This is a genomic window from Streptomyces virginiae (assembly GCF_000720455.1).
Lineage (GTDB): Bacteria > Actinomycetota > Actinomycetes > Streptomycetales > Streptomycetaceae > Streptomyces > Streptomyces virginiae.
The window spans coordinates 57672-115342 of the sequence record NZ_JOAK01000005.1 but is presented as its reverse complement, the minus strand read 5'-3'; the positions used below and the strand labels follow the sequence as shown (position 1 = coordinate 115342).

General features: G+C 71.1%; 46 protein-coding genes and 1 riboswitch (2 of these 47 cut by a window edge). Of the genes, 32 read left to right on the top strand and 14 right to left on the bottom strand.

Annotated elements, in window-relative coordinates; genetic code table 11:
- Together IG86_RS0110235 and IG86_RS0110230 are read right to left on the bottom strand one after the other, a co-directional pair.
- A protein-coding gene (locus IG86_RS0110235; protein ID WP_030826672.1) for an LPS biosynthesis protein crosses the window boundary here: on the bottom strand, nt 1-1510 show its 5' portion. It extends 245 nt beyond the left edge of the window; the window shows 1510 of its 1755 coding nt (coding positions 1-1510); it begins with the start codon at nt 1508-1510; its stop codon lies off the left edge, out of view.
- On the bottom strand, nt 1507-2718 hold the full coding sequence (locus tag IG86_RS0110230; protein ID WP_045936614.1) for a glycosyltransferase family 4 protein: 1212 nt from the start codon (nt 2716-2718) through the stop codon (nt 1507-1509). Before IG86_RS0110230 ends, IG86_RS0110235 begins: the two co-directional genes overlap by 4 nt.
- A 166-nt stretch (nt 2719-2884) precedes the next feature.
- On the opposite strand from IG86_RS0110230, the gene IG86_RS0110225 reads away from it, so the two are divergent.
- Nucleotides 2885-3373 (top strand): FAD synthase family protein, encoded by a 489-nt coding sequence (locus tag IG86_RS0110225; RefSeq protein WP_030826665.1) that lies wholly within the window; start codon nt 2885-2887, stop codon nt 3371-3373.
- On the opposite strand, the gene IG86_RS0110220 is transcribed toward IG86_RS0110225, so the two are convergent.
- Complete coding sequence (locus IG86_RS0110220; protein ID WP_030826662.1) at nt 3354-4076, bottom strand: CDP-alcohol phosphatidyltransferase family protein; 723 nt, start codon at nt 4074-4076, stop codon at nt 3354-3356. The genes IG86_RS0110225 and IG86_RS0110220 overlap by 20 nt on opposite strands.
- Before the next feature lie 34 nt (nt 4077-4110).
- Nucleotides 4111-5313: an MFS transporter gene (locus tag IG86_RS0110215; RefSeq protein ID WP_045936615.1), complete on the bottom strand. Its 1203-nt coding sequence runs from the start codon at nt 5311-5313 to the stop codon at nt 4111-4113.
- Nucleotides 5314-5396: 83 nt separating this feature from the next.
- Here IG86_RS0110215 and IG86_RS0110210 point away from each other — a divergent pair, with 83 nt between their 5' ends.
- A complete protein-coding gene (locus IG86_RS0110210) occupies nt 5397-6059 on the top strand; it encodes a MarR family winged helix-turn-helix transcriptional regulator (RefSeq protein ID WP_078905865.1) in 663 nt (220 codons plus the stop codon).
- On the opposite strand, the gene glgX is transcribed toward IG86_RS0110210, so the two are convergent.
- Nucleotides 6025-8394 (bottom strand): glycogen debranching protein GlgX, encoded by a 2370-nt coding sequence (glgX, locus tag IG86_RS0110205; protein ID WP_107056222.1) that lies wholly within the window; start codon nt 8392-8394, stop codon nt 6025-6027. The two genes, IG86_RS0110210 and glgX, sit on opposite strands and share 35 nt — an antisense overlap.
- Nucleotides 8395-8577: 183 nt before the next feature.
- Between glgX and IG86_RS0110200 the strand changes: the two genes are divergently transcribed.
- The 10 genes from IG86_RS0110200 (at nt 8578) to IG86_RS0110155 (ending at nt 19375) form a co-directional block, all read left to right on the top strand.
- Entirely contained in the window at nt 8578-9798 is a 1221-nt protein-coding gene (locus tag IG86_RS0110200; protein WP_030826651.1) for a L,D-transpeptidase, read from the top strand.
- 137 nt (nt 9799-9935) lie between these two features.
- On the top strand, nt 9936-12191 hold the full coding sequence (locus tag IG86_RS42180; protein ID WP_051785079.1) for a choice-of-anchor A family protein: 2256 nt from the start codon (nt 9936-9938) through the stop codon (nt 12189-12191).
- Between the two features lie 43 nt (nt 12192-12234).
- A complete protein-coding gene (locus IG86_RS0110190) occupies nt 12235-13104 on the top strand; it encodes an MSCRAMM family protein (RefSeq protein WP_030826641.1) in 870 nt (289 codons plus the stop codon).
- Nucleotides 13105-13201: 97 nt separating this feature from the next.
- Nucleotides 13202-13909: a L,D-transpeptidase family protein gene (locus tag IG86_RS0110185; protein WP_045936616.1), complete on the top strand. Its 708-nt coding sequence runs from the start codon at nt 13202-13204 to the stop codon at nt 13907-13909.
- A 138-nt stretch (nt 13910-14047) separates the two neighbouring features.
- Nucleotides 14048-15274 (top strand): L,D-transpeptidase, encoded by a 1227-nt coding sequence (locus IG86_RS0110180; protein WP_385871805.1) that lies wholly within the window; start codon nt 14048-14050, stop codon nt 15272-15274.
- Nucleotides 15275-15361: 87 nt separating this feature from the next.
- Nucleotides 15362-16129, top strand: coding sequence for an enoyl-CoA hydratase/isomerase family protein (locus IG86_RS0110175; RefSeq protein ID WP_030826632.1), 768 nt, complete (start codon nt 15362-15364; stop codon nt 16127-16129).
- Nucleotides 16130-16374: 245 nt separating this feature from the next.
- Nucleotides 16375-16887 (top strand): ATP-binding protein, encoded by a 513-nt coding sequence (locus tag IG86_RS0110170; RefSeq protein ID WP_030655726.1) that lies wholly within the window; start codon nt 16375-16377, stop codon nt 16885-16887.
- 317 nt (nt 16888-17204) lie between these two features.
- Nucleotides 17205-17903: a polysaccharide deacetylase family protein gene (locus tag IG86_RS0110165; protein ID WP_051785078.1), complete on the top strand. Its 699-nt coding sequence runs from the start codon at nt 17205-17207 to the stop codon at nt 17901-17903.
- The gene (locus IG86_RS0110160; RefSeq protein ID WP_030826626.1) at nt 17900-19087 is read left to right on the top strand and encodes a YncE family protein; all 1188 of its coding nucleotides are present in this window, start codon (nt 17900-17902) and stop codon (nt 19085-19087) included. Before IG86_RS0110165 ends, IG86_RS0110160 begins: the two co-directional genes overlap by 4 nt.
- A 75-nt stretch (nt 19088-19162) precedes the next feature.
- Complete coding sequence (locus IG86_RS0110155; RefSeq protein ID WP_030826624.1) at nt 19163-19375, top strand: EF-hand domain-containing protein; 213 nt, start codon at nt 19163-19165, stop codon at nt 19373-19375.
- 82 nt (nt 19376-19457) lie between these two features.
- Here the strand turns inward: IG86_RS0110155 and IG86_RS0110150 are convergent, their stop codons facing one another.
- The gene (locus IG86_RS0110150; RefSeq protein WP_030826622.1) at nt 19458-20006 is read right to left on the bottom strand and encodes a PadR family transcriptional regulator; all 549 of its coding nucleotides are present in this window, start codon (nt 20004-20006) and stop codon (nt 19458-19460) included.
- 112 nt (nt 20007-20118) lie between these two features.
- Here IG86_RS0110150 and IG86_RS0110145 point away from each other — a divergent pair, with 112 nt between their 5' ends.
- Together IG86_RS0110145 and IG86_RS0110140 are read left to right on the top strand one after the other, a co-directional pair.
- A complete protein-coding gene (locus tag IG86_RS0110145; protein WP_030826618.1) occupies nt 20119-20850 on the top strand; it encodes a flavodoxin family protein in 732 nt (243 codons plus the stop codon).
- A 52-nt stretch (nt 20851-20902) separates the two neighbouring features.
- Nucleotides 20903-21547 (top strand): dihydrofolate reductase family protein, encoded by a 645-nt coding sequence (locus IG86_RS0110140; RefSeq protein WP_030896388.1) that lies wholly within the window; start codon nt 20903-20905, stop codon nt 21545-21547.
- A 63-nt stretch (nt 21548-21610) separates the two neighbouring features.
- On the opposite strand, the gene IG86_RS0110135 is transcribed toward IG86_RS0110140, so the two are convergent.
- Both IG86_RS0110135 and IG86_RS0110130 read right to left on the bottom strand, forming a co-directional pair.
- A complete protein-coding gene (locus tag IG86_RS0110135; RefSeq protein ID WP_030896383.1) occupies nt 21611-22123 on the bottom strand; it encodes an AMIN-like domain-containing (lipo)protein in 513 nt (170 codons plus the stop codon).
- A 165-nt stretch (nt 22124-22288) separates the two neighbouring features.
- A complete protein-coding gene (locus tag IG86_RS0110130; protein WP_078905863.1) occupies nt 22289-27241 on the bottom strand; it encodes an FG-GAP-like repeat-containing protein in 4953 nt (1650 codons plus the stop codon).
- A gap of 391 nt (nt 27242-27632) precedes the next feature.
- Between IG86_RS0110130 and IG86_RS38560 the strand changes: the two genes are divergently transcribed.
- A complete protein-coding gene (locus IG86_RS38560; protein WP_157854803.1) occupies nt 27633-34214 on the top strand; it encodes an RHS repeat-associated core domain-containing protein in 6582 nt (2193 codons plus the stop codon).
- Between the two features lie 21 nt (nt 34215-34235).
- A complete protein-coding gene (locus IG86_RS0110120; RefSeq protein ID WP_051785076.1) occupies nt 34236-34493 on the top strand; it encodes a hypothetical protein in 258 nt (85 codons plus the stop codon).
- A gap of 149 nt (nt 34494-34642) precedes the next feature.
- Here the strand turns inward: IG86_RS0110120 and IG86_RS0110115 are convergent, their stop codons facing one another.
- From IG86_RS0110115 to gcvT, 4 genes are all read right to left on the bottom strand, one after another.
- Entirely contained in the window at nt 34643-36025 is a 1383-nt protein-coding gene (locus tag IG86_RS0110115; protein ID WP_030826603.1) for an L-serine ammonia-lyase, read from the bottom strand.
- A gap of 244 nt (nt 36026-36269) precedes the next feature.
- Nucleotides 36270-37526, bottom strand: a complete 1257-nt coding sequence (gene glyA, locus IG86_RS0110110; protein WP_030826602.1) for a serine hydroxymethyltransferase — start codon at nt 37524-37526, stop codon at nt 36270-36272.
- A 15-nt stretch (nt 37527-37541) separates the two neighbouring features.
- The gene (gene gcvH / locus IG86_RS0110105; RefSeq protein ID WP_030655701.1) at nt 37542-37922 is read right to left on the bottom strand and encodes a glycine cleavage system protein GcvH; all 381 of its coding nucleotides are present in this window, start codon (nt 37920-37922) and stop codon (nt 37542-37544) included.
- A gap of 110 nt (nt 37923-38032) precedes the next feature.
- The gene (gene gcvT / locus IG86_RS0110100) at nt 38033-39148 is read right to left on the bottom strand and encodes a glycine cleavage system aminomethyltransferase GcvT (RefSeq protein WP_030655699.1); all 1116 of its coding nucleotides are present in this window, start codon (nt 39146-39148) and stop codon (nt 38033-38035) included.
- 171 nt (nt 39149-39319) lie between these two features.
- Nucleotides 39320-39423, bottom strand: a riboswitch (glycine riboswitch).
- Between the two features lie 205 nt (nt 39424-39628).
- Here gcvT and IG86_RS0110095 point away from each other — a divergent pair.
- The 11 genes from IG86_RS0110095 to IG86_RS0110045 all read left to right on the top strand — a co-directional run bounded on the left by IG86_RS0110095 (nt 39629) and on the right by IG86_RS0110045 (nt 51689).
- Complete coding sequence (locus tag IG86_RS0110095; RefSeq protein ID WP_208864254.1) at nt 39629-40288, top strand: AAA family ATPase; 660 nt, start codon at nt 39629-39631, stop codon at nt 40286-40288.
- Nucleotides 40289-40391: 103 nt separating this feature from the next.
- A complete protein-coding gene (locus IG86_RS0110090; protein ID WP_030896369.1) occupies nt 40392-41126 on the top strand; it encodes an enhanced serine sensitivity protein SseB in 735 nt (244 codons plus the stop codon).
- Between the two features lie 96 nt (nt 41127-41222).
- Nucleotides 41223-41963: an enhanced serine sensitivity protein SseB C-terminal domain-containing protein gene (locus IG86_RS0110085; protein WP_030826595.1), complete on the top strand. Its 741-nt coding sequence runs from the start codon at nt 41223-41225 to the stop codon at nt 41961-41963.
- A gap of 462 nt (nt 41964-42425) precedes the next feature.
- Nucleotides 42426-43421: an ABC transporter permease gene (locus IG86_RS0110080; protein ID WP_030826593.1), complete on the top strand. Its 996-nt coding sequence runs from the start codon at nt 42426-42428 to the stop codon at nt 43419-43421.
- 74 nt (nt 43422-43495) lie between these two features.
- On the top strand, nt 43496-45274 hold the full coding sequence (locus tag IG86_RS0110075; RefSeq protein ID WP_030826590.1) for an ABC transporter substrate-binding protein: 1779 nt from the start codon (nt 43496-43498) through the stop codon (nt 45272-45274).
- A 132-nt stretch (nt 45275-45406) separates the two neighbouring features.
- Entirely contained in the window at nt 45407-46405 is a 999-nt protein-coding gene (locus IG86_RS0110070) for an ABC transporter permease (RefSeq protein ID WP_030655682.1), read from the top strand.
- Nucleotides 46402-47508, top strand: coding sequence for an ABC transporter ATP-binding protein (locus IG86_RS0110065; protein WP_030826587.1), 1107 nt, complete (start codon nt 46402-46404; stop codon nt 47506-47508). Before IG86_RS0110070 ends, IG86_RS0110065 begins: the two co-directional genes overlap by 4 nt.
- Nucleotides 47505-48611, top strand: a complete 1107-nt coding sequence (locus IG86_RS0110060; RefSeq protein WP_030896367.1) for an ABC transporter ATP-binding protein — start codon at nt 47505-47507, stop codon at nt 48609-48611. The genes IG86_RS0110065 and IG86_RS0110060 overlap by 4 nt, the downstream gene beginning before the upstream one ends.
- 247 nt (nt 48612-48858) lie before the next feature.
- Entirely contained in the window at nt 48859-49515 is a 657-nt protein-coding gene (locus IG86_RS0110055; RefSeq protein ID WP_030896365.1) for a trimeric intracellular cation channel family protein, read from the top strand.
- A 46-nt stretch (nt 49516-49561) separates the two neighbouring features.
- Nucleotides 49562-50416: a thioesterase family protein gene (locus IG86_RS0110050; RefSeq protein WP_030896358.1), complete on the top strand. Its 855-nt coding sequence runs from the start codon at nt 49562-49564 to the stop codon at nt 50414-50416.
- A gap of 109 nt (nt 50417-50525) precedes the next feature.
- Complete coding sequence (locus tag IG86_RS0110045) at nt 50526-51689, top strand: cysteine desulfurase family protein (protein WP_030826575.1); 1164 nt, start codon at nt 50526-50528, stop codon at nt 51687-51689.
- Between the two features lie 32 nt (nt 51690-51721).
- Here IG86_RS0110045 and IG86_RS0110040 read toward each other — a convergent pair whose 3' ends face one another.
- Complete coding sequence (locus IG86_RS0110040) at nt 51722-52387, bottom strand: N-acetylmuramoyl-L-alanine amidase (RefSeq protein WP_030826573.1); 666 nt, start codon at nt 52385-52387, stop codon at nt 51722-51724.
- Nucleotides 52388-52456: 69 nt separating this feature from the next.
- On the opposite strand from IG86_RS0110040, the gene mnmA reads away from it, so the two are divergent.
- Complete coding sequence (gene mnmA, locus IG86_RS0110035) at nt 52457-53593, top strand: tRNA 2-thiouridine(34) synthase MnmA (RefSeq protein ID WP_030826565.1); 1137 nt, start codon at nt 52457-52459, stop codon at nt 53591-53593.
- A 21-nt stretch (nt 53594-53614) separates the two neighbouring features.
- On the opposite strand, the gene IG86_RS0110030 is transcribed toward mnmA, so the two are convergent.
- Entirely contained in the window at nt 53615-54538 is a 924-nt protein-coding gene (locus IG86_RS0110030) for an NADP-dependent oxidoreductase (protein ID WP_037848790.1), read from the bottom strand.
- Between the two features lie 127 nt (nt 54539-54665).
- Here IG86_RS0110030 and IG86_RS0110025 point away from each other — a divergent pair, with 127 nt between their 5' ends.
- The 4 genes from IG86_RS0110025 to IG86_RS0110010 form a co-directional block, all read left to right on the top strand.
- On the top strand, nt 54666-55694 hold the full coding sequence (locus IG86_RS0110025; protein ID WP_051785075.1) for a GlxA family transcriptional regulator: 1029 nt from the start codon (nt 54666-54668) through the stop codon (nt 55692-55694).
- A 94-nt stretch (nt 55695-55788) separates the two neighbouring features.
- Nucleotides 55789-56133: a DUF1330 domain-containing protein gene (locus IG86_RS0110020; protein ID WP_030826552.1), complete on the top strand. Its 345-nt coding sequence runs from the start codon at nt 55789-55791 to the stop codon at nt 56131-56133.
- 166 nt (nt 56134-56299) lie between these two features.
- The gene (locus IG86_RS0110015) at nt 56300-57085 is read left to right on the top strand and encodes a hypothetical protein (RefSeq protein ID WP_030896349.1); all 786 of its coding nucleotides are present in this window, start codon (nt 56300-56302) and stop codon (nt 57083-57085) included.
- A gap of 142 nt (nt 57086-57227) precedes the next feature.
- Nucleotides 57228-57671: the 5' portion of an SDR family oxidoreductase gene (locus IG86_RS0110010; protein WP_030826548.1), read on the top strand. The gene runs 246 nt beyond the window's last position; the window shows 444 of its 690 coding nt (coding positions 1-444); the start codon lies at nt 57228-57230; the stop codon falls past the right edge of the window.

Below are 57671 nucleotides of genomic sequence, written 5' to 3'. Positions count from 1 at the left end.
TGAGTTCGCGGATCCGGATGAGGTCGGTGCGGTGGATGGCGCGCGGGTCGCAGACGACCAGGACGCCGTCGACACGGTCGACGAGGGCGAGGGCGTCGGCGTAGGAGAGCACGGGCGGTGCGAGTACGACGACGGTGGAGTTGGGGGCGTCGGCCTCGGAGATCAGCCGGGTGGCTCGGGCGGAGGTCAGCGCGCGCGGGACGTTGCGCGCCCGGTCGCCCGGGATGAGGTCGAAGGAGCCCGACTCCCCGGCGTCCACGACGAGCTGGCGCCCGTCGGGCCACTCGGAGTCGGCGTGCCGGCCGGGCGCGGGCGCGCCGCCCTGGCCCTGGCTCCAGCGGGGACGGCCGCCGGCGTCGGTGGGCAGCTGGCTGGCCAGCACGGGGGTACGCAGGTCGGCCTCGATGAGCAGCACGTCCTTGCCGGTCTCCGCGAAGGAGGCGGCCATGTTCACGGCCACCGCGGCCGCGGTCTCGCTGCTGCCGCGCGGAGCGACGACGAGGAGCCGGCGCCGGTCGGCGAAGCGGGAGTCGTAGGCGAGGCGGAACGCCACCGAGCGGTACTCCTCGGCGAGCCGGGGGTCGGCCTCGCCGGCGGCGAGCAGCGGCCCGCCGCCCGTCCGGTCCCGCGGCAGGTAGCCCAGGACGGGAGCGCGCAGGGCCCGGGCCACGTCGCCCTCGGAGCGCGGCGCCGGGTCGAAGACCAGCCGGACCCAGGCGGCCAGCAGGCCGAGCGCGAGGCCCACGGCCGCGCCGAGCGCGAGGGACATGAGGATGCCGGGTCCGTCGGTCGCGGTGGGCGCCGTCGCGGCACTGGTGACGCGGCCCGGGGTCATGTCCAGGGCCTCAAGCTTGGTGATCTTGGTGTTGTAGCCGCCGACCTCGCTCTGCAGGTCGGTCTTGGCGGAGCTGGCGGCGTCGCGTCCGGCGCCGGCGGGCATCCGGGCGATCTCCTTGGACGTCTCGTCGAGCTGCTTGGCGATCGGGTCGCGCTGCTCCTTGTAGCCCTTGACCATCTTGTCGCGGGTGGCGTCGAGGGACTCCTGCCGCTTGAGCAGGTACGCCTCGGTCATCGCGTTGGCGCGCTTGGCGGCCTCCTTGGGGGAGTCCGCGGTGTAGGTGAAGCGCAGCACCATGGTCTGCGGCGGGTTGGTCACCTGCAGGCCGGAGCGCAGGGCGGCGAAGTCCTTGGCGGACACCCCGAGCTTCTTCGCCGCCTCGTTGGCGATGGAGGAGCTGAGCGCGACCTGGCGCTCGGAGCCGATGTTGATCGCCTTGTCCGGGGCGAGGCTCGGGTTGAACGGGTCGTCGGTGGGCGCGCGCAGCACCACGTCGGCGGTGGCGACGTAGGTGTCGGCGGTGGATATGCCGAGGTAGACGCCGCCCAGCAGGCCGACTCCGATGCCCGCGCCGATCAGCCTGCGGTAGCGCAGGAGCTGGCGGAACTGGTCCCTGAGGAGGTCGGGTTCGTCGTCGGCCGGTGCCGCTGCCGGGCGGTTCGTCTCGATCACGGCCGGGTTCCCCCAAGTGCTTCGTCCATCAGTGCGTCGATGCGGGCCAGGCCCGCTTCACGGCTCAGGTGCGCCGCCACGTGGCGGGGCCCCGCCGCTCCCAGTGCGTCCGCGCCCTCGGGGTCTTCCGCCAGGGCCCGTACGGCCTTCAGCAGGGCCTCGGGGTCCTCCGGCGGTACGAGCACCCCTGCGCCCGAGCGTTCCACCTCCTGGGCGGTCCCGCCTTCCGCCGCCACTGAGGCGACGACGGGCCGGCCGGTCTGGAAGTAGGAGGTGAGCTTCGACGGGACGCTCATGTCCAGCACGGCGGCGTGCTGTGTGACCGCGAGAACGTCCGCCGCCGCGAGGATATCCGGGAACTCGCCGTCAGCGGCAGGGGGGATGATGTCCAGATTCGGCACGTCCGCGGACAGATCGGCGAGCGCGGAGCGCTGACTGCCGTCGCCCATCAGGACGAAACGGACCTTCGGGTCCAGCCGTGCGGCGCCCACGAGGACTTCGAGTCCCTGCTTGAGGCCCATGTTCCCGGAGTGCAGCACGACGGTCTCGCCGGGGCCCCAGCCCAGGTGGCGGCGGGTCTCGCCGCGCGGCTTGGTGGGCTTGGGCACGTGCGACCAGTTGGGGACGAGACGGATCCGGCCGGGGTCCACGCCCATGCCGACGACCCGCTCCACGAAGGTCTCGTGGATGACGCCGACGAGGGTGGCCCGCTTGAGGGCGTACGCCTCGGCGCGGCCGGCGATCGCGGCCGCCTTGTCGCCGCCGCTGATCCCGCTCTGCGCGGCGGCGGCGCCCATGAGGTCCTGGACGACCGGGACGTAGGGGACCTTCCAGCGCGCCGCGAGCCGGGCGGCGAGCACTCCGCCGGCCAGGCTGGGCATCTGGGCGAGCACCGCGTCCGGCCTGGGCATCCGCGGCGGGGCCACGGAGCCGTGCAGCAGAATCGATCCTTCGAACAGGGCCCGCTTGACGGCGGTCTGGCGCGGCGGCACGGTGTGCGCGCGCCGGTGCACGGTGACGCCCGCGCGCTGTTCCGTGCGCTGGAGCGCCCCCTTGTATTCCGGTTCGAGCGACCACGCGGGGTAGTGCGGCATGCCGGCGAGGACGTGCGTCTCGTGGCCGAGATCCGCCCAGTGCTCCGCGATCTGCGTCGCATACGGGCCGATACCCGCGTGCTCCGGAGCGTAATTGGTGGAAACCAGCAGCATGCGCCGCTGACCGGATCTGGACACCGAGCGTCCCCTCTTCCCCTGGATGATGCGCACGTCACCCTATTCGTTCACCCGCGTGCTGCGGAACGTGCACGCTATTGTCTGCTAATCCGCTACACCGGGGGGTGTGGCCGCTGGGGACAAAGAGATGACGGAGCGGTACATGTCGGACATTGGTGCGCCTTCGCGTCGACCGTATCGAGTCGGTTACGCGCCGGGCGCCTACGATCTGTTCCACATCGGGCATCTCAACATCCTTCGGCACGCCCGGAGTCGGTGCGACTACCTCGTCGCCGGAGTGGTCTCCGACGAGATGGCCGAACTCGCCAAGGGCCGACGCCCGATGATCCCGCTCGTCGAGCGGCTGGAGATCGTGCGCAGCGTGAAGTACGTGGACGCCGCCTTCGTCGAGACGGTGCCCGACAAGGTGGAGACCTGGAAGCAGGTCCGCTTCGACGTCATCTTCAAGGGCGACGACTGGCGGGGCACCCCCAAGGGCGACAAGCTGGAGAAGGACTTCGCCGCCCACGGCGTCGACGTCGTCTACTTCCCCTACACCGTCCACACCTCCAGCACCCAGCTGCGCCGGGCGCTGGACGCGCTCGCCGAACCGGCCGCGGGACCGGGGCAGGTCACCGGCGAACGGCGCTGAGCTCCCGGAACCACTTGGCGAGGAACGCCAGCAGGAACAGCGCGGCGACCGCGCCCAGTCCGGCGTAGGCCCAGGCGAACAGCTTCCCGCCGCCGAGGAGCAGGAACACCAGGCAGAACACCCCGTAGTCCACGGGCAGCAGCGCCACCGCGCGCGCGGTCGACGGCGCGGCGGCGGGGCTTCCCGGGGCCGGCCTGGGCTTGAGCTTCTCGGTCAGCAGTCCGCCGAAGAAGGTGACGACCGCGGCGAACTGGAAGCCGAGCGGTACCAGGAGCCAGCCGTCGGCCGTCGTCCCGTACTCCTCGGGGAACCGGTAGAACGCGATCAGCACGCACGAGTGCAGGGCCGTGAGCTTGGCGGCGTCCACGACGTGGTCCAGCCACTCGCCGGCCGCACTGCCGCCGCCGCGCAGCCGGGCCAGCTGGCCGTCGGCGGAGTCGAAGGCGAACCCGACGGCGAGCGCTGCCCACACGGCGATCCCCAGCGTCCAGGAGGGCCCGGTCAGCGCGACCGCGGCCACCGCCGCGAAGCTGAAGGCGGCGCTGATCAGCGTCACCTGGTTCGGGGTGAGCCCGAGCGCGTACGAACCGGCCGCCAGGTAGCGCCCGGTGGGCCGGTTCACGAACCGGGAGTAGAGCGACACCCCCTTCGCCGACTTCTGCGCCCCGCGCAGTTCCCGCAGCGCGGTCCCGACTCTGCCCATGCAGGGGCTCCCCTCAGCGACGATGTCGAACACATCATCGCAGTACGGATGAGCGAGTCGGTTCCGGATGTCTGCGGACGTCCGGAAGCAGCAGTACGGACAGGTTCGCGGTGGCGCTGAGGACGGCCGCGACCAGCAGCGGGACCGTGGCTCCGACCGCGGCGGCCAGCGGGGCGGCCACCGCCAGCCCCAAGGGGCGCGCGGCGAACGAGATGAGGGTGTCGAAGGATCCGACCCGACCCAGGGTCTCCAGCGGGATGCGGCGCTGCATCTCCGTCTCCCACAGCGGGCTCAGCACCCCCAGGCCGAACATGGCGCAGCAGAACGCGGCCGCGGTCGCCGGCAGCGGCAGCCGCAGCGCGAAGGCGGTGAGCGGCAGTGCCTGGGCGGCTGCCCCGACGGCCACCCCGTACAGCGGCCGGCGCAGCGGCAGTCGCCCGGCCGTCCAGACGCCGGCGAGCATGCCGACCGTGCCGACCTGGGCGATCACCACCCAGGAGCCCTCGCCGCCCAGGTCCTCCATGGCGATGACCGGACCCAGCGTCAGGAGCAGCCCGGCCGCCAGGTGCCACACCCCGTGGGCCAGCACGTTGGCGAGGAACCACGGGTGGCGCCTGGTCTCGGCCCAGCCGGCGCGCAGTTCGGTGCCGAAGGCGGCGCGCGGGGCGGTACGCGGGACCGTTGTGGTGCGCAGGCCGCCGAGGGTGAGCGCGGAGAGGACGAAGAGCGCCCCGGTGAGCAGCGAGGCCCAGCCGCCGCCCACGGTCAGCGACAACGTGCCGGCGGCCGCCGGAGCCGCGACGTTCGCGAGTCCGGTGGCCACCCCGAGCCGGGTGTTGACGCGCAGCCGCCCCTCCTGCGGAACCGCGGCCGCCACGAGCGTGCGTACCGCGGGCGTGCCGAAGGCCACCGCGGCGCCGGTCACGGCGGCGAGCGCGGCCAGCTCGGGGACGCGGCCGTCGAGTCCGGTCATGAGCAGGACGCCGGTCGCCAGTTGGGCGGCCGCCCGCACGAGGTCGGCGACGAGGACCACCCGCCGGGCGGGGAACCGGTCGGCGGCCACCCCGGCGACGGGCAGCAGGAGCAGCATGGGCAGCAGCTCGCAGGCCAGCACGAGACCCAGATCGCCGGAGGAGCCGGCCCGCAGGAGGGCCAGGGTGAGGGTGGTGGGCACGAGTGCGGAGGCGAAGGCGGCGAAGGTGCGGCCGGCGACCAGCCGCGGTATCGGCGAGATCATGCCCGGAGGTTATTTCGCCAGCGAATCATTCGTCAACGAAATACCGGCGCAGGCCCGGGCGGAGGACGGGACATAATGCGGGCATGGGCAGAGAGGCGGCCGAAGGCCGGGCGCGGAGCGCGGGCGGACGGGCCACCGGGGCGGAGGCGGCAACGGAGCGCGCCGAGGACGCCGCCGAGAGCACCGGCGGGAACAGCGCCGAGAGCACCGGCGGGAACAGCGGCGAGAACTCCGCCGCGGAGTCCGCCGAGGAGTCCGCCGAGGACTCCGTCGACCGCCACATCGCCCGCTGGACCGGCAAAGTGCCCTTCGACGTCCCCACCGAGGCCGTCATCACCCGCATCCAGCTCCTCGCCAAGCACGTGTCGCACGGCAAGGAGCGGGCGCTCGCCGAGACCGGGCTCCAGGCCTTCGAGTTCGAGACGATGCACCGGCTCGCCTCCCGCGGCGCACCCTGGCGGGCCCCCTCCGCCGAGCTCGCCGCCGAACTGCTCCTCTCCCCGGCCGGGATGACCGGCCGCCTCGACACCCTGGAGAAGTCCGGCCTGGTCCGCAGGCTGCGAGCCGCCGCCGACCGCCGCCGGGTCGACGTGGAGCTCACCGAGGAGGGCCACCGGCGGTGGCTGGACGCCATGCGCTGGCGCGGCGTCGCCGAGCACGAGATGATCGAGCCCCTCGACGACGGCGAACGCGCCGCGCTGGCCGCCCTCCTCAAGCGGATGCTGCTGGCGGTCGAGACCCGCTGACCCGCAGCAGGAGCACCGAGCGGGCCGGCACGGTCACGGTCTCCCCGGCGCGGTGCACGGTACCGGGGACGACGGCCTGCTCCTCCAGGGAGGTGTCCAGGACCAGCTCGTACTCCTCGGCCCACGGCGCCCCCGGCAGCACCCACGCCGCCGGCCGGTCACCGGTGTGCAGCAGGACCAGGAAGCTGTCGTCCGTCACCTGCCGGCCCCGCTCGTCACGGCCCGGGATGTCCCGCCCCGACAGGTACATTCCCAGCGCCGCCGCCGGGGCGTACCAGTCCCGCTCCGTCATCTCCACGCCGGCCGGCGTGAACCAGGCCAGGTCCCGCAGCCCGTCCGCCCCCTGCGGCCGCCCCGAGAAGAACGCCCGCCGCCGCAGCACCGGATGGGCGTGGCGCAGCGAGATCAGCCGGGCCGTCAGGGCGAACAGCGAGCGCCACGCCGGATCCTCCAGCAGCGACCAGTCCACCCACCCCGTCTCGTTGTCCTGGCAGTAGGCGTTGTTGTTGCCGCCCTGGGTGCGCCCGAACTCGTCGCCCGCCACGAGCATCGGCACCCCGGTCGACAGCAGCAGGGTCGTCAGCAGGTTGCGGAGCTGGCGCCGGCGCAGCACCCCGACGCGCACGTCGTCCGTCTCGCCCTCCGCCCCGCAGTTCCACGAACGGTTGTCGTTGGTCCCGTCCCGGCCCGCCTCGCCGTTCGCGTCGTTGTGCTTGCGCTCGTAGGACACCAGGTCCCGCAGGGTGAAACCGTCGTGCGCGGTCACGAAGTTCACCGAGGCGTACGGCCGCCGCCCACCCCACGCGTACAGGTCGCTCGACCCCGACAGCCGGTACCCGAGGTCGCGTACGTCGGGCAGCGCACCCCGCCAGAAGTCCCGCACGGCATCCCGGTAGCGGTCGTTCCACTCCGTCCACAGCGGCGGGAACGCCCCCACCTGGTAGCCGCCCGAACCCACGTCCCACGGCTCGGCGATCAGCTTCACCCGCCGCAGCACCGGGTCCTGGGCGATCACCGCCAGGAACGGCGACAACATGTCCACGTCGTGCATCGAGCGGGCCAGCGCCGCCGCCAGGTCGAAGCGGAAGCCGTCCACCCCCATCTCCGTGACCCAGTAGCGCAGCGAGTCCGTGATGAGCCGCAGCACGTGCGGACGCCCGGCGTGCAGGGTGTTCCCGCAGCCCGTGTAATCGGCGTACCGCCGCTGGTCGGACTGGAGCCGGTAGTAGCCCCGGTTGTCGAAGCCGCGCAGCGACAGCGTGGGCCCCAACTCGCCCGCCTCCGCCGTGTGGTTGTAGACCACGTCGAGGATGACCTCGATCCCCGCCGCGTGCAGCGCCCGGACCATCCGCTTGAACTCGCCGACCTGCTGCCCGGTTGTACCGCTCGACGAATACCCGGCGTGCGGGGCGAAGTAGCCGACCGAGTTGTACCCCCAGTAGTTGCGCAGCCCCCTGCGCAGCAGGTGGTCCTCGTGCGCGAACTGGTGCACCGGCAGCAGCTCGACCGCCGTCACGCCCAGCTTCACCAGGTGCTCGACCGCCGCCGGATGGGCCAGGCCCGCGTAGGTGCCGCGCAGCTCCTCGGGAACACCCGGATGGCGCATCGTGAAGCCGCGCACGTGCAGCTCGTAGATCACCGAATCGGCCCAGGGAGTCTTCGGCCGGACGTCGTCCGCCCAGTCGTCGTCATCGTGGACGACCACGCCCTTGGGTACGAACGGCGCGGAGTCCCGGTCGTCGCGCACGGTGTCCGCGATGTACTGCTGCGGCCAGTCCCGGACGTGCCCGTACACCTCCGGCGGCAGAGTGAAGTCCCCGTCGACGGCACGCGCGTACGGGTCCAGGAGCAGCTTCGCCGGATTGTGCCGGACGCCCGTCCAGGGATCCCAGCGACCGTGCACCCGGAAGCCGTACCGCTGCCCCGGGTGCACGCCCGGCACGAAACCGTGCCAGATCTCGTGCGTGAGCTCCGTCAGGACGCAGGCCGTCTCGGCCCCGGCCTCGTCGAACAGGCACACCTCCACCGACTCCGCGCCCTGCGCCCACACGGCGAAGTTGGTGCCCGCGGTCCCGTCCGGACCGTGGTGGAAGCGGGCCCCCAGGGGATGCGAGGACCCCGGCCACACCGCCGGGGCCGGGCGCACGGGTGCCCGTAACACCTGCCCCTTGACCTGGCCGTTCGTCCGACCGTCCGACCGTCCGTTCGACTGATGGCCCAGTGGGCCGCCCGGTTGGCCGTCGACGTGCGGTACGGGCGCGGCCTGTCCGCTCCGTACCGCTCCGACGGCGTTGCTGACGGCTTCCACCGCCTCCTGCTCGGCTGCGCTCGACACTGCCCGCCTCCACGGCTCCTCGGTACCGGCGGGGGGAGGGGAGTGTGTGGCCCCGGCGTCCCGGCCCGGGCCCGCCCCCGTCTGGTCCTTCCCACTGTTCTGCCCGGACTGTTCTGCCCGGAACGTCGCCCGCCCTCACGTTTCCCCCGGAGGGCTCCGGTCGTTGGAGGGATCGTGACACTTCTGACGAGGCGGGCAGGGGCGGGCTTGGCCGCCGTGGCGGCATGGGCGGGCCTGCTGGGCGGGCTGGCCGGCTGCACCCAGGACGGCAAATCGCCCGTCGAGATCCAGCTCCCCGGCAGAGTCCGCTCGCCGGACGAAGCCATCCGCATCACCCCCGACGACAACGCCAAGGGCGTCCCGGCCGACGGGCGGCTGACGGTCACCGTGCCCGAAGGGCGGCTGGAGCGGGTCGTGGTGACCAAGGTGGAGGACGCGCAGGCGGAGGAGGTCCCCGGCGCCATCGCCGCCGACGGGCTCAGCTGGAGCCCCACCCCGCAGGCCGGCCGGCTCGCCCTCGCGGCCAAGTACACCGTGGACGCGGTCGCCCTCGACGGGCACAACCGCCGCCAGGCCCGGCACACCACCTTCACCACCTACGTTCCCGAGGAGCGGTTCATCGGCTACTTCAAGCCAGAGAACCGCTCGACCGTCGGCACCGGCATGATCGTCTCCTTCAAGTTCAGCCGTGAGATCGAACGGCGCGCCGACGTGGAGCGCGCCATCCGGGTCACCTCCGAGCCGGCCGTGGAGGTGGCCGGCCACTGGTTCGGCAAGGAACGCCTCGACTTCCGGCCCAAGCAGTACTGGAAGCCGGGGACCAAGGTCACCGTGCGGATGGACCTGCGCGACGTCGAGGGCGCTCCCGGCTCGTACGGGATCCAGTCCAAGACCGTCACCTTCACCGTCGGGCGCTCCCAGATCTCCACCGTGGACGCGGCCGCCCACACCATGGAGGTGCGCCGGGACGGCGAGCTGCTGTCGACCGTGCCGATCAGCGCCGGGGCGCCCAAGACCACCACCTACAACGGGAAGATGGTGGTGATGGAGCTCTTCGACGTCACCCGGATGAACGGCCAGACGGTGGGGTTCGGCGGCGAGTACGACATCCCCGACGTCCCGCACGCCATGCGGCTCACCAACTCCGGGACCTTCCTGCACGGGAACTACTGGTCCAGCCCCGACACCTTCGGCACCACCAACGTCAGCCACGGCTGCGTGGGCCTGCGCGACGACAAGGGCGGCGGCTCCGACACCCCGGCGGGCTGGTTCTTCGACCGGACCCTGATCGGGGACGTGGTGGAGGTCGTGAACTCGCAGGACAAGACGGTCGCCGCCGACAACGGGCTGGGCGGCTGGAACATGTCCTGGGCGGACTGGGTGGCCGGATCCGCGATCGCCTGAACGGCGCCCCGCCCCCCGCAAGAGTGACTTGTGTGATCGGAATGCCGTAGCGGCGAGTGTCCACGACCCGTACCGCCGACCCCTGCCCCCAGCCTGTCAGGGCACGTGAGGGCAGCAGGGGAAACGGACGGAGCGTCATGTCAGCAAGGAACTGGACCCTCGGGCTCGCGATCGGCGCCGTGCTGGCCGCCGCCGCCCCCGTGGCCGCCGCCCCCGCGGCCGTCGCCGCCGGACCCGGCGCCGACCGGCCGGTGGCGGCCGCCCGGGCGCCGCTGCCCGACGGACTGGGTCCCTGCGTCCCGGGCCGCTGCCCGGACCCGTACCCGCCGATCAACAGCGACGGCGTCCTGCGCGGCCGGGACAACGGCATCAACATCTTCGCCGGCGGCGACTTCCGGGTTCGCGGACGGGCCTCCGAGGCCGAGGGCCGCCTCGTCGTCCTCGGTGGCTTCGACCAGGACAAGGTGGCCGGCGGCGACAGCCGGTACAACGTCGGCATCGTCGGCGCCGGATCGCTCGTACCGCCCCCCGAAGGCGCCGACTTCCTCACCACCGGCGGAGGCGTCACCGTCGCCGCGGGCGAACGCCTCCTCGCCGACGGCGGTGTGGTCCGCCACGCGGGCACCGTCACGGGGGTCGTCTCCGGCCGCCTGGTCCCGGACCCCGCCGCCGTCACCCCGTACGCCGGACTGCGCGAACGGCTCAGCGCCGCCAGCCAGTGCTACGCCCGGGTCGACGGGCAGCCCCGCCCGGCCACCGGCACCGTCGTGAACAGCGGCTTCGAGACCGTCTTCACAGGCGACGGCACCTCCGCGCTCCAGGTCTTCAACGTCGACGCGAACCTCGTCGGCAACGGGGGCGGCCAGCAGGGCATCCGGTTCGCCCGCATCCCGGCCACGGCCACCGTCCTGGTGAACGTGCTGGGTGCCACCCGCACGATCAACACGTACAGCGGCGGCATCGCGGACACCGACCCCCTGAACGCCTACCGCGAGCGGCTGCTGTGGAACTTCCCCGACGCCACCACCGTGCGGCTGACCGGCGGCGGCCAGTTCCAGGGCAGCTTCCTGATGGGGCAGCAGACCTCCGAGACCACCGTCACCCTGCCCGGCATCAACGGCCGCTTCTTCACCACCGGCTCCGTCACCCACGGCAGCGAGACCGTCGGGGGCGGCGGCCAGGAGTTCCACGCCTACCCCTTCAACGGCGACCTGCCCGACTGCGCCGGCCCGGTCCCGGTGACCGGCTCGGTCTCCGTCCTCAAGCGGGACGCGGCGACGGGCGCGGCACTGGCGGGCGCGCGGTTCGAGCTGTGGCGGGAGACCAACGGCACGGCCGGCCTCCAGCCCACCGGTCCGGGCGCCGACACCCGCGTCACCGAGTGCACCACCCCGGCGAGCGGCCTGTGCGAGACGACCACCGAACTCGGCACCTACTACTGGCGCGAGACCCAGGCGCCCCCCGGGTACGTGCTCCCGCCCCAGCCGGTGAACGCGCTGACGCTGACCGCCGAGAACGCGCAGGCCGGCGTCCGGTACGAGGCGGACAACCAGCGGAGCCCCGAGCCGCCGGACGGCGCCCGGGTGGTGCTGCGCAAGACGGACGGGGCGACGGGCGCGGCACTGGCGGGCGCGGAGTTCGAGCTGTGGCGGGAGAGCAACGGCACCCCCGGGCTGCAGACCGCCGGCCCGGGCGGTGACACCCGGCTGGACGGCGCCTGCGTGACCGACGCACGGGGTACCTGCACGGTGGAGCTGCCCGTCGGCCAGACCTACTACTGGCGGGAGACCGCCGTTCCGGCCGGATACGAACCGCCGGCGGACCCGGTCACGCGCTTCGACCTGACCGAGGGCGACGTGGCGGACGGCATCGTCGTCGCCGTCCCGAACACCAGGAGCGAGCGGTACGAGGGCGCCATCCGGGTCCTCAAGCAGGACGCCAAGACCCGGCGGCCGCTGCGCGGCGCGGTGTTCGAGGTGTGGCAGGAGACCAACGGCACCGCCGGCCTGCAGACGCGCGGCATCAACACCGACCGCAGGGCGGCGGACGGCTGCGCCACGGACCGCGGCGGAGTCTGCGACTTCGGCCCGCTCCCCGAGGGCTCCTACTACCTGGTCGAGACGGCCGTGCCCGAGGGCTACGCGCTGCCCGCGGACCGGGTGACCGGACCGCTGACGCTGGACGCCGCCACCCCGGACCGACGGCTCGTGGTCACGCTCCGCAACGAGCGCGACGGCCACGGCAAGGGCAAGGGAGACCACGGCAAGGGCCACGGCAAGGGAAACCACGGCAAGGGAAACCACGGAAAGGGAAACCACGGAAAGGGAAACCACGGAAAGGGCAAGGGCGGGCACCCCGGGCACCCGAAGGACGCCAAGGGTCCCCGGGCCTGACCTCCCGGTCCGACCCAAGGCCCCCAACGACGGACGGAGCGGCATGACAGCCAGGACGACGAGGGCGTGGACCACCGGTCTCGCCGCCGCGGTGGTGCTCACCGCGGCGGCGCCGGCCCTGGCCGCACCGCCACCGGCGGCGGCCGGCAGCGCCAAGGTCGTGCTGCGCAGCACCGACCTGGACACCGGGGCGCCGCTGCCCGGGGCCCGGTTCGAGCTGTGGCGCGAGACCAACGACCGGGCCGGGCTCCAGAGCACCGGCCGGGGGGCCGACGAAAGGCAGCACGACCGCGACTGCGTGACCGACGCGAAGGGCGTCTGCACGGTGGAGCTGCTGACCGGCGAGACGTACTACGCGCTCCAGGTCGCGGCCCCCGCCGGATACGAGTGGCCGGACGAAGCGTCCACCGGATTCGACCTGGGCGCGGCCGCCGCCCGGGACGGATTCGTCCTCAATGTCCCGAACCGGCGCCCCGACACGGCGTACAGCGGCTGGATCCTGGTCCGGAAGAAGGACGCGAAGACCGGCACCCCGCTGCACGGCGCGGTGTTCGAGCTGTGGAAGGAGACCAACGGCACCACCGGCCTCAAGACCGGGGGCGTCGACGCCGACCAGCGCGTCAGGCCGGGCTGCGCCACCGACGCCGACGGCACCTGCGCCTTCGAGGGGCTCGCCGACGGCGGGTACTTCCTGGTCGAGAAGGACGTCCCCGAGGGCTACGTCATGCCGAAGACCCCGGTGACCGGCCCCTATCGGCTGGACGCCGCGAGCGGCCGGCAGCTCGTGCTCACCGTCCACAACAAGCGGGCCGAGCCGATCCCCCTGGAGGAGAAGGGCGCGGCCGCGGACGAGGGCACCCGGGAGGGCGGCCGCCGGGCCCGGACCGAGCGGCCGGGTGCGCCGGTGGAGTGACCTCCTCACCCCGGCGGCGCAGCAGCGCGAGCCGTACCCCGGCGACACGGTTTGGCTGGGGTACGACCCGTCGCGCTCGCAGACCGAGGAGGCTCCTATGGCCGCACGTCAGGGGAGAGGCCCGGTGGCCCGGGCGGCCGTGATCGGCGCCCTGCTCGCACTCGCGGGCCCGCACCCCTCCCTCGCGGCGGCCGCCCCGGCGGAACCGGAGAGCGCGTGCGTGGCGGGCACCGGCCCCTACCAGCGGGAGCTGGAGCACCACGTGGGACGGCCGGTCGACGGGGTGCAGTCCGCGGCGGACTGCATCGCGGTCCGCGACTTCCAGCGCAAGAACGGCGTCAGCCCCGCCGACGGCTACGCGGGCGTCGCCACCTACCGCACGATGCTCGTCGTGACGGCCCGCCCCGACCCCAACGCCGCGGGCGACTGCCCCGCACGTGAACACCGCGTCACCTGCGTCGACCTGGACCGCCAGCTGCTGTGGGTGCAGGAGGACGGCGACATCGTCCTGCGGCCCGTGCCGATCCGCACCGGCCGCGACTTCCAGGAGACCCGGACCGGCTGGCACGAGGTGTACTGGCGCAGCAAGGACCACGTCTCCACGCTGTACGGATCGCCCATGCCGTACGCCCAGTTCTTCGACGGGGGCCAGGCCCTGCACGGCTCTCCCGGCACCCTCTACGAGGGCGGCGGCTCCGCCGGCTGCGTCAACCTCACCGAACCGGACGCCAAGCGCCTGTGGGACCTGCTCGGCGAGGGTGACGCCGTCTACGTCTGGGGCACCAAGCCGGGCACCGAGGACTGACCTGCAAGCCGTCCCGGCCGTGTCGCGGCAGTTGGGACGGAACGGTGACAAGACCGTGGCTCATCGTGATCCTCCCGTGTGATTTCCTGTCGACATGCGCGCGACTGTCCGTGCGCGGGGGACATGGGGAGAACACGAGTGAACGTGCAGCCGATACGCGGCCGCGCCCGGACCGGCCTGCCGGCCCTTCTGCTGGGAGCGGCCCTGCTGTTCACCACCGCCTGCAGTGGCGGTGGCGGCGGCAACAGCAACGGCAGCGGAAGCGACAACGCCGGGGGCGGTGGCAAGACCGGCACCGAGGCTTCGAAGGCCGTCGTCAGCGTCAAGCCCGACGACGGGGCCAAGGAGGTCGCGACCAGCGGCGTCCTGAAGATCACGAGCACCGGGGGCAAGCTCAGCACGGTGACCGTCGCCGACACCAAGGGCAACGCGGTCGAGGGCAAGGTCTCCGACGACGGCGCGAGCTGGGAGCCGGCCCGCCACCTGGCCTCGGCCACCGAGTACAAGGTCCACGCGGTCGCCAAGGACGAGGCCGGCCGGGAGTCCGCCAAGGACACCTCCTTCACGACCCTGACCCCGACGAACACCTTCGTGGGCCACTACACGCCCGAGGACGGCGCGACCGTCGGCGTGGGCATGCCGGTCTCGATCAACTTCTCCCGTGGCATCACCAACCCCGAAGCCGTCGAGAAGGCCATCACGGTGACGGCCGAGCCGGCCGTCCCGGTCGAGGGCCACTGGTTCGGCAACGACCGCCTCGACTTCCGCCCCGAGAAGTACTGGGCCGCGGGCACGACGGTCACCGTCAAGCTCGCCCTGGACGGGGTCGAGGGCCGCCCGGGGGTCTACGGCAAGCAGACCCGTACGGTCACCTTCAAGATCGGCCGCTCGCAGGTCTCCACCGTCGACGCGGCCGCGCACACGATGCAGGTCGTCCGGGACGGCCAGGTCCTCAAGGACGTCCCGATCACCGCGGGCGCCCCGTCCACCACGACCTACAACGGTCAGATGGTCATCAGCGAGAAGTACAAGGTCACCCGGATGAACGGCGCGACCGTCGGCTTCGGCGGGGAGTACGACATCTCCGACGTCCCGCACGCGATGCGGCTGTCGAACTCGGGCACCTTCGTGCACGGCAACTACTGGGCCCCGTCGAGCACCTTCGGGTCGTCGAACGTCAGCCACGGCTGCGTCGGCCTCAAGGACGTCCGCGGCGCGGGCGACTCCAAGCAGCCCGCGGCCTGGTTCTTCGACGAGTCGCTGATCGGCGACGTGGTCGTCGTGAAGAACTCCAAGGACAAGCAGATCGCCCCGGACAACGGCCTCAACGGCTGGAACATGGACTGGGCGGAGTGGATCAAGTAGATCCGTCCCGTACGCGGTAGAGGTGGCCCGGTGCTGTGACACACAGCACCGGGCCACCTCGCGTTAACCGCCGCTAACCTGACCCGTATGACCATCTCTCTCGAAGTCTCCGAAGGCGTCGGCACCCTCCGCCTGGACCGGCCGCCCATGAACGCCCTGGACATCGCCACCCAGGACCGGCTGCGCGAGCTCGCCGTGGAGGCGACCGACCGGGCCGACGTCCGCGCGGTCGTCATCTACGGCGGCGAGAAGGTGTTCGCGGCCGGCGCGGACATCAAGGAGATGCAGACGATGGACCACGCGGCGATGGTCGTCCGGTCCCGTGCGCTGCAGGACGCCTTCACCGCCGTCGCCCGCATCCCCAAGCCCGTCGTCGCCGCCGTCACCGGCTATGCGCTGGGCGGCGGTTGCGAGCTCGCGCTGTGCGCCGACTACCGGATCGCCGCCGACAACGCCAAGCTCGGCCAGCCCGAGATCCTGCTCGGCCTGATCCCCGGCGCGGGCGGCACCCAGCGGCTGTCCCGGCTGGTCGGCCCCTCCCGGGCCAAGGACCTCATCTTCACCGGCCGCATGGTCAAGGCCGACGAGGCGCTGACCCTGGGCCTGGTCGACCGGGTGGTGCCCGCCGCCGAGGTCTACGAGCAGGCGCACGCCTGGGCGGCCAAGCTCGCGCAGGGGCCGGCGATCGCGCTGCGCGCCGCCAAGGAGTGCGTGGACGCGGGCCTGGAGGCCGACATCGACACCGGGCTCACCATCGAACGCAACTGGTTCGCGGGCCTGTTCGCCACCGAGGACCGCGAGCGCGGCATGCGCAGCTTCGTCGAAGAGGGCCCGGGCAAGGCGAAGTTCGTCTGACCGTCCGGCCCGGCGGTCCTCCCTGTGGGTGGATTAGCCAGGCCTTAAGGCAACCTTAAGGCGCATCGGTGATCCACTCGCTGTGATCACTTCCATGCGGTGGGTCACGCCAGGTCAGGGCCCGTTTCGAGGCCACCCGGTTGCCTCCCGCATATGACAGGAGACCCCCTTGGATTCGTTGAATCCGGGGGGTGTTTTCCTGTGGAACGGCCCGGAGGGGCAGGGCGGCCGTCCATGATGGGTGCATGGCGGGCCTGGAGGGTGTGGAACAGCCGCGGCAGCGCGGCGGTGCTTCGGCGGTACGGCTCACGGCGGCCGTCGAGGAGGAACAGGGCCTCAAGGCGCTGGAGTTGTACGGGAATCCTGCCGAGGCGGAAGTGACGTTGCCGTCCATGCCGGAGTCCGCCGGTACCGCTCGCCGGCTCACCCAGTGCGTGGTGGTCCGCCTCTGGGGCCTCTCGCCGCAGATCTCCGAGCACGCCGTCCTGCTGGTCTCCGAACTCGTCGGCAACGCGGTCCGCCACACCGGCGCCCGCTCCTTCGGCTTACGCATGCTGCGGCGGCGCGGCTGGATCCGGGTGGAGGTGCGCGACCCCTCGCGCGGGCTGCCGTGTCTGATGCCGGTCCACGAACTGGACACCACCGGCCGCGGCCTCTTCCTCGTCGACAAGCTGTCCGACCGCTGGGGCGCCGACCTGCTGCCCCGGGGGAAGATCACCTGGTTCGAGATGCGGGTCGCCGACCGCCAGAACGCCTGAAGCCCCCGGCTCGCCGTGTGGGGCGGTGTGGGGGCTTCATGGGTGCGCCGAGGATCTGAGGGGGTGTGATCCTCGGCGTGGCGACTTCGCTCGGGTCAATGGGAAGTCGTGGTTTCGACTATGACAGACGCGCGCTCGAACGCCAAAAGTCCCTACTTGGACATAAGTGTGCAAATCGCAAGACTTTCTAGCTAAATCCTAGGTGAGGTGGGCCACTCGCCTCGCAATCGATGAATAACTATCGACTCCTCTGAGTAAATCGTTGATCACGTGGCGGATGGGCCACCCGATTCACCCTCTTCGGTGAACGTCCCGAAATGGGTCAATCATTACCTTCCGGGCCCCCCGGCCCCGCCCGCCCCGCGGGGCCCGCGCAGCCGGCCCCGGCCGCTGCCCCGCGCCGGTTCGCCGGGCAGCCCCCCGAGATCGGCCACGGTCCGCGCGAGGGCGACCGGGTCGCCCTCACCTTCCACGGCAACGGGGAGCCCGCCCTCGCCCGCGCGGCCCTGGCCGCCGCCGAGAAGGCCGGCGCGCGGATCACCGTCCTGGCGATCGGCGCCTGGCTCGACGCCCACCCGGACATGGCCCGCCGGATCCTCGACGGCGGTCACGAGCTCGGCAACCACACCCAGCGCCACCTCGCGATCAACGACATGACCGAGGCGGAGGCCTACGCCGAGATCACCGGCTGCGCCCAGCGCCTCAAGCGACTCACCGGCTCCATCGGCATCTGGTTCCGGCCCTCTCAGACGCAGTACGCGACACCGCTCGTCCAGAAGCTGGCCCGGCGGGCGGGCTACCCGCACGTCCTGTCGTACGACGTCGACTCCCTCGACTTCACCTCGCCCGGCGCCGCGGCCGTCATCCGCAACGTCACCGGGACGATCCGGCCCGGATCCGTGGTGAGCCTGCACTTCGGCTACGCGGACACGGTCGACGCGATGCCTCCCCTCCTCGAAGAACTCGCGCGCCGCAAACTGCGCGCGGTGACCACCACGGAGCTGCTGACGCCATGAAGACCACCCGCCTTCCCCGGAATGCCGGCGTACTGCTGGCCGGTCTGGTCCTCGCCGCCCTGGCCGGCTGCGGATCAGCCGGAAAGGGGCCCGCCGAGGCGCTCGGCACCAAAGGCCCGGCCAAGCCCGTCAAGGCCGTACCGGCCGCACCGCCCGGGCTGCCCGGCATGCCGCCCCTGCTGGATCCGAACGACGTCTACGCGGCCGACCGGCCGGGCAAGCTGTCCCCGGTGGTCAAGGACTTCCCCTCCCGCGTCTACGTGCCGAACACCAGCTCCAACACGGTGTCCGTCATCGACCCGGAGACCTACCAGGTCATCGACACCATCCCGGTCGGGGTCCAGCCCCAGCACGTCGTCCCCTCCTGGGACCTGAAGACCCTGTGGGTCAACAACAACCGGGGCCACACGCTCACCCCGATCAACCCCGCCACCGGCGAGGCCGGAAAGCCCGTCGAGGTCCACGACCCCTACAACCTGTACTTCACGCCCAACGGAAAGTACGCGGTCGTCATGGCCTCCCTGGACAAGGAGCTGGTCTTCCGCGACCCGCACACCATGGACCGCGTGAAGACCGTCCCGGTGACCTGCTTCGGCGTCAACCACGCCGACTTCTCCGCCGACGGCCGCTACTTCATCGTGAGCTGCGAGTTCTCCGGCGAACTCCTCAAGGTCGACACGGAGAAGATGGAGGTCGTCGGCCAGCAGAAGCTGCCGTTCGAGGGCGCGATGCCCCAGGACGTCAAGGTCTCCCCGGACGGCAAGACCTTCTACGTCGCCGACATGATGGCGCACGGCATGTGGGTGCTCAGCGGCGACACCTTCGAGACCCCCAAGCTGCTGCCCACCGGGAAGGGCTGCCACGGCCTCTACGTGAGCCGCGACTCCAAGGAGATGTACGTCTCCAACCGCGGCGAGGGCACCATCTCGGTCTACGACTTCCCGCAGAAGAAGCTCACCAAGAAGTGGACGCTGCCGGACGGCGGCAGCCCCGACATGGGCGGCGTCTCCGCCGACGGCAAGGTGCTGTGGCTGTCCGGCCGCTACAACTCCGAGGTGTACGCCGTCGACACCGTGACCGGCAAGCAGCTCGCCCGGATCCCGGTGGGCGGCGGCCCGCACGGACTCGCCGTGTACCCGCAGCCCGGCCGCTACTCGCTCGGCCACACCGGGATCTTCCGCTAGGGGGCCGGGGGGCCCGCCCGCCCCGGGTGCCGCTACCCTGGGCCGGTCAACAAGCACCAAGAAGGGGTGGACCCAGTGGCGGACATCGAGAGCGCACGGGCTACGTTCGACAGGTTCGACGTGAACGGTGACGGCTTCATCACGGCCGACGAGTACAGCGCCGCGATGCGCGCCATGGGCGACGCCCACGTGACCCCGGCCGTCGCGGACTCCGTCGTCGCCTCCAAGGACGCCAACGGCGACAAGCTGCTGAGCTTCGAAGAGTTCTGGGCCTCCCTGAACAAGTAGTCCCTCCGCCGCCGCCCCCGCCCCGGTCCGCCCGGGCGGGGGCGGCGCCGTGCGTCGTAGGGCACCGGCGCCCGCGAGGGCCTCAGGCCTCCGGGCCGGACATGTCCCCGACCTCGCCGAGGGCCTCCTCCAGCCAGGTCAGCCAGAACGTCTCCAGAGCGATCCCCCCGTGCAGGACGAGCCGGCGCAGCCGGTCCTCCACTGCGTCGCGGCCCGGCGGGAAGTCCTTCTCCTCGATGGCCTCGTACTGCGCCAGCTGGCGACGGTGCAGGTCCAGATGGCGCCGCAGCTCAGGGCCGAGCCCCTGCGGCCCCACGACGCCCGCCGCCCGGATCCGCAGCAGCAGCGGATCGCGCATCGGCTTCGGGTCCTGGCTCTCCGCGACCCACCGGGCCAGCTCCGTGCCGCCCGCGGGCAGCACCTCGTACTCCTTCTTCTGCCCCCGCACGGGCACCTCGCTGGGCAGCGCCCGGATCAGCCCGGCCTCCTCCAGCCGCCCCAGCTCGCGGTAGATCTGCTGGTGCGTCGCCGACCAGAAGTACCCGATCGACTTGTCGAACCGCCGGGTCAGCTCCAGCCCGGACGAGGGCTTCTCGAGCAGGGCGGTGAGGATGGCGTGCGGCAGGGACATGCCGCCATCCTAGGTTTGCCGCGGCCCGGCGCCGCGATCACCTCTCCACGGCCGCCCCCGGACGGGCCAGGCCCGGTGGCGGCCGCCCCGCGCACTGCACAGGCTGGGGTGTGTGGCTGCCGACGAGAACACCGCGACCCCCGCGCCCTACGCCGACCTCACCGCCCTCTACGTGAACTGCACGCTCAAGCGCTCGCCCGAGACCAGCAACACCGAGGGCCTGATCGACAAGAGCCGCGCGGTCATGGAGTCCGCGGGCGCCCGTACCTCGCTCATCCGCGCCGTCGACCACGACATCGCGACGGGCGTCTGGCCGGACATGACCGAGCACGGCTGGGAGAGCGACCAGTGGCCGGTCCTCTACAGCCAGATCATGGACGCCGACATCCTCGTGCTGTGCGGGCCGATCTGGCTCGGCGACAACAGCTCCGTGATGAAGAAGGTCATCGAACGGCTCTACGCCTGCTCCTCCCTGCTGAACGAGCACGGCCAGTACGCCTACTACGGCCGGGTCGGCGGCGCGCTGATCACCGGCAACGAGGACGGCGTCAAACACTGCGCCATGAACGTCCTCTACAGCCTCCAGCACCTCGGCTACGCGATCCCGCCCCAGGCCGACGCGGGATGGATCGGCGAGGCCGGCCCCGGCCCCTCCTACCTCGACCCCGGCTCCGGCGGCCCCGAGAACGACTTCACCAACCGCAACACCGCCTTCATGTCCTGGAACCTCATGCACCTGGCCGGCCTGCTCAAGCGCTCCGGCGGCATCCCGGCCCACGGCAACCAGCGCTCCCTGTGGGACGCAGGCTGCCGCTTCGACTTCCCCAACCCCGAGCACCGATGAGTTCTCCGCGCCCGGACGGTCCCATGAGGGACGACACGACTGGAGGAAGCCCGTGGAGCAGCTGCTGAGAGTCCAGAACTTCACCGTCTCGCGCGACGGGTTCGGCGCCGGCGAGCCCCAGAGCCTGGAGCGGCCGTTCGGCCACGCCGACCCCGCGGCCATGTTCGCGTGGGCCGGAGCCACGGCGAGCTGGCCGAACCGCACCGACCCGGGCGGCAGCCGGGGCCTGGACGACTACTTCACGCGCGACTTCACGCACAACATCGGCGCCGAGATCATGGGCCGCAACAAGTTCGGGCCCCAGCGAGGGCCCTGGGCCGATCACGAGTGGCGCGGCTGGTGGGGCGAGGAGCCCCCGTTCCACACCCCGGTCTTCGTCATGACCCACCACCCGCGGCCCTCGTTCACGCTCTCCGACACCACCTTCCACTTCGTCGACGCCGACCCGGCGACGGTCCTCGAAGCGGCCGGAGAGGCGGCGCGGGGCAAGGACGTCCGGCTCGGCGGCGGAGCCACCACCATCCGCGAATTCCTCGACGCCGGTCTCGTCGACACCCTGCACGTGGCGGTCGCACCCGTGGACCTCGGCTCCGGGGTGCGGCTCTGGAAGTCGCCCGAGGAGCTGCTCGACCGGTTCCACCTGGACGTCGTGCCCAGCCCGAGCGGCGTGACGCACCACCTGTTCTGGCGCAGGTGACGCGCGCGGCGGGGGTGCGCGGCCAGGCCGGCACCCCCGCCGCTGGTTCAGCGGTTCAGCGGTTCAGTGGGCGATGTCCACGACGAACCGCTCGGGCGAGTGCAGGCTGTAGGCGCGGTAGTAGGGGACGGTGTCGAAGGCGGCGCCGAAGGTCACGTACCCCTCGTAGTCGCCGGTCATGGCGAGGCCCTTGAGCTTGCTGAGGTAGATCTTCTGGAGCTTGGGGCCGTGGTAGACGCTCCCACCCGCGTCGTCGTGCGCGGCGGCGGGATTGAGGCGGATCTCCAGGAAGTACTTCCCGGCCAGCGGGACGGGCTTTCCGGAGCCGTCGTACACGAGCTGTGCGACGGGCGTGACGGTCACCGTGGGGGTGTACCCCTGCAGGTCGATGACGATCCGGTCGTACGTGGCGTGCCCGCCCCAGCGGGCGTTCACGACGAGCGGGGTCGGGGCCTGGACGTCGGCGGTGGCCGAGGTGAGGGTGGAGGCCGAGGCGGGCGCGGCGAAGGACAGGCAGGCGGCGAGCAGGGCGCCGGTCGCCAGGGCCACGAACTGCCGGAGACGGGTGTTGATCATGACGTCCCCTCGATTCCGAGAGACGGGGACAGGTGGCACAGTCTGGGACGCCGCGGCGGATTCTTTGGTTCCGTGCCCCGGCCGAGGGGGACGAACACGGCGAGGGCTCCGGTCCCCGGCCTGGGCCGGGGACCGGAGCCCTCGTTTCTCAGCAGCCGCTGCCGGCTACCACATGCCGGGTGCGGCGTACCAGGAGGCGCGGACGCCGTCGAAGCCGCCGTCGGCGCGGCTGGTCAGGGTGAAGGCCCTGGTGTCGCCGGCCGCGTAGTTGTACATCATGACGATGTCGGCGCGGCCGTCGCCGTCGGTGTCCCCGGAGACGGGGGTTCCGCTGCTGGTGGCCCACCAGTTGCCGTCGCCGGACTTCCAGCTGGCGAGGGGGGCGTTGAAGCCTCCGTCGGGCTTGGCGGTGAAGGTGTGGGTACCGGTGGCGCCGCTGTAGTCGTAGACGATGGCGAGGTCACCGCGGCCGTCGCCGTTGTAGTCCCCTCCGGTGGATTCGATACGGGCGGACTGGAAGGCCTGCGCCGTCGCGGACCAGGACTTGAAGGGTGCTTCGAAGCCGCCGTCCGTCTTCGCCTTGAAGGTCCACATCGCGGTCTCGACCGTGCCGTTGAAGTACACGGCGGCGATGTCGGAGCGGCCGTCGCCGTTGGAGTCGACCACCTGGTACTGCGCGGCAGCGTTGTGCCAGCCGCTGGCCGAGCGCCAGCTGTCGAGCCCGGCGTTGAAGGTACCGTCCGCCTTGCTGGTGAAGGTGGTCGCGGCCGTGACTCCGCTGCCGTGGTCGTGCACGACGGCCACGTCGGCCCGCTTGTCGCCGTTGAAGTCGCCCGCGAGCAGGGCCACCTTGCTCCAGTCCCACTTGCCCGCCGGGATCTGCAGGGGGGCGCCGGGAGTGGTGAATCCCCCGTCCGGCGTGCCGAACCAGGTGAAGACGGCGTTGTGGCCGTCGCCGTCGCCGTAGCCGTAGAGGGCCGCGACGTCGGCGCGCTTGTCACCGTTGAAGTCCCCGGTGGCCCACTTGGCGCTGGCGGCGTTGAAGTTCCGGGCGCCGCTGCTCCATACCTCACGGGGCTCGGCGAGCCCGCCGTCCGGCTTGGCGTCCAGGACGTACAGGCCGGTGGTGTCGTTGCCGTAGTCCTGCACCGTGATCAGGTCGCTGCGCTTGTCGCCGTTGACGTCACCGCCGAGGTCGGTGCGCAGGTGTGCCGTGCGGTCGTTCGGCTTGTGGGCCGTGGTGGTGTAGCTGTGGCGGTTCCACTTGATGTAGCCGCCCTCGAAGTCCGAGCGGATCGAGGCGTTGTTCGTCGCGTACTCGGCCGAGGTCGGGAAGCCGAGCCAGCCGTTCTCCGAGTTCTCCGCGGAGTACTTGGTGCGGTTCGCGTTGCTGACGGGCCAGGCCCCCGTGCCGCTGCTCCAGAAGAAGGTCGTCGTGACCGCCGAGGCACCGACGGCCTTGAAGTGCTGGTGCGCACCGGCCTTGGGGCTGGTCGGGGCCTCCGGGTCCACGGGGAACCCGTAGACGCTCACGCCGCCGAGCCTGAGGAACGACTCGTAGATCCCGCCCCTGACCGGCTGACCGCCGGTGGCGAAGGAGTAGTACAGGGCGCTCTTGGCGCCGTTCTTGCCGAAGGTGGTGACCCACCCGGTTCCGCCGGGGGTCACCATCTCGTCGGAGGTGGGGTAGCCCAGGACGCCGGACTCTCGCTGCATCTCGGACCACTTGTTGCGGATGCCGCCCTGGATGGACCAGGCCCCGGTGTCCGGGCTCCAGTAGATGGAGCGGTCCTCCGCGCCGGCGGAGTTCTTCAGGTGGATGTAGCGACCCTTGCCGTCGGGTGCGACGACGGTGTCGGAGGTCGGGTGTCCGAACGTGAGCCCGCCGAGCGCCTTGAACTTGGCCAGGACGGGGCCGCACAGGCTGCGCTTGCCGCCGGTGTGCGTACCCTCGACGGTCTCGCACTCGTTCCAGGGAGTACCGATCTTGACGAGGAGGCGCGGCTCTCCGAAGGCGGAGCCGTTCTGCATCGCCCGGCCCGGGAACTCGTACAGCAGGCCGTCGGTGCTCAGGGCGTGGAGATCGGCGAAGCCGTCGCCCTCGAAGTCACCGTTGCTCAGCGGTACCGGGTAGGTGCCGGCGGGGATGGTGCCCAGGGAGGCCGAGCGGACCGCGGCGTCGCCGTAGACCGTGAGGTCCGCGCTGACCGCGCCGAACTCGTCGGTGCCCTTGCGGCTGGTGTACTGGTGCACCTTGCCCGTGGTCCTGTCGCGGGCCCAGAGCTCGGAGAGGCCGTCACCGTTGAGGTCGCCGGGGACGGACAGGGTCATGTTCTGCCAGTCGGCCTGACCGAGCGAGATCGGCTTCTGGAAGGTGTCCAGGAAGCGGTCGGCCCGGGAACCGAGGAAGAGGTAGAGCTCGCCGCCCCTGCGGATGAGGAGATCCGGGTCGTCGGCGTCGTTCAGGACCCCGTCGTAGTTGTCGTCGTTGGTACTGGCGACCACCAGCACCTGGTCGGCGTTGGTCCACAGCCGGTTCTCGGCGTCGTAGACGTCGAACTCGAAGCGGCCCGACTCACCGCGCAGGCGGCCGGAGCCGTCGTTCTTGTGGAGCCAGAGCTCCTTCTTCTGCGGGTCCTCCGCGCTGGGGCTCAGCGCGATCAGGTCTTCGTAGCCGTCCTCGACGTTCCAGCTGCCGCGGTGGGCGATGACGGAACCGGCGAAGGAGGTCTGCGCTGCCGCGACACCGGCACCGAGGGTGCCGCCGGTCGCGCCGTCCCGCTGCCAGGGGTAGGTCCGCAGGGTTCCGGTGCTGGGGTCGACGGCCCACAGGTCGACGGTGGCGTCACCGTTGAGGTCGCCGGGCTTGTCCGGACCCGGGGTGCGTTCGGGCTGGAAGTGGTAGGCGTACTGGTCGGACTGGTTGCCGGCCGCGTCGACGCTGCGGACGTAGAGGTACTGCGGCCCCGCGCTGTAGGGCTTGAAGGTCACGGGCTCGGAGGGGCCGCCCTTCTTGGTCGCCTTGACCTGGCGGAAGGTGCTGTCCTGGTCGGACCACCACACGTAGCCGGTCACGTCGTCGACGCCGTTCGCGCCGAAGACGAAGGTGCCGTTGGTGCGGGCCGGCTTGCTGGGCTTGCCGCTGCCCGTGGGCGGGAATTCGGCCGAGCTGACGGAGGGCAGCTTGGACGGCCGGGACCGGTCGATGGTGAAGGCGCACTGGTCGGACGTCGCACTGTTGGTGGTCCAGTCCGTGGTGGCCACCTTCCACCAGTACGAGCCGTCAAGCCCCGAAGCGTTGATCCGGACCACCGCGTCGCCGCCGCTGCTGACGTCCACGTGCTGCGATCCGGAAGCCGCGGCGCCGGCCTTGCCCCACTCGAAGTAGGCGCGGAGGTTGGTGTCCTCGTCGTCGTGCACGCGGGCGCGCAGCTCGACTTCGCTGGTCAGGCCGAAGGTGCCGCCCGTGCAGGGCACGGAGGGGTTGGTCTTGAGGTCCGAGGGCTTGGCCGGGGCGGTGTTGTAGCGCGTGGAGACGCGCGCCGAGTTCGGGTCGAACTTGCGCCAGGACGTGTCGACGGCGTTGGACACCGAGCGCAGGCCGAAGGACCAGGTGCCCCACTTGTTCGCCGCGGCCTTGCTCACGGCGGGCAGGACGTCGAACTCGACCAGGCCGTCACTGGCATTGGGGCAGTTGCGGCCGCCGAAGGACTGTCCGGAGCGGTCCACGCTGCCCTTGCTGGCGGGCTGGCGGTTCCAGGTGATGTTGTTGGGCAGGTCACGGCCGATGTCGAAGAGCTCGACATCGCCGGAGTTGCAGGACCAGGACCCGGCGTGCACCTGCTTGATGCGCATGACGGAGTCCAGGATCTGCTTGTCCTGGAGATTGCCGGTGCCGACCCGGAAGTAGGAGTTGCCCCAGGCGGTGTTGCCGTTGTTGTCCTTCGCGACGCCGACGCGGGCGAAGTCCTTCATGGTCGATCCGCCGTTCCAGAACACCATGTCGGCGCTCCCGCTGACCCCCGTGTTCTTGTAGGCGAGGGACCAGGCGTTGCGTGCCGCGTCAGGCGCCCACTTGGGGTCGATGACCACGGGGAACACCGTCTCCGGTGCCTTCAGCAGGGCGGCGTCCGTCTTCAGCGAGAGGGTCTCACCGCGCAGCTCGACACCGAGGTCGGCCTGCCTGGACCCCTCGGTCGTGCCGGACAGTACGTCGTCCAGCGGGCGCGGGGCGGGGGCCGCGGGCGGCGTCGCCGGGTCGGACGCCGGTGCGGCGAGGCTCCGGGCGGCGGGGGCTCCGCTCTTGGCACCGGCCGGCTTGCCCTCCGCCGGCGCCTCTGCCGCCGACTTCGCCTCGGGGGCCTTCTGGCCGGGCCCTGAGACCCCGGCCGGCTGTCCGGCGGAGGAGTCCCACATGCTGGGCTCGGGCGTCGAGAAGACGGACCGCCCCGTCGGGTCGACGGCGCGCAGCCGGCCGTCGGGCTCGGCCTTGACCGTCAGGCCCTTCCCCTTGAGGCCGAAGTCGACCTTCGCGAGGGCGGGGTTCTTCGCAGCCTCGGCGGACTTGACGACCAGCGAGTGACTGAAGGAGTCCGCGGTCGCCTTGACCGCGAGGTCGACGCCCGGCAGCACTTCCGGGTACACGGCGGTGTCCCCGGAGAGCTTCGGCGCGGGCAGCTTGCCCGGCCAGCTCAACTGGATCTCACGGCCGTTCTCGCGCATGACGGCGAGCGGACCGGTGCCGCCGCCGGAGAAGGACACGTCCGTACGGGCCGCCTTCGGGGCGATCCGGCCCTGCGCCTTCACCTGGAGGGTGGGGTCGACGGGCACGAGGGCGGAGCCCTGCCGCACCCGGACCGGGAAGAGCGCCCGGTCGAGTGTCATGGTGCCGTCGGGGTTGGCGTACAGCTCATCGGTCTCGGTGCGCCCGCCGACCACTTCGACGGGCTTCCCCGACTTCTTCGCGGACTTCTTCGCCGACTCGGTTTCCTCGGCCAGCGGAGTGCCGATGGCGGAACTGTCTATTCCGCTTTTCGCTTTCGGTGCGGGCGCGGCGAAAGCCGCGGGAGCCGCCGAAATCGCGCCGCCCGCCAGAGTGGTGGATATCACGACGGACATCGCTCTCAGCCGCCGCCGACCGCTCACGCCGAGCGGTCTTTCTGCTTGCTTCACTTGTTTCCTTCACTAACGCCGAACCCCGTATCTGGGGTGGCTCGACCAGCCGGTGTGGCGAAAAACATACCGGCTTGACCTGCAGGGTGTCCGAAAAGAGTCATTCGGTCTTTATGTTCACTTTACTGGAACGTGGGGAGTTCGTTGCCCTGATTGATCTCCTTAGTTAACGCTCTGGTAGTAATACCCGACGTCATTTCGGCTCCCGTCATGGAGGTAGGGTTTGAAGCCGCAGCGTTCGTTTTTCCGTCAGGGGAAACGGCATAGACACAGAGCCGGAGGGTGGTCTGTCCTCAGGCCGGGGTGGACCGCGTCAGCGGTCGTCACCGCCCTGTTGGTGACCGGGCTTCCCGCAATAGCGGGAAGCGCCTCGGCCGCAGACCTGCCGGGTACGCAGAAGCTCACGAACGTTCCCGGCAAGAGGCTGTCGGACACGTCGAAGTCCAAGGACGCGGGCAAGGCGGCCGCCGCCAAGCGCACCTGGAAGGGCGCTCCGGCAGTGGAGCTACCGAAGCCCGGAACGGCGGACGTCGAGGTGCCGGCGAAGGGCGGGGCGACCCCGCCCGCCGCCCCCGGCATCAAGATCTCGCAGTTCCTGGCACCCCCTCCGGCCGAAGTCCCGGCGGGCAAACTGCCGGTCAAGCTGAAGGCGGTGCCGGCGCCGACCGACCGCGTACCGGCCGCCGTCTCCACCGAGGTGGAGGTGAAGAACCAGGCCACCGCCACGGCCCTCGGCATCGACGGCGTGGTCATGGCCGTCAGGCCCGCTGACGCCTCGTCCGCCTCCGTGCCCCTCTCGGTGGAGCTGGACTACACGAAGTTCCGCAACGCCTACGGCGGCAACTGGGGTTCGCGTCTCCAGCTGGTCGAGCTCCCCGCGTGCGCCCTGACCTCGCCGGCGAAGCCGGAGTGCCAGAAGCGCACCCCGGTCGCCTCGAAGAACAACCCGGTCACGGGCACCGTGACCGCCACCCTGGCGGCCTCCTCGGGCGCGCAGACCCGCTCGGCGGCGTCCGCACCGACGGTGCTGGCCACGACGGCGGGCGCGAGCGGCAGCAACGGCAGTTTCACGGCGACCTCGCTGAGCCCCACCGGTTCTTGGCAGGGCGGCGGCTCGGCGGGTGACTTCTCCTGGTCCTATCCGATGGACCTGCCGGCCTCCCTCGGCGGTCCGGCGCCGTCACTCGGCCTGGGCTACTCCTCGGCCGCCGTGGACGGTCGTACCTCCGCCTCCTCCGGCCAGTCCTCCTGGGCGGGCGACGGCTGGGACGTGTCCACCGGGAACAACTTCATCGAGCACAGCTTCGTTCCGTGCTCCGACGACAAGAAGGCGGGATCGGGGTTCAACAACCCCAAGCAGATCACCGGTGACCTGTGCCAGGGCGCACCGATGGTGACCCTGAGCCTCAACGGTTCTTCCACCCCGCTCGTCCTGGACGACGCCGACCCGCAGAAGAAGACATGGCGACCGGCGCAGGACGACGGCTCCAAGGTCGAGCTGCTGGACGGCGCGACCAACGGTGACACCGGCGGTCAGCACTGGCGGGTGACGAACCAGCAGGGCGTCCAGTACCACTTCGGGCTGAACCGCCTGCCGGGCTGGACCACCGGGAAGCTGGAGACCAACTCCGCGTGGACGGTGCCGGTCTATGGCAACCACCCGGGCGAGGCCTGCTACAAGGCCTCCTACGCCGATTCGGTCTGCAACCAGGCCTGGCGCTGGAACCTCGACTACGTCGTGGACCCGCACGGCAACGCCATGACCTACTGGTACGCCAAGGAGCACAACAACTACGGCTCCAACGTGCAGGACGACGGCAAGACGACCGCCCGCCCGTACGACCGCGGCGGCTGGCTCCAGCACGTCGACTACGGCCTGCGCTCGGACAACCTCTTCACCCTGTCCCCGGCACGGGTCGACTTCAAGGCCGTCGAGCGCTGCATCCCCACCAAGGACTTCGACTGCGCCGACACCAAGCTCGTCGACGGTGCGAAGTGGGACGTGACCAAGAACTGGCCGGACGTACCCGCCGACCAGATCTGCGACACCGGCAAGGAGTGCAAGGACCGCTACACGCCGACCTTCTTCAGCCGGAAGATGCTCGAGGCGGTCACGACCAGTGTCCTCAAGGCGGGCAAGCACGAGGCGGTGGACACCTGGGTCCTGACGCACGACTTCCGTTCCACCGGCGATGGTGGTGTGGCCCTTGAGTACCCGATGTGGCTGGCACAGATCCAGCACACCGGCAAGAACGGCGACGGCGCCGATGCCGAGATGCCTCCCGTGGTCTTCGAGGGCGTCCAGCTGGAGAACCGCGTCGACAACAACGAGGACGGCAGCCCGCCGTTCCTGCGCTGGCGCGTCCAGAAGATCCGCACCGAGACCGGCGCGGTCACCGCGGTCAAGTACGCGCCGACCGAGTGCAGCACCAAGGAGCCGAAGAAGCTCCCTGCCTCGCCCGAGAACAACACCCTGCGGTGCTACCCGGTGATCAAGGAGATCCCGGACCCGAACGACCCCAAGGGCGAGAAGAAGCTCTACGTCACCGACTGGTTCCACAAGCACCGCGTCGACCAGGTCAGGGACGAGAACCCGAACGCCATCTCCCCGACCAAGGAGACGAACTACCAGTACCTCGACGCTCCGGCCTGGGCGTTCGACGACGAGACGGAACAGCTGAGCGAGAAGGCCCGCACGTGGTCGCAGTGGCGCGGCTACGGCCGCGTCCGCACTCTGGTGGGCTCCGCCCCGGACAAGCGGTCCCAGGTCGAGACGGTCTTCTTCCGCGGCATGGACGGGGACAAAGCCCCCTCCCAGCCCGGCGGCAAGCGCTCGGTCAAGATCAAGGACTCCGAGGGCGGCGAGATCGCCGACAGTCGGCACTTCGCCGGTCAGACCCGCGAGACGCTCTACTACAAGGGTGAGGGCGAGGCGCTCGAATCGGCATCCCTCGTCACTCCGGGCGTGGCCGGTCCGACCGCGACGCGCAAGCGTCCGGACGGTGCCGCGCCGCTCGAAGCCTGGGTGGGCAACCTCTCGAAGGTCGCCTCGCGCACCGTGCTGTCGGACAACCGGGGCCAGCGCCGTACGTCCGTGGAGCACAGCTACGACGCACGGGGGCGGGTCGCGCAGACGACGAACCGTGGCGACCTGGCCGTCGACACCGACGACGTCTGTGTCCGGTACGAGTACCACGAGGACCCGTCCAAGTGGATGTTCGCGCACAAGAAGCGGTCGGAGGCGCTGTCCAAGGCGTGTGACGCGCCGAACATCTCCCGCCCGGCGGACGTGATCGCCGACCAGATCTCGCACTTCGACGCGGTGGGCAACACGGTCCGGAGCGAAACCCTCGGCTCCTACGAGGGCAGTACCCCGAAGTACACCGTCGCCGGAACGGCGACGTACGACGTCTACGGCCGTCCGGTCACCCAGACCGACGTCCACGGCGCCACGGCGAAGACGGAGTACACGCCGGCTGCCGGCGGAGTGCTCACGAAGGTCACGACGACCAACCCGCTCGGCCACGCGACCGTCACCGAGATGGACGCGGGCCGCAGCCTCCCGGTGGTCAAGGAGGACGCCAACAAGCGGCGTACCTCGATGCAGTACGACGCGCTCGGCCGACTCGTGAAGGCGTGGTCACCGGACCGCGACCCGACGAAGACCGTCCCAGACGCAGAGTTCTCGTACGACATCCGCCCCGGATCGGCCGACGCACCCGTCATCATCACCAACAAGTACCTCTTGGAGAGCGGGAAGTACCGCACCCGGTACGACTTCTACGACGGCTCGCTCCGCATGCGGCAGACGCAGCAGCAGGGGCTCGACAAGGGCCGGGTGATCACGGACACGTTCTACGACAGCCGCGGCCAGGTCCGGATGGAGAACGGGGCCTACTTCAACGACCAGCCCGCCTCCAACCAGATGTGGGTCCCGGTAGAGAGCAAGATCCCTTCCTCCAGCCGCACCGAGTACGACGGCATGGGCCGCCCGGTGGCGACCATTGCGCAGAAGAACGGGGAGGAGACCTGGCGTACGACGACGTCGTACGGCGGGGACTGGATCGCGGTGGACCCGCCCAAGGGTGAAACGCCCACGAAGGCGATCATCGACGGGCAGGGCCGCAAGACCGAGCTCCAGCAGTTCGAGGGCGACGCCCCGACGGGAACGCCCGCGAACACCATCAAGTACAGCTACACCCCCAAGGGCCAGCTGAGTTCGGTGACGGACCAGGGGGGCAACCTCTGGTCGTACAAGTACGACCTGCTCGGCCGCGTGTACGAGACGAGCGACCCCGACAAGGGCGTCTCGAAGACCTCGTACGGTGTCGGTGGCCGCATCGCGTCCACGACCGACAGCCTCGACAACACCATCGCGTTCGCCTATGACGCCCTCGGCCGCACCACGGCCACGCACGAGGGCTCGCTCCAGGGGCGCAAGCTCACGGAGCAGACCTACGACACGCTGCCCGGGGCGCTCGGGCTCCCGGTGTCGTCCACGCGGTACGACGAGAAGGGCAACGCCTACGTCCAGGCGGTCACCGGCTACGACGCCGAGTACCGGCCCATGGGCAGCAAGATCGTCATCCCTGCCAACGAAGGCAAGCTGGCGGGCACGTACGCCTATGCCAAGACCTACAGCAAGACCGTCGGACTCTCGACGTCCACGCTGTTCCCGGCCGCGGCCGGACTGCCGGCCGACCGCGTGGCGACCGGCTACAACGGCCTCGACATGGCGACCAGCACATCGGTGAACGGTCGTGCCTTCCTGACGAGTTCGGAGTTCTCGCCCCTGGGTGACCTCGTCCGCACCAACGTCGGTGAGGCCAACAAGCAGATCGTCTCGACCTACGAGTTCGACGAGCAGACCCGGCGGGTCAACCGGACGTACCACTCGCAGCAGACCGGGATGACCGGGTACAGCCAGATCAGCGACGTGCGTACCACCTATGACCCCTCGGGCAACATCCTGAAGGTCACCGACCAGCGGGACGGTGCGCCGGGCGTCGCCGACACGCAGTGCTTCGCCTACGACTACCTGCGTCGCATGAAGGACGCCTGGACGGCGACGGACGACTGCGCCAAGCAGCCGGGCGCCGCCGGCCCGGGCTCGGCACCCAAGGTGGGCGGACCGGACGCCTACTGGAGCTCGTACACCTTCGACGCGGTCGGCAACCGCAAGACGGAGGTCAAGCACGATACGACGGGCGACCTGAAGAAGGACGTCACCCGCACCTACACCTATCCGGCCACGGGCCCCGCCAAGAACCAGCTGCTCAAGGTCGACACCACCGGCCCCGGTGGCACGCGGACCGACAGCTACGCGTACGACGCTGCCGGCAACACGACGCGGCGAACCGTCGAGGGCGCCACGCAGAACCTCGAATGGGACGTCGAGGGCCGGCTGAAGAAGGTGTCCCCGGCGCCGGGCGATACGGCCAAGGACACGGAGTACCTCTACGACGCCGGAGGCAACCGCCTCATCCGTCGTGACCCGACCGGCGACACCCTGTATCTGCCGGGTACCGAGATCCACGTGGCGAAGGCCACGGGAGCCGTCCGGGGAACGCGGTACTACTCGTCCGCGACCGGGCCCGTGATGGTCCGCGTCGCCGAAGGGGGCAAGACCACCACTTCGTACGTGCTCGCCGACCACAACGGCAGCGCGACGACGTCGGTGGACGCCGCCACGCAGGCCGTGACACGCCGCAAGTTCACGCCGTACGGTGACCTGCGCGGCGAGAAGCCCGCCGTGTGGCCGGGGCAGAAGGGCTTCGTAGGCGGCACGGTCGACGATTCGACGGGCCTCACGCATCTGGGCGCTCGCGAATACGACGCCTCGCTCGGAAGGTTCATCTCGGTCGACCCGAAGATGGACATGGCCGAGTCCCAGACGATGAACCCGTACGCCTACGGGAACAACAGCCCGGTCACCTTCTCCGACCCCTCGGGCGAGTTCTGGGGCGGCTTCATTCAGCTGATCCGCCTCTACAGGGAGCTCCTCAGGCAGTACAACAGCATCATCGCCCGCACGCCCCCGGCGCCGGCGAGGCCGACACCGACGGTTTCGGCGCGTGATGTCGAGAAGGCCACCAAGATCAAGCAGATGTCCAAGGTGGACGTCGCGAAGAACATCGCCATCGAGGTCGGGAAGGGCCTCATCGGCTGGGAGGACATCGCCGACTGCCTGGGCGGGAACAAGACGACCTGCGCCATGCTGATCGGTGAGCAGTTCCTGGGCGTCCTCGGGAAGGGCAAGCGCGTCGTCAAGGCGCTCGACCGCGCCTGGACGATGTACAACAAGTGGGAGGACGAGGTCGTCTGGGCCACCGGACTCCTCAAGCGCTCGGACAACGACGCCAAGGCCTTCGCCAAGTACGAGGAGGACATGCGTGCGTGGCAGAAGCAGGCCGATGCGGCGAAGGCGCCGAAGAAGGCCGACGACGTCGAGGCTCCGGCGGCGAAACAGGCCGACAGTGGGGGTAGCGGTGACAGCCCCGGTGGCAGTGGCGGCGGTTCCGGCGGCGGAGACCGGACGACCTACCGCGGCATGGACATGGACGAGGACGGACTTCCCGTTCTGGGGCGCTCGCCGAAGAAGCTCGGCATCCGTGTCGACGGAGACAACCCCGACGTCCACCCGTCGGCGAACGGGACCGTTTCCCCGGGTGAGGGGATGTCGGGTGCCGTAAGCCCCAAGGGACTCCCGTCGCACCGACGCCCTGTGTCGTTCGGCGGTACGGGAAAGTCCCTGCACATGTGGTCCATCGACTCCCGGGACCTGCCGAAGGGCCTCAAGGCCGTCAAGGACGGCAAGACCCACGTGACCATCGGGCCGGCCTATGAGATGCCTCTGGAAGAATTCGAGGATCTGTTGGCCTCGACGCGGCACCTGTGGCGCCGGATCGAGCCCTCGTGAAAAGAAGGATGTGAGGGCTGAATGGCGCTTTCCGAATCGATGGCGGACTGGGTCGACTGGGATCAGGCGGCCTACCTGCTCGGGCTGAGTCTCGGCGCCATCACACCCGAGGTCCCCTTCTCGAGGAGCAAGCGGATCTTCTGGGAGGACAACCCGGCGGGGCGCGGGCTCCACGCGGCGCTCCTGGCCCTCGTCGAGGGCGGACTGCTGGAGTCGCGCGACGACGACGAGCAGTTCAGGTGGGTGGCCACCACCAAGCGCCTCAACGAGTTCGACTGACCTGTCGAGCCGAGCGGTAGGGAGTCGTCGGGGAGCGCTGTCGGCGTTCCCCGGCGCTCTCCTCGCCCCGAACACGTACGGCCCGGTCCCCTGAGCGTTCAGGGGACCGGGCCGTTCTTCGCGTCAGTACGCCGGTCGGTGCGCGCCGGTCAGCACTCGATGACGTTGACCGCGAGGCCGCCGCGGGCGGTCTCCTTGTACTTGACCTTCATGTCGGCGCCGGTCTCCTTCATGGTCTTGATGACCTTGTCGAGGGAGACCTTGTGCGTGCCGTCGCCGCGCATCGCCATCTTGGCGGCGGTGACGGCCTTGACCGCGGCCATGCCGTTGCGCTCGATGCAGGGGATCTGGACCAGGCCGCCGACCGGGTCGCAGGTCAGGCCCAGGTTGTGCTCCATGCCGATCTCGGCGGCGTTCTCGACCTGCTCCGGGGTGCCGCCCAGGACCTCGGCGAGGGCGCCGGCCGCCATCGAGCAGGCCGAGCCCACCTCGCCCTGGCAGCCGACCTCGGCGCCGGAGATCGACGCGTTCTCCTTGAACAGCATGCCGATCGCGCCCGCCGCCAGCAGGAAGCGCACCACGCCGTCCTCGTCCGCGCCCGGGACGAAGTTCATGTAGTAGTGCAGGACGGCCGGGAGGACGCCCGCCGCGCCGTTGGTGGGCGCGGTGACGACACGGCCGCCGGCGGCGTTCTCCTCGTTGACCGCCATCGCGTAGATCGTCGTCCACTCGCTGCGGTGCATCATCGGGTCGCCCTCGGTGCGCAGCTGGCGCGCCGTGGAGGCGGCGCGGCGCTTGACCCGCAGGCCGCCCGGGAGGATGCCCTCGCGGGACATGCCGCGCGAGACGCAGGACTGCATGACGCGCCAGATCTCCAGGAGGCCCTCGCGGATCTCCTCCTCCGTGCGCCAGGCCTTCTCGTTCTCCAGCATCAGCGAGGAGATCGACAGGCCGGTCTCGTTCGCCAGGCGCAGCATCTCGTCACCGGAGCGGAAGGGGTACTTCAGCACCGTGTCGTCGAGCTTGATCCGGTCCTCGCCGACCGCGTCCTCGTCCACGACGAAACCGCCGCCGACCGAGTAGTAGGTCTTCTCCAGCAGCGGGGTGCCGGCCTCGTCGTACGCGAAGAGCGTCATGCCGTTCGCGTGGTAGGGCAGGGAGCGCCGGCGGTGCAGGATCAGCTGGTTCGGCTCGTCGAAGGCGATCTCGTGGCCATCGCCTATCTCCGCGCCCAGCAGGCGCAGGCGACCGCTCTTGCGGATGCGCTCCACCTCGTCGTCCGCCGTCTCGACGTTCACGGTGCGGGGGGAGTGGCCCTCCAGGCCCAGCAGCACCGCCTTGGGGGTGCCGTGGCCGTGGCCGGTCGCGCCGAGGGACCCGAAGAGCTCGGCCCGCACGGAAGCCGTCTGGGCGAGCACTCCGTCCTTCTTCAGCCGCGTCACGAACATGCGGGCGGCGCGCATCGGACCGACCGTGTGGGAGGAGGAGGGACCGATGCCGATGGAGAAGAGGTCGAAGACGGAGATGGCCACGGTGGCGGACTCCCTTGTCTGCTCGTGGGGTGGGAGGGGGCAGGAGAGGTGGATTGTTCAGATTTTGTCCGACAGACGAGCTTAACGCGGTCCGGTGAACGTCCTGGCTGCCGGCCGACGTGGGAAGGATTACGCGGACGGGTCGGGCAGGTGTCGCCGTGCGCCCCGGGCGCCGGGGGAGCAGGAGGGACACGGGAAGGGCCCGGCCCGTGCACAGACGGGGCCGGGCCCTTCCACGCCACCGCTAGAGCGACGGGTACAGCGGGAACTTCGCGGCGAGCGCCGAGACGCGCGCCTTGAGGCCCTCGGCGTCGTACGTCGGCTTCAGCGCCTGCGCGATGATCTCGGCGACCTCGGTGAACGCCTCGGCGTCGAAACCGCGGGTGGCCAGGGCCGGCGTACCGATCCGCAGACCCGAGGTGACCATCGGGGGCCGCGGGTCGTTCGGGATGGCGTTGCGGTTGACCGTGATGCCGACCTCGTGGAGGCGGTCCTCGGCCTGCTGGCCGTCCAGCTCGGAGTTGCGCAGGTCGACCAGGACCAGGTGCACGTCGGTGCCGCCGGTGAGGACGTCCACGCCCACGGCCTTGACGTCGTCCTGGACCAGACGGGCGGCGAGGATCTTCGCGCCCTCCAGGGTGCGCTCCTGGCGCTCCTTGAACTCGGGCGAGGCCGCGATCTTGAAGGAGACGGCCTTGGCCGCGATCACGTGCTCCAGCGGGCCGCCCTGCTGGCCCGGGAAGACCGCGGAGTTGATCTTCTTGGCCAGCTCCTGCGTCGACAGGATGACCCCGCCGCGCGGACCGCCGAGGGTCTTGTGCGTGGTGGTGGTCACGACGTGGGCGTGCGGGACCGGGTTCGGGTGCAGGCCAGCGGCCACCAGGCCGGCGAAGTGCGCCATGTCGACCATCAGGTACGCGCCGACCTCGTCCGCGATGCGGCGGAAGGCGGCGAAGTCCAGCTGGCGCGGGTAGGCGGACCAGCCGGCGACGATCAGCTGCGGCTTGGACTCCTTGGCGAGGCGCTCGACCTCGGCCATGTCCACCTCGCCGGACTCGTCCACGTGGTACGGGACCACGTTGTAGAGCTTGCCGGAGAAGTTGATCTTCATGCCGTGGGTCAGGTGACCGCCGTGGGCCAGGTTCAGGCCCATGATCGTGTCGCCCGGCTTGAGCAGCGCGAACATCGCGGCGGCGTTCGCCTGCGCACCGGAGTGCGGCTGGACGTTCGCGGCCTCGGCGCCGAACAGCGCCTTGATGCGGTCGATCGCGATCTGCTCGACCACGTCGACGTGCTCGCAACCGCCGTAGTAGCGGCGGCCCGGGTAGCCCTCGGCGTACTTGTTGGTGAGGACCGAGCCCTGGGCCTCCATGACGGCGACCGGAGCGAAGTTCTCCGACGCGATCATCTCCAGGGTGGACTGCTGGCGCACGAGCTCGGCGTCGACGGCTGCGGCGACGTCGGGGTCGAGTTCGTGGAGAGGGGTGTTCAGTACGGACATCAGGATCCCCTGGGGTCAGTTACCGGCGGTGAGCTTGGTGTACTCCTCGGCGGAGAGCACGTCCTTGGGCTCCTCCGAGATGCGCACCTTGAACAGCCAGCCGCCCTCGAACGGGGCGGTGTTCACGAGCGCCGGGTCGTCCACGACGTCCTGGTTGGCCTCGACGATCTCGCCGGAGACCGGGGAGTAGAGGTCGGAGACCGACTTGGTCGACTCCAGCTCGCCACAGGTCTCGCCCTCGGTCACGGTGTCGCCGACCGCGGGGAGCTGGGCGTAGACGACGTCACCGAGCGCGTTGGCCGCGAACTCCGTGATGCCGACCGTCGCGACGCCGTCCACGACGTCGGACAGCCACTCGTGCTCCTTGGTGTAACGCAGATTCTCGGGGGTGCTCATGGCCTGATTCTCCTGGATGCGGGGGAGTGGATACGAACTACGGTCTTGGGTACTGAGACGGCGCCGTTCCGGTACCCGGACGGCGGACGGCGGACGTCGTGCGCGGACGGTTACTTCTGCCGCTTGTAGAACGGCAGCGCCACGACCTCGTACGGCTCATGCGTACCGCGAATGTCGACGCCGACGCCGGAGGCGCCGGGCGCGGCGTGCTCCGCGTCCACGTACGCCATGGCGATCGGCTTGCCCAGCGTCGGGGACGGGGCGCCCGAGGTGACCTCGCCGATCACCTCTCCGCCGAACGTGACGGGGAAGCCGGCGCGCGGGACGCGGCGGCCCTCGGCGATCAGGCCGACCAGCTTGCGCGGCGCCTTGGTCGCGGCCTTCTCGGCGGCGGCCTCCAGGGCGGCGCGGCCGACGAAGTCCCCCTCCTTCTCGAACTTCACGACCCGGCCCAGACCCGCGTCGAACGGCGTCAGGGCGGTGGTCAGCTCGTGCCCGTACAGCGGCATGCCCGCTTCCAGGCGCAGGGTGTCGCGGCAGGACAGGCCGGCCGGGACCAGGCCGACGCCCTCGCCGGCCTTGGTCAGCGCCTGCCACAGCTCCACGGCGTGCTCGGGGGCGACGAACAGCTCGAAGCCGTCCTCGCCGGTGTAGCCCGTACGCGCGATCAGCGCGGGCACGCCCGCGACCGTGCCCGGCAGGCCGGCGTAGTACTTGAGGCCGTCCAGGTCGGCGTCGGTGAGGGACGCCAGGATGCCGGGGGACTCCGGGCCCTGCACCGCGATCAGCGCGTAGGCGTCGCGGTCGTCGCGGACCTCGGTGTCGAAGCCGGCGGCGCGCTCGGTCAGGGCGTCCAGGACGACCTGGGCGTTGGAGGCGTTGGCGACGACCATGTACTCGGTCTCGCCGAGACGGTAGACGATCAGGTCGTCGACGATCCCGCCGTCCTCCTGGCAGATGTGCGTGTAGCGGGCGCGGCCGACGCCGACGGTCGAGATGTTGCCGACGAGCGCGTAGTCCAGGGCCTTGACGGCCTCCGGGCCGGTCAGCGTGATCTCGCCCATGTGCGAGAGGTCGAAGAGGCCGGCCTTGGTGCGTACGGCGTTGTGCTCGTCGCGCTCGCTGGCGTACCGCAGCGGCATGTCCCAGCCCGCGAAGTCGGTCATGGTCGCACCGAGCGAGCGGTGCAGCGCATCGAGGGCGGTCAGGCGGGGGGCAGTGCTCATGGGTGTGGCTCCCGGGTCCCAGGGCATCGACATGACATGACGAGGACTTTCCTCCCCATCTGTCATCGGAACCTGAGAGGTTCGCCGAGAGTTCCGCCGATCCATCGATCGCCGGTATCCGCGACTTGCACCTTGGGTGGAGCTGCCGAGCAGCTCGCTTTTCAGATCTGCCTCATCCACGCGGTACGGGGCCTGAGAGATTCAAGGGAGGTTCTTGCTCCTTCGGCGCCCACGCACCGCCTTGCGGCGTGCCGGGACTCTCCCGCGCGGATTCAAGCGGCCGGTATGCAGTTGGTCCAGATGGCGCACATCATTGCACGCCATGCCCGAGATCGGGGGTGGGGGTCCGAAAGTTCGTACGCCCATCCGAGCGTCCGGAACGGAACCGGACATGCCGATTACCGTCTCTTTACACTCAGTGGGCAAGGGTCCAGGCGGCCCGATTCGGGGGAGGCGAACACTGTGCGGAGATTCGGAGTGGTGGCGACGACGGGAACCGTGGACGCGGTGCCGGCGCAGCGGCGCGGCGCGCGCGAGCGCAGGAAGGCGGCGGACGGCGGCCTCGGCCTCGTACGCGACCTGCGCGGCCCGGCGCTGCGCGCACCGCGGCGGCTCGGCTTCGCCGAGGGCGACATCGTCGTGGTCTCCGGCCTCCCCGGCGGCGGCAAGAGCACGCTGATCAAGCGGGCCGCGCCGGAGGGCGGGGTCGTCGACTCCCAGGACACCCGCGAGCGCTGGGAGCGCCGGATGCCCGCCGCCCTGCCGTACGCGGTGTACCGCCCGATGGTGCGCGCCGCGCACTACTGGGGGCTCTACCGGATCCTGCGCTCGGGGGCCTCCGTGGTCGTCCACGACTGCGGCACCCAGAGCTGGGTGCGCGCCCTGCTCGCCGCGGCCGCCCGCCGCCGGGGCCGCGAGCTGCACCTCCTCCTGCTGGACAGCAGCCCCGAGGAGGCCCTCTCCGGCCAGGCCGCGCGGGGCCGTGGAGTGTCCGCCTACGCCTTCGCCCGCCACCGCGGCGCCGTGGGCCGCCTGCTGCGCGACGCCGAGGCGGGCCGCCCGCCCGCCGGCTGCGCCTCGGCGACCCTGCTGGACCGCCGCTCGGCCGCCGCCGTGACGGGGATCGGCTTCCAGGGCTGACCGCGGGCGGGGCGCACCCCTGAACGAGCCCCGGCAGCGGCGTCCGGCCGGGGGCGGATAGCCTCGGCACGACACACCGCGGAACCGACGGAGGCAGGGGCAGATGCAGGGCAGCGGCTGGCCGGGGAATGAGCTGGAGCAGGTGCTCGGGGCGGCGCTCGGGCAGCCGGACGCCGGCGGCCGGATCCTGGAGGTGCTCGGGCGCAGCCAGGTGTGGGTGCCCCTGCCCGGCGGCGGCGGTCCCGACTCGGCCGGCCTCGACCTGCCCACCATGGACATCGGCGGGGCGGCGTACGTCCCCGTCTACAGCTCCGAGGCCCAGTTCCTCGCCTGCGTCGGCCCCGGCATGGACTTCGCGGTGGCCCCGGCGGTCGAGTTCGCCCGGGGGCTGCCCCCGCAGCTCGGCATCGCGCTCAATCCGGAGGGCGCCGTCGGCGTCCCGCTGCCCCCGCCGGCCGTGGCGGAGCTGTGCCGGGCCGGCCGCAGCCCGCTCGACGGCCCCGCCACCGGCGGCCGCGTGCGGCTCTTCGAGCCCGACTGGCAGGACGACCCGGTGGACTTCCTGGCCGCCGCCGGCGAGGAGTTCCGGGCCACCGGCGTGGTCGCAGCGGCGCACCGCTGCCTCGCCAGCGTCGAGGGAGGGGCCCCGGAACTGTTCATCGGTGTCCGCCTGGTGGGATGGGAGCCGCAGATGCGCGAGGCCCCGATGGAGGCGCTCGGACGGGCCCTGACCCGCGTTCCGGCGCCGTGGCCCGTGCAGTTGATCCTCCTGGACGCGGCCCAGGACCCGGTCACGGACTGGATTCGTGAGCGCGTACGCCCCTTCTACCTCGCGTAGGGCCGCTTAAGCTGGTTACATCTCCTGGCCGCACGCATGAGCGCTGGCCCGGGTAAGGCACGCGTGGAGCGACGGGCGGACGAAGAGGGGTACCGGGTGAGTGCGTCAGGCACGGCCGCGGCCGGGCAGGTCGAGCACATGATGCGCCAGGTGACCCCCGGGCGCTACGAGAGCTACGAGTCACTGCTGCACGCCCTCTCCGAGGGCCGGCTGTGGATGCTCCTCTGGCAGGGGCAGCCGGGGTCCCCGGACGCCCAGTACGGCGGCATGGAGGTCGACGGCCTCGGCTACGCACCCTGCGTCACCTCCCCCCAGGAGCTGGCCGCGAGCGGCTGGAACCGGGGCTACGAGGTCGTCACCGGGCGCGACATCGCCCGCGCCCTCTACCCGGACCGCTGGGGCCTGTGGCTCAACCCGCACGCCCAGGGCGGCGGCCTCGGCGTCCCCTGGGCGGATCTGCGCCGCATCGCGACGGGCCTGGACCGGATGCCGGCGGGCCCGCTGCGGCTGTCCGAGCCCAGCATCGAGCTCCCCCAGTTCTACGGGCTGCTGACCCAGCACGCCCACCGCACCCCGGCCGTACGGTCGCTGCGCCGCGCCTGGGTGCAGCCCGCGCTCGGGTCCCCCTACCTCGCGGTCGGGCTCGACCTGTACGACGCCTCCGCGCCCGCGCTGGAATCCGTACGGGAGATGATGCGCCAGTCGGTCGGGGCGGTCCCCGAGGGCGTCCCGGTGTGCACGGTCGCGCTGGCGGACGAGCACGATCCCGTGGCGATGTGGCTGCGGGCGCAGACCCGCCCCTTCTACGACCGCGAGGGCCAGGCACCGGCGTACTGACCCGCCCGCCGACGCCTCCCGCAACCCGTGCGGGGCCTCCGGCACGACATCCGCATATTGAGACATCCATCTCGAAGGCCGCACAGGACCCATCGGTGCGGCCTTCGGCATATCCGCTGAATACATCCAAAATCCGCGCTCGAAAGGGCAGTTGGGCCGGATGTCCGTTCCGCGCCGAACATGCGGTGTTTCACCGCTCAACAGGTCTGGCGGTTCGGATAACGGAAGGTGTAGGCGCAGATCACGGTTGCGCATCACATCCCCGGGGGGTCTGGCGGCTGGTTGAGAGGGCGTTGAAGACTCCCCCCACCGAAGGCCGGTCCATCTCGCAAGCACCAGCTCTTCACGTGCACTTCCGGCACATTTCTCGCCAATCGCACCACCAGCGACGCCGATTGAACCAAGCCGCCACAGCGGCGGGCATGGGCCGGCCACCGTCGGCCGAGAGGGGTCCCCACCACGATGACGGCACCACTGCACGACACCAGCGCGGCCGAGCCCGCAGCCGTGGCCGCCCCCGAAGTTCCGCAGAAGGCGATCGAGGGGCGCTCGCCGTGGCAGATCGCCTGGCTGCGCCTGAAGCGCGACAAGGTCGCGCTGGCCGGCGGTGTCATCGTGCTCCTGCTGATCATCGTCGCGATCTTCGCGCCGCTGATCGTCAAGGCGTTCGGGCACCCGCCGGAGGAGCTCCACGAGGACCTGCTCGACCCGCTGCTGGGCCTCCCGCTCGGCGACTGGGGCGGCATGAGCGGCGACTTCCTGCTCGGCATCGAACCGGTCAACGGCCGCGACGTCTTCAGCCGCATCGTCTACGGCGCCCGGATCTCGCTGCTGGTGGCCTTCCTGTCCGCCTTCGTGGCGGTATCGCTGGGCACCTTCTTCGGCATCGTCGCCGGCTACTTCGGCGGCTGGGTCGACGCGGCCATCAGCCGGGTCATGGACCTGCTGCTGGCCTTCCCGCAGCTGCTCTTCATCATCGCGCTGATCTCCGTCATCCCCAACAAGCTCTGGGGCTTCGAGGGTTCGGGTCTGCGCATCGCCGTCCTGGTGCTGGTGATCGGCTTCTTCGGCTGGCCCTACATCGGCCGGATCGTCCGCGGCCAGACCCTCTCGCTGCGCGAGCGCGAGTACGTCGAAGCCGCGCGCAGCCTCGGCGCGGGCCGCTTCTACATCCTCTTCCGCGAACTGCTCCCGAACCTGGTGGCGCCCATCACGGTCTACGCGACGCTGATGATCCCCACCAACGTGCTGACCGAGGCGGCCCTCAGCTTCCTCGGAGTCGGCGTCAAGCCGCCCACGCCGTCCTGGGGGGAGACCCTCGCCACGGCCGTGCGGACCTACGAGGACGATCCGCTCTTCATGATCTTCCCCGGCGTAGCGATCTTCATCACCGTGCTGGCCTTCAACCTCTTCGGCGACGGCGTCCGTGACGCCCTCGACCCGAAGGGCTCCCGCTAGCCACCGCAGGGCAAACCAAGGACCGGCCTCGTGCCGTACGTACACCGGAACTACAACGGAGGGTTGCGAGCATCGTGACTACCCATCGCACGTCGAAGCGCAGACTTGCCGCCGGCACGGCCGTCGTGCTCGCGGCCATGCTCACCGCGACCGCCTGTGGCGGGGCCGACAAGAAGGACGACAAGGGCGCCGCCTCGGGCGGTGGCTTCAACGCGGGCATCGAGAAGGTCGCCAACGCGTCGGACAAGAAGGGCGGCGAGCTGAAGTTCGTCGGTACCCAGGACGCCGACTCGTGGGACCCGCAGCGCGGCTACTACGGCTTCATGTGGGACTTCTCCCGCTACTACACGCGCCAGCTGATCAGCTTCAAGCCCGCGCCCGGCAAGGACAGCACCGAGCTCGTCCCCGACCTCGCCACCGCCAAGGCCGAGATCAGCGACGGCGGCAAGACCTACAAGTACACCCTCAAGGACAACGTGACCTGGGAGGACGGCTCGCCCGTCACCGCCCAGGACATCAAGTACGGCATCGAGCGCACCTGGGCCCAGGACGTCATCTCCGGCGGTCCGGTCTACATCCAGCAGGTCCTCGACCCGAAGGCCGAGTACCCCGGCCCGTACAAGGACACCGCTCCGGACAAGCTCGGCCTGAAGGCCATCGAGACCCCGGACGCGAAGACCATCATCTTCAAGCTCCCGACGCCCAACGGCGACTTCGAGCAGATGCTGGCGATGCCCGCGGCCAGCCCGGTCAAGCAGGACAAGGACACCGCCGCCAAGTACGGCCTGAAGCCCTTCTCGAACGGTCCGTACAAGATCGACTCGTACGAGCCCAACAAGAGCATGAAGCTCTCGCGCAACGAGAACTTCAAGGCCGACTCGGACACCATCCGCAAGGCGCTCCCTGACACCATCTCGGTCACGTTCATGGCGAACGCGGACGACATGGACAAGCGCCTGATGAACGGCGAGTTCGACGTCGACATCAACGCGACCGGCATCGGCCAGGCGGCCCGCGCCACCGCGCTGAAGGACCACAAGGGCAACCTCGACAACGGCCAGACCGGCTTCATCCGGTACGCGGTCATGCCGCAGACCGTCGCGCCGTTCGACAACATCGAGTGCCGCAAGGCCGTCATCTACGCGGCCGACAAGAAGTCCCTGCAGACCGCCCGCGGCGGCCCGCAGGCCGGTGGCGACATCGCCCCCAACATGCTCCCGCTCGGCATCAAGGGCTCGGACGCCAAGTACGACCCGTACGAGGTCCTGAAGAACGACGGCAAGCCGAACCTCGACAAGGCCAAGGAGGCCCTCAAGGCCTGCGGCAAGGAGAGCGGCTTCAAGACCACCATCGCCGTCCGCAACAACAAGCCGGTCGAGGTCGCCACGGCCGTCTCGCTGCAGAACGCCCTGAAGCAGGTCGGCATCGAGGCCGACGTCGACCAGTTCGACGGCGCCCAGCACTCCGGCATCATCGGCTCGCCGAAGGTCGTCAAGGAGAAGGGCTACGGCATCATCATCATGGGCTGGGGCGCCGACTTCCCGACCGGTCAGGGCTTCTCCCAGCCGCTGGTCGACGGTCGCTTCATCCTCCAGAGCGGCAACAACAACTACTCCGAGCTGAACGACCCGGCGATCAACACCCTGTTCGACCAGGCCATCGCGGAGACCGACCCGGCCAAGGCCGGCGACATCTACAAGCAGATGAACCAGAAGGTGTCCGAGGCCGCGGTCTACCTGCCCTTCGTCTATGACAAGACGATCACCTGGCGCAGCTCCCGGCTGACGAACGCCTACACCACCGACGCCTACAACGGTCGCTACGACTACGCGTCCCTCGGTGTCGTGAAGTAACGGTCCATCAGTCCAGTTCCAGTGTTCCAGTGCCACACCCGCTAGGCACGAAGGGCAGGTGATGGCCGCGGTTACGGCTTGGGGGCGCTCTCCAGAAGAGGGCGCCCCCGGGCCGCAGCCAGGCCGAGCGCAGTGCTTGCATACCTCATCCGACGGATCTTCGCCGTCCTCGTCATGCTGCTGGTCATCACACTGGTGACCTTCGGAATCTTCTTCCTGTTCCCGAAGCTGATCGGGACGGACCCGGCCCTGTACTTCGTGGGCAAGCAGTCCGACCCCATCGCCATCGAAGGCATCCGGCAGAAGATGGGTCTCGACGACCCGATCCTCGTCCAGTTCGGCAAGTTCGTCGTCGGGCTGGTGGCGGGTCGCACGTACGCCAACGGCCCCGACGTCACGCAATGCGCCGCGCCCTGCTTCGGATACTCCTTCAAGACCGAGCAGGAGGTCTGGCCGCTGCTGCTGGACTGGCTCCCGGTCACCCTCTCCCTCGCCCTGGGCGCCGTGGTGCTCTGGGTGGCCGGCGGTGTCGCCACCGGCGTGGTGTCCGCCCTCAAGCGCGGCACCGTCCTGGACCGCTCGGCCATGGGCGTCGCCCTCGCCGGCGTGTCCCTCCCCATCTACTTCACGGGCATGCTCGTCATCGCCCTCTTCTCCGACCAGCTGGGCTGGTTCGGACGACCGGAGGCGACCTTCGCCGAGGATCCGGCCAAGTGGTTCAACGGCATGATCCTGCCGTGGGTCTCGCTCGCCTTCCTCTACGCGGCGATGTACGCGCGGCTCACCCGCGCGACCATGCTCGAAGTCCTCAACGAGGACTACATCCGCACCGCCCGGGCGAAGGGCCTCACCGAACCCGTCGTCATCGGCAAGCACGCCATGCGCTCGACGATGACCCCGATCCTGACCGTCCTGGGCCTCGACCTCGGCGCCCTGATGGGCGGCGCGGTCCTGACCGAGTACACGTTCTCGCTGCACGGCCTGGGCTACAGCGCGGTGCGCGCCATCAGCGAGCACGACCTCCCGGTCATCCTGGGCATCACCCTGATCTCCGCGTTCTTCGTCGTCGCCGCGAACCTCATCGTTGACCTCCTGTACGCGGTGATCGACCCCCGAGTGAGGCTGTCATGACCGACCGGACGACCAAGACCGGAGAGACCGTAGCGCCGAACCAGCCCTACGACGGGTCACCGCCCTCCACCGCCTTCCTCGAGGTCCGCGACCTCAAGGTGCACTTCCCGACCGAGGACGGCCTGGTCAAGTCGGTCGACGGCCTTTCCTTCAGCCTGGAGAAGGGCAAGACCCTCGGCATCGTGGGCGAGTCCGGCTCCGGCAAGTCGGTCACCTCGCTGGGCATCATGGGCCTGCACCGCGTGGGCCAGTACGGCCGCCAGCGGGCCCGGATCTCCGGCGAGATCTGGCTCGACGGCAAGGAGCTGCTCTCCGCCGACGAGGACGAGGTGCGCAGGCTCCGCGGCCGGGAGATCGCGATGATCTTCCAGGACCCGCTGTCCGCGATGCACCCGTACTTCACCGTCGGCAAGCAGATCGCCGAGGCGTACCGGGTCCACCACAAGGTCGACAAGAAGGCCGCCCGCAAGCGGGCCGTCGAACTCCTCGACCGCGTCGGCATCCCCGAGCCGCACAAGCGGTTCGACAGCTACCCGCACGAGTTCTCCGGCGGCATGCGCCAGCGCGCGATGATCGCGATGGCGCTCGTCAACAACCCCGAACTGCTCATCGCGGACGAGCCGACGACCGCCCTGGACGTCACCGTCCAGGCCCAGATCCTCGACCTGATCCGGGACCTCCAGCAGGAGTTCGGCTCCGCGGTCATCATGATCACGCACGACCTCGGCGTGGTCGCCGAGATGGCCGACGAACTCCTCGTGATGTACGGCGGCCGGTGCGTCGAGCGGGGCACCGCCGAGAAGGTCTTCTACGAGCCCCGGCACCCGTACACCTGGGGCCTGCTGGGCTCGATGCCGCGCATCGACCGCGAGCAGACCGAGCGCCTCATCCCGGTCAAGGGTTCGCCGCCCAGCCTCATCAACATCCCGAGCGGCTGTGCCTTCAACCCGCGCTGCCCGTACGCCGACGTGCCCAAGGGCAACGTGACCCGCACGGTGCGCCCGGAGCTCACGCAGGACGACAGCCTGCACTGGTCCGCCTGCCACATGTCGCAGGAGGAGCGGACCCGGATCTGGACCGAAGAGATTGCGCCGAAGCTGTGACCGACACCCAGAAGACGGATCCGGCCGTCACCCTTCCGGCGCAGGCCACGGACTCTCCCGAGCCGCTGCTCAAGGTCACCGGCCTGACCAAGCACTTCCCCATCACCAAGGGGCTGCTGCGCAGGCAGTCCGGCGCGGTCAAGGCCGTCGACGGCCTCGACTTCGACGTCCGGCGCGGTGAGACCCTCGGCATCGTCGGCGAGTCCGGCTGCGGCAAGTCGACCATGGGCCGGCTGATCACGCGGCTGCTCGAACCGACCGGCGGCACGATCGAGTTCGAGGGCAAGGACATCACGCACCTGGGGGTGGCGGGCATGCGCCCGCTGCGCCGCGACGTGCAGATGATCTTCCAGGACCCCTACGGCTCGCTGAACCCGCGTCACACGGTGGGCACCATCGTCAGCGCCCCGTTCAAGCTGCAGAACGTCACCCCCGAGGGCGGGCTCAAGGCGGAGGTCCAGCGGCTGCTGTCGCTCGTCGGCCTCAACCCCGAGCACTACAACCGCTACCCGCACGAGTTCTCGGGCGGCCAGCGCCAGCGCATCGGCATCGCGCGGGCCCTGGCGCTGAAGCCGAAGCTGGTGGTCGCGGACGAGCCCGTCTCGGCGCTGGACGTCTCGATCCAGGCCCAGGTGGTCAACCTCCTGGACGACCTCCAGGAGGAGCTCGGCCTCACCTACGTGATCATCGCGCACGACCTGTCGGTCATCCGGCACGTCTCGGACCGGATCGCGGTGATGTACCTCGGCAAGATCGTCGAGCTCGCCGACAACAAGTCGCTGTACGGGGAGCCGATGCACCCGTACACGGCGGCCCTGATGTCGGCCGTGCCGGTGCCGGACCCGAGGCGGCGCGGCGCCAAGAGCGGCCGCATCCTGCTCAAGGGCGACGTGCCGTCCCCGATCTCGCCGCCGAGTGGCTGCCGCTTCCACACGCGGTGCTGGAAGGCGACGCAGATCTGCGCGACGCAGGAACCGCCGCTGCTGGCGCTGAAGACCGGCCACCAGGTGGCCTGCCACCATCCGGAGAACGCCCCCGACCAGGCCCCGGGCGACAAGCCCCTCCCGGGCGCGGCGGACGCGGTGACGACGGCTTCGGAGTGACGCGAACGCCGGGTGGGCCGTCCCGGCCCGCCCGGCGCGAATCCAGCCCCGCCGGCGATCGAGGCGCGGGGGTCCGGGGCGGCGCCCGCGCAACGGCGCCGCACCGCATCCGCCCGGCACCGCGCCGCGTGCGAGACGCGGGGCGGCGCCCCGGTTCCGGCCTGCGGCACCCGCACCCGGCCGCGGCGGCGGAGCCCCGCATTCCGCCGAGCCCGCCGCAGGCGGCGCGGCAGGTGACAATGGCCCGGTGCTCCACGATCTCTTCCCGCCGGGGGTTCAGCATGCCCTGGACCTCGCCGGCATCTTCGTCTTCGCCACCGCGGGCGCCCTGCTCGCCGTCCGCAAGAACTTCGACGTCTTCGGCATCGCCGTCCTCGCCCTCGTCACGGCCCTCGGCGGCGGCCTCTTCCGCGACCTCGTCATCGGTGCCGTCCCGCCGGCCGCCTTCGGCGAGCTGAGCTTCTTCGTCACCCCGCTGATCGCCGCCGCGATCGTCTTCTTCCTGCACCCCGAGGTCCAGCGGATCAACCGGGCCATCAACGTCTTCGACGCCGCCGGCCTCGCGCTGTTCTGCGTGACCGGTACGACCAAGGCCTACGAGTACGGCCTCGGCCTGACCGCGTCCGCCGCGCTGGGCCTCGCCACGGCCGTCGGCGGCGGCGTACTGCGCGACGTGCTGGTCAACGAGGTGCCCTCGCTGCTGCGCGACCGCGAGATGTACGCCGTGCCCGCCACCGTCGGCGCCGCGATGGTCGCCGTCTCCATCGCCCTGGACTCGCTCAACGCCGTCACCACCGGCCTGGCGATCGTCACGACGTTCGTCCTCAGGCTGCTCGCCATGCACTACCACTGGCGGGCGCCGCTGGCCTGGAACAGGCGCTCCTCGGTGGCCGAAGAGCCGTAACAATAGAAAGCTACCGCTTAGTAGCAAGCGGGTGTACCGTCGTTCCATGTCATATGCAGCTGCCCAGGCATCCATCGGCGACAGCGAGTTCGACCGCGACACCGCCATCACCGAGCGCGCGGGCGAACCCGGCGTCTACGACGCGGAGCTCTCCGCCGGCTGGACGATCATCGCCGCTGTCAACGGCGGATACCTGCTGGCCCTGGTCGGCCGGGCCCTGTCGGCGACCCTCCCGCACCCGGACCCCTTCACGGTGTCCGCGCACTACCTGACCTCCTCCGTGCCCGGCCCCGCCGTGATCCGCGCCGAGGTGGTCCGGGTCGGCCGCACCCTCTCCACCGGCCAGGCCTCGCTCTTCCAGTTCGACGAGCACGGCAACGAGGTCGAGCGGATCCGCGTCCTCGCCTCCTACGGCGACCTCGCCGCCCTGCCGGACGACGTGCGCACGGTCGCGGTGCCGCCGCTCATGCCCTCCTACGAGAACTGCGTCGGCCCGGAAGCCGGCCCCGCCCCGATCCCCGGCAGCTCCGCCATCGTGGACCGGCTCCGGCTGCGCCTGGACCCGGCGACCGCGGGCTGGGCCGTCGGCGCGCCCTCCGGCAAGGGCGAGATGCGGGCCTGGTTCGAGCTGGCCGACGGCCGCGACGCCGACCCGCTCTCCATGCTCCTCGCGGTGGACGCCCTGCCGCCGACCGCCTTCGACCTCGGCCTGGTGGCCTGGACCCCGACCGTCGAGCTCACCACCCACATCCGCCGCCGCCCGGCCCCGGGCCCGCTGCGGATCTCCATCACCACCCGCAACCTCGCCGGCGGTTTCCTGGAGGAGGACGCCGAGGTCTGGGACTCCACCGACCACCTGGTCGCGCAGTCCCGGCAGCTGGCGCGGGCCCTGCGCATGTGACGAGCCGCCCGGCCGGGGAGCGGCGGGGCGGGCCGCGCCCCCACGCCCCGGCCGGATCGGGATCCCGCCGGGCGGAGCGGCACGGGCGGGCTCGTAGAATCGGGGGATCATGGCCTACCTCGACCACGCCGCCACCACCCCCATGCTGCCGGAGGCCGCCGCGGCGATGACCGCGCAGTTCGCCGCCACGGGGAACGCCTCCTCCCTGCACGCCGCCGGCCGCCGGGCCCGCCGTACCGTCGAGGAGGCCCGCGAGGCCTTCGCCGAGGCGATCGGCGCCCGCCCCAGCGAGGTGGTCTTCACCGCCGGCGGCACGGAGGCCGACAACCTCGCCGTCAAGGGCCTCTACTGGGCCCGGCGCGACGCCGACCCCACCCGGACCCGGGTCATCGCCAGCCCCGTCGAGCACCACGCCGTCCTCGACGCCGTGCACTGGCTCGCCGAGCACGAGGGCGCCCAGGTCGACTACCTGCCCGTCGACCGCTACGGGCGCGTGCACCCCGACGCCTTCCGCGAAGCCGTCGAACGCAACCCCGACGACGTCGCCCTGGCCACCGTCATGTGGGCCAACAACGAGATCGGCACCGTCATGCCGGTCCGGGAACTGGCCGCCATCGCCCGTGAGGCCGGGATCCCGCTGCACTCCGACGCCGTCCAGGCCTTCGGACAGCTCGACGTCCACTTCGGCGACAGCGGCCTCGCCGCCATGACCGTCAGCGGCCACAAGATCGGCGGCCCCTACGGCATCGGCGCGCTGCTCCTCGGCCGGGACCAGAGCCCCGTACCCGTCCTGCACGGCGGCGGGCAGGAGCGGCACGTCCGCTCCGGCACCCTCGACGTGCCGGCCATCGCCGCCTTCGCGGTGGCCGCCGTCCTCGCCGCCGAGCGGCGCGAGCAGTTCGCCACCGAGATCGGCGCCCTGCGCGACGAACTGGTCGCCGCCGTCCTGGCGGCCGTGCCCGACGCCGTCCTCGGCGGAGATCCCGAAGAGCGGCTGCCGGCCAACGCGCACTTCAGCTTCCCCGGCTGCGAGGGCGACTCCCTGCTGCTGCTGCTCGACGCCCAGGGCATCGAGTGCTCCACCGGCTCGGCCTGCACCGCGGGCGTCGCCCAGCCCAGCCACGTCCTGCTGGCGGCCGGCACCGACCCGCAGCTGGCCCGCGGCACCCTGCGCTTCTCCCTCGGCCACACCTCCACCAAGGAGGACGTCGCCGCCCTGGCCGCGGCCATCGGTCCCGCCGTGGAGCGCGCGCGGACGGCAGGCCTCAGCTGAGCGTCCGGGAGGCCCAGGCCGAAGGACACGGCTCAGGCCGGAGCGGCCAGGGCCTCCCGGACCATGCGTATGTAGCGGTCCCAGTCCCAGTGGTCGCCCGGGTCCGTGTGATCGGCCCCCGGCACCTCGGAATGGCCGACGATGTGGGTGCGGTCCGCCGGAAAGTCGTACCGGCGGCAGATGCCGGCCGCCAGCCGCGCCGAGGCCGTGTACAGGGCGTCGGTGAAGTCCTTCGGACGGTCCACGAAGCCGACGTGCTCGATGCCGACGCTGCGCTCGTTCATCGAACGGTTGCCGGCGTGGAAGGCCACGTCCAGCTCGCGCACCATCTGCTCCACATGCCCGTCTCCGCGGACTATGTAGTGCGCCGAAGCCTTGTGCCACGGGTTCTTGAAGGCATCCACCGACGACTGGAAGCCGCCCTGCGTGACGTGCACCACGATCCGGTCCACCCGGTAGTCGTCGGGCCGGTCCGCCATCCGCCAGTTCGCCGGGGAGGCCGCGGTCCACCCCGCGCCCGCGTGGTCGATCTCGCCCTCCTTGCGCGGCTTGGACACCCCCGGCATCAGCCACCACGCGCGGCTGATCTCGTCCCGCCCCGCGACGGCCGCCGCGGCGACCACCCCGAGCCCGCCGAACAGCACGGCCCTGCGCGTGCGGCTCTTCGGCTTCGATCTCGCGTTCCCCTGCTCGGTCATGTGATCCACCCCCCTGACCCGACAACGCGCTGTGACCCCGCTCGGTTCCCCCGTACCCTGGACGGTGCTATGACTGAGAACCTGCCGCGCACCGACCGCCCCCTTCGCGTCCTGGCCGCCATGTCCGGCGGAGTGGACTCCGCCGTCGCCGCCGCCCGTGCCGTCGAAGCCGGGCACGACGTGACCGGCGTCCACCTCGCGCTCTCCGCGAACCCGCAGTCCTTCCGGACCGGCGCCCGCGGCTGCTGCACCATCGAGGACTCCCGAGACGCCCGCCGCGCCGCCGACGTCATCGGCATCCCCTTCTACGTGTGGGACCTCGCCGAGCGCTTCCGCGAGGACGTCGTCGAGGACTTCATCTCCGAGTACGAGGCCGGCCGCACCCCGAACCCCTGCCTGCGCTGCAACGAGAAGATCAAGTTCGCGGCCCTGCTCGACAAGGCCCTCGCCCTCGGCTTCGACGCCGTCTGCACCGGCCACTACGCCACCGTCGTCCTGAAGGAGGACGGCTCCCGGGAGCTGCACCGCGCCTCCGACATGGCCAAGGACCAGTCCTACGTCCTCGGCGTCCTCGACGAGAAGCAGCTCGCCCACGCGCTCTTCCCGCTCGGCGACACCCTCACCACCAAGGACGAGATCCGCGCCGAGGCGGAGGCCCGCGGCCTCGCCGTCGCGAAGAAGCCCGACAGCCACGACATCTGCTTCATCGCCGACGGCGACACCCAGGGCTTCCTCGCACACCGCCTCGGCAAGGCCGAGGGCGACATCGTCGACGAGTCCGGCGAGAAGGTCGGCACCCACGAGGGCGCCTTCGGCTTCACCATCGGCCAGCGCAAGGGCCTGCGGATCGGCCACCCGGCCCCCGACGGCAAGCCGCGCTACGTCCTCGACATCTCCCCGGTGAACAACACCGTCACCGTCGGCCCCGTCGAGGCCCTCGACGTCAGCGCCCTCACCGCGATCCGGCCCCGCTGGTGCGGCGCCGACGCGGCCGCACCGGGCACCTACACCGCCCAGCTGCGCGCCCACGGCGGCGAGACCGAGGTCTTCGCCGAGATGGTGGACGGCGAGCTGCGCGTCGCCTTCACCGAGCCCGTCCGGGGCGTGGCCCCCGGCCAGGCGATCGTGCTCTACGACGGCACCCGCGTGGTCGGCTCCGCCACCATCGCGACGACGACGCGAGCCGCTGCCGCCGCCACCGCCTGACGCGGTGGCGGCAGCCGCCGGTCAGACCACCGTCAGGACGATCTTGCCGGTGGTCCGGCCCTGCTCGCCGATCTCGTGGGCACGGGCGGCCTCCGCGAGCGGCAGCACCGTCTCCACCAGCGGCTTGAGCAGCCCCTTGTCCGCGAGGTCCGCGATCGCCTCCAGGCCCTTGAGGTCGGGGTCGACCAGGACCCAGGACGCGTTCACCCCGTCGGCACCCGCCGGGACGGAGTCCGGGCCGGGCAGCGAGACCAGGTGCCCGCCGGACCTGAGGACCTTCAGGCTGCGCTCGGCGGTCTCGCCGCCCAGCGCGTCCAGCACGACGTCGACGTCCGAGACCGCCTCGGCGAAGTCCACCGAGCGGTAGTCGATCAGCTCGTCGGCGCCCAGCTCGCGCAGCACGTCGTGCTTGGCCGCGCTGGCCGTACCGATCACGTACGCGCCGCGCGCCTTGGCGATCTGCACCGCCAGGTGCCCCACGCCGCCGGCCGCCGCGTGCACGAGCACCCGCTGCCCGGCCGTGATGCCGGCCGTGTCCACCAGCGCCTGCCACGCGGTGAGCGCCGCCAGCGGCAGCGCCGCCGCCTGCACGTGGTCGAGGGAGGCGGGCTTGCGGGCGAAGTGCCGCGCCGGGGCCACCACGTACTCCGCGTAGCCGCCCGCCTGGCGCGGGAAGTGCGGCATGCCGTACACCTCGTCGCCGGGGGCGTAGAGGGTCACGCCGGGGCCGACCGCCTCGACGGTGCCGGAGACGTCCCAGCCCACGATCGGGGTCTCGCCCCAGGCGATCAGGGCGCCGCTGGCGCGGGTCTTCCAGTCGACCGGGTTGACGCCCGCCGCGTGAACACGGACGAGGACCTCGCCCAGACCCGGCTCGGGCCGCTCGATCTCCCGCTCGACCAGGTTCTCCGGGCCGCCCCACTCCTTGACGACGATCGCGCGCATCTCAGTCCGCCTCATTCCATCCGTTTACGTCAGGTACCGGGCTGTTTCCCGGCGACGTGTTCCAGATTCGGGCACCGCGCATCCTCATGGTGTTGGCCGTTTGGCCACTATGTGACAGGATCTGGCCATGGGTGAAATCGAGGAGCACACCGGGGACGCGGCCCCCCGCGGGAACGGCACGGACGGCCGGCACCTGGTCGCGGTGCTGGCCCTGCCCGGCTTCCCCCCGTTCGAGCTGGGCATCCCCTCCCGCGTCTTCGGCAGCGCCGTGGACGACGACGGCGAGGAGCTCTACGAGGTCGTCGTCTGCACCGCCGACGGCGCCCCCGTGCCCAGCGACTCCGGCTTCACCCTCCAGCCCGCCGCCGGCCCCGAGGCCCTCGCCGCCGCCGACACCGTGATCGTCCCGCCCACCCACGCCATGCCCGAGCTGGCCGACGGCGGACCGCTGCCGCCCGCCGTGGCCGAGGCCATCGCCGGCATCCGCCCCGGCACCCGCCTGGTGTCGATCTGCTCCGGCTCCTACGTGCTCGCCGCCGCGGGACTCCTCGACGACCGCCCAGCGACCACCCACTGGAACCTCGCCGAAGAGTTCCGCCGCGCCTACCCCCGCGTCCGCATCGACGAGGACGTCCTCTTCGTCGACGACGGCGACGTCCTGACCTCCGCCGGCGTCTCCGCCGGAGTCGACCTGTGCCTGCACCTGATCCGGCGCGACCACGGCGTCGCCGTCACCAACCGGGCCGCCCGCATGTGCGTCGTACCGCCCTGGCGCGACGGCGGCCAGGCCCAGTTCATCGACCGCCCGGTCCCCGAGCCCACCGTCGCCACCACCACCGCCACCCGCGCCTGGGCCCTGGAACGCCTCGCCGAACCGGTCAGCCTCGCCGAACTCGCCGCCCACGCCCGGATGAGCCTGCGCACCTTCACCCGGCGCTTCCGCGACGAGGTCGGCATGACCCCCGTCCAGTGGCTCACCGCCCAGCGCCTGGAGACGGCCCGGCACTTGCTGGAGTCCAGCGACCTCCCCGTCGACCTGGTGGCCCACCGGTCCGGCTTCGGCTCCGCCAACTCCCTGCGCCAGCACATGCGCGCGTCCCTCGGCGTCTCCCCGATCGCCTACCGGCGCACCTTCCAGCCCGCAGCCCCGGCATGACCCCAGAGGTAATCGCCACCCCGGCCGCGCGCTGACAGGATCGGATCAACGGCCCGCACCGGCGGACCGGTTGGACGCGACAGGGGAGAAGACCATGACCGCGTACGCCATCGCCCACCTCCGCCCCGAGACGATGAACGAGGACATCCTCACCTACATCGAGGCCATCCAGTCGACGATGGACCCCTTCGGCGGCCGCTTCCTCGTGCACGGCAAGGAGGTCGAGGTCATGGAGGGCCCCTTCCCCGGCACCGTCGTCGTCATAGGCTTCCCCGACATCGAGCGGGCCCGCGCCTGGTACGCCTCCGACGCCTACCAGGCCATCCTCCCGCTGCGCACGGACCACATCGCCGGCGAGGCCGTCCTGGTCGAGGGCGTCCCGGCCGACTACGACGCCTCCAAGACGGCCGCCCGCCTGCGCGCCGAATCCGGCCTCTGATGGGCAACCGGGCCACCTTCGTGATCGCGGGTCCCGAGGGCACGAGCGCCGGTCCTCCTCCTTCGGAGCCGTCGGCCTCGATCTCGACCTGCTCGGCGGCCCGGAGGCGTTCCTGCCCTTCGCCCTCGGCCACCGGCTCGAGGAAGGCCCCTGGCACGAGGACGACATGTGCGAAGCGGGCGCCCTGATCGACCCCGCCCGCAAGCTGCTCCTGGTGTTCGCCCAGGAAGGCCCGGCGGTGGCCATGCGCACCCGCGCCGCCTGGCTGAGCATGCTCGGCCCCGCCTGGCCCGGATGGGAGGTCCGCTGGACGTACGACGGCCAGAGCGGCCTGCGCGCCCACCTCGGCCTGGAACCGGGGCACGTACCCGACACCGTGCACCCCGGCCCGGCCCTGGGGGCCGACGAGGAGGAACTGGCCGACCCCGACTCGATGGCCGCCGTCGTCACGGTCGGATCCGGCCGCTGCCACGTCCTCGCCCACATCGCCGACCACCCCGTCGCCGAAGGCCCGGCGCTCCTCGACCGGCTCGCGGACGCCCCCGCCCACACCGGGTACGCGGGGCGCGCCGAGGCCGGCATCCACGTCGACCCCGAGGCCCGCAGGGTCGGGTGGTGGCTGACCGGCATCGTGCCCCACGCCGGACGCATGGCCGCGCGCTGGCCCGGCTGGACCGTGGAGTTCTGGGCCGACCGCTGGGACGAGCACGAACGGGCCTCCGGTGGCCGCTTCGCCCCGCCCGCGCCGGACCGCGTCGCCGCGCCGGCCGACGTACGGGCGCAGGCGCTGCAGCGCTGGGCCGGGCCGCGGGGCGACGTGCGGGAACGGCTCGTCGCCGCGCTCCCGCACGCCACGATAGGCCGGAGCTTCGCCCCCGCCGTCACGGCGGAGGAGGCGGCCGCCGCCCGCGCCGCCGTGGAGCGGGCCTGCGCGGCGGCCGTCGGCGCCTGACCCCGGCCTCCGGGCCCCGCGCGCCCGCGGGACCGTCATCGCCACCGGCTTCCCGCCCGCCGTCACCGCCCGGTCCGGCCCCGGCCCCGGGACCCCGGGGCTTCCCCCTCCCCGGCGCGTCGGACCTGCGAGCATGGGCGGTATGGCTACTCACCTGATCACCGGTGCCGGTTCCGGCATCGGCGCCGCCGTCGCGGCCCGCCTGCACGCCCGCGGCGACGACCTCGTCCTTCTGGCCCGCGACGCCGCCCGCGGCAAGCAGCTCGTCGAGCGCTACCCCGGCTCCCGGGCACTCGTGGGCGACCTCGCCGACCCCGACCGGCTCTCCTGGGCCTTCTCCAAGCAGGCGATCCCCGAGCGCATCGACTCGCTGCTGCACATCGCCGGGATCGTCGACCTCGGACCGGTGGGGGAGCTGCGCCCCAAGACCTGGCACCAGCAGCTCAACGTGAACCTGATCGCCCCCGCCGAGGTGACCCGGCTGCTGCTGCCCACCCTGCGCGCCTCCAAGGCCACCGTCGTCTTCGTGAACTCCGGCGCCGGCCTGACCGCCCACGCCGACTGGAGCGCGTACGCCGCCTCCAAG

Coding starts and splice junctions, on each gene's coding strand:
- IG86_RS0110230 (WP_045936614.1), bottom strand. CDS start 2,718: ATGCTGCTGGTTTCCACCAATTACGCTCCGGAGCACGCGGGTATCGGC.
- IG86_RS0110225 (WP_030826665.1), top strand. CDS start 2,885: ATGTCGGACATTGGTGCGCCTTCGCGTCGACCGTATCGAGTCGGTTAC.
- IG86_RS0110220 (WP_030826662.1), bottom strand. CDS start 4,076: ATGGGCAGAGTCGGGACCGCGCTGCGGGAACTGCGCGGGGCGCAGAAG.
- IG86_RS0110215 (WP_045936615.1), bottom strand. CDS start 5,313: ATGATCTCGCCGATACCGCGGCTGGTCGCCGGCCGCACCTTCGCCGCC.
- IG86_RS0110210 (WP_078905865.1), top strand. CDS start 5,397: ATGGGCAGAGAGGCGGCCGAAGGCCGGGCGCGGAGCGCGGGCGGACGG.
- IG86_RS42180 (WP_051785079.1), top strand. CDS start 9,936: ATGTCAGCAAGGAACTGGACCCTCGGGCTCGCGATCGGCGCCGTGCTG.
- IG86_RS0110190 (WP_030826641.1), top strand. CDS start 12,235: ATGACAGCCAGGACGACGAGGGCGTGGACCACCGGTCTCGCCGCCGCG.
- IG86_RS0110185 (WP_045936616.1), top strand. CDS start 13,202: ATGGCCGCACGTCAGGGGAGAGGCCCGGTGGCCCGGGCGGCCGTGATC.
- IG86_RS0110175 (WP_030826632.1), top strand. CDS start 15,362: ATGACCATCTCTCTCGAAGTCTCCGAAGGCGTCGGCACCCTCCGCCTG.
- IG86_RS0110170 (WP_030655726.1), top strand. CDS start 16,375: ATGGCGGGCCTGGAGGGTGTGGAACAGCCGCGGCAGCGCGGCGGTGCT.
- IG86_RS0110165 (WP_051785078.1), top strand. CDS start 17,205: ATGGGTCAATCATTACCTTCCGGGCCCCCCGGCCCCGCCCGCCCCGCG.
- IG86_RS0110160 (WP_030826626.1), top strand. CDS start 17,900: ATGAAGACCACCCGCCTTCCCCGGAATGCCGGCGTACTGCTGGCCGGT.
- IG86_RS0110150 (WP_030826622.1), bottom strand. CDS start 20,006: ATGTCCCTGCCGCACGCCATCCTCACCGCCCTGCTCGAGAAGCCCTCG.
- IG86_RS0110135 (WP_030896383.1), bottom strand. CDS start 22,123: ATGATCAACACCCGTCTCCGGCAGTTCGTGGCCCTGGCGACCGGCGCC.
- IG86_RS0110130 (WP_078905863.1), bottom strand. CDS start 27,241: ATGTCCGTCGTGATATCCACCACTCTGGCGGGCGGCGCGATTTCGGCG.
- IG86_RS0110120 (WP_051785076.1), top strand. CDS start 34,236: ATGGCGCTTTCCGAATCGATGGCGGACTGGGTCGACTGGGATCAGGCG.
- glyA (WP_030826602.1), bottom strand. CDS start 37,526: ATGTCCGTACTGAACACCCCTCTCCACGAACTCGACCCCGACGTCGCC.
- gcvH (WP_030655701.1), bottom strand. CDS start 37,922: ATGAGCACCCCCGAGAATCTGCGTTACACCAAGGAGCACGAGTGGCTG.
- gcvT (WP_030655699.1), bottom strand. CDS start 39,148: ATGAGCACTGCCCCCCGCCTGACCGCCCTCGATGCGCTGCACCGCTCG.
- IG86_RS0110090 (WP_030896369.1), top strand. CDS start 40,392: ATGCAGGGCAGCGGCTGGCCGGGGAATGAGCTGGAGCAGGTGCTCGGG.
- IG86_RS0110080 (WP_030826593.1), top strand. CDS start 42,426: ATGACGGCACCACTGCACGACACCAGCGCGGCCGAGCCCGCAGCCGTG.
- IG86_RS0110065 (WP_030826587.1), top strand. CDS start 46,402: ATGACCGACCGGACGACCAAGACCGGAGAGACCGTAGCGCCGAACCAG.
- IG86_RS0110050 (WP_030896358.1), top strand. CDS start 49,562: ATGTCATATGCAGCTGCCCAGGCATCCATCGGCGACAGCGAGTTCGAC.
- IG86_RS0110045 (WP_030826575.1), top strand. CDS start 50,526: ATGGCCTACCTCGACCACGCCGCCACCACCCCCATGCTGCCGGAGGCC.
- IG86_RS0110040 (WP_030826573.1), bottom strand. CDS start 52,387: ATGACCGAGCAGGGGAACGCGAGATCGAAGCCGAAGAGCCGCACGCGC.
- mnmA (WP_030826565.1), top strand. CDS start 52,457: ATGACTGAGAACCTGCCGCGCACCGACCGCCCCCTTCGCGTCCTGGCC.
- IG86_RS0110030 (WP_037848790.1), bottom strand. CDS start 54,538: ATGCGCGCGATCGTCGTCAAGGAGTGGGGCGGCCCGGAGAACCTGGTC.
- IG86_RS0110025 (WP_051785075.1), top strand. CDS start 54,666: ATGGGTGAAATCGAGGAGCACACCGGGGACGCGGCCCCCCGCGGGAAC.
- IG86_RS0110020 (WP_030826552.1), top strand. CDS start 55,789: ATGACCGCGTACGCCATCGCCCACCTCCGCCCCGAGACGATGAACGAG.
- IG86_RS0110015 (WP_030896349.1), top strand. CDS start 56,300: ATGTGCGAAGCGGGCGCCCTGATCGACCCCGCCCGCAAGCTGCTCCTG.